This is a genomic window from Azomonas agilis (assembly GCF_007830255.1).
Classification (GTDB): domain Bacteria; phylum Pseudomonadota; class Gammaproteobacteria; order Pseudomonadales; family Pseudomonadaceae; genus Azomonas; species Azomonas agilis.
The window spans coordinates 1-57671 of record NZ_VLKG01000008.1 but is presented as its reverse complement, the minus strand read 5'-3'; the positions used below and the strand labels follow the sequence as shown (position 1 = coordinate 57671).

Genomic DNA, 57671 nt, shown 5'->3' with positions numbered 1-57671 from the left:
TAAAGCCGCCTGATGTTTTTTCCAGAACTGTATCCCTTGGTTAATCCGCGCCTCGGTCATAAAAATCGGGCGGTATTCTTTCCAAGGTTTTACCCGTTCAGCAGGGCGGGAGATGGCATCTAAAATCGGCTGTTTGCGTTCTGCCTGAGCAAACCATTGGCTCAGTTGCTCACGGGCAAAGCCATGCTCTTGGATCATCTCATCCATTAGCTGATCTACCGCAGGCCCGGAGTATTCGGCCAGCACAGGCGCTGCACAGAGCATGCATCCGGCCAGAGTTAGGCTACGTACAATTCGTGTCACTCCGCTCGCTGTCAACTCAATCAAGACCATCTCTCTCTTAAACTTGAGCAATCCATTTTCGATGGGTATGGATCGACATCAAAACCCCAAACCCTGACAGCAGGGTCACTAGCGCCGTTCCTCCAAAGCTAATAAAAGGAAGCGGTACACCGACCACCGGTAGCAAACCACTGACCATACCTATGTTGACAAACACATAGACAAAAAAAGTCATGGTCAAGGCACCGGCCAACAACTTACCAAACAGAGTTTGTGCCTGCACGGTAATCACCAAGCCGCGCAAGATCAACAGGGTATAGAGCAACAGCAACAAACTGATACCGACCAGTCCAAATTCTTCCGCTAAAACCGCGATGATGAAGTCAGTATGGCTCTCCGGTAGAAAGTCTAAATGGGATTGAGTGCCTTGTAGCCAACCTTTACCAAAGGTGCCTCCTGAGCCAATGGCCGCCTTGGATTGGATGATATTCCAGCCCGAACCTAAAGGATCGCTCTCAGGATCTAGGAAGGTGAGTACCCGTTGGCGCTGATAATCGTGCATCACGAAGTACCACATGCCAATGGCAACTGGCACTACAGCAGCCAAAGCACTGCCGATCCACACCCAACGCAGACCACCAATAAACAGCACAAAGGCTCCTGCGGCCAGTACCAGCAAAGCGGTACCCAAATCCGGCTGGCGCACAATCAAGGCAAAGGGAATCAGGATAAGTACTAAGGCAATGGCCGTGTGTTTTAGCCCCGCCGGAAGGCTGTGGTTGGATAAATACCAAGCTACAGTGGCGGGCATAAGAATTTTCATCAATTCCGCCGGCTGAAAGCGAATTACGCCGGGAATATTGATCCAACGGGTAGCGCCCATGGCGTTATGGCCCATGATGTCTACCACCAGCAGTAAAAACACCCCAAACAAGTAGCCAAGAGGAACCCAACGGGCCATAAAGCGTGGTTCTATTTGGGCGATGACCAGCATCGCTCCCAAACCTATACCAAAGGATATGCCTTGTTTGAGCACCAAATCCCAGTTGCGTCCACTGGCCGAATACAGAATGACTAAACCCACTAGGCCGATCAGTACCAGTAACAGCAGCATGGTGCCGTCAACATGCAGACGGTATAAAAATCCGGCACGACGGCGAAAAACATCTTCATCTTCCGACAGAGCCGGATCAAAACTGCCCAGCCAATTCATGGGGTTTTAGTCTCTGTGGGTTGAGCGGGCGCATATTCCTGACGCAGTTGGCCGCGCTCATCCAGCAACCAAGCGTCCATAACCTTTTTCACCACTGGAGCAGCAACTCCTGAACCTGACTCTCCGTTTTCCACCATCACAGCTACGGCAATTTGCGGATTTTCTGCGGGGGCAAAGCCTACAAATAGGGCGTGGTCACGGTGGCGCTCGGCCAAACGGCCACTGTCATAGCGCTCGCCCTGACGAATTCCCACTACCTGAGCGGTACCGCTTTTACCGGCAATACGGTAGCGTGCGGTAGCTCCTACTTTTTTTGCCGTACCTTGGGCACTGTGCATCACCATCTCCATGCCATGACGAACATAGTCCCAGTATTTAGGGTCACGCACTTGAATGTCTGGTACTGGGCGCGTATCCACAGGTGGACTTCCCCCCACAGTGCGGGCTAAGCGAGGTCGTATCCATTTGCCTCGATTGGCTACCAGCGCTGTGGCTTGTACCAGTTGTAAGGGGGTGGTTTGCATGTAGCCTTGGCCAATCCCTAAAATCAGCGTTTCTCCCGGGAACCAAGCCTGCCGATAGCGCGAGCGTTTCCATTGACGTGAGGGCATCAATCCGGTGGCTTCTTCATGCATGTCCAATGAAACGCGCTGGCCAATGCCAAAACGGGTCATGTAGTCGTACATGCGATCAATCCCCATTTTGTGGGCCATGCTGTAAAAATAGGTGTCATTGGAGCGCGAGATAGCCGTTTCCAAACTGACCCAACCATCGCCCCCTCGGTTCCAGTTACGGTATTTATGATCGACTCCGGGCAGTTGGTAGAACCCAGGATCAAACACCCGTGTCGCAGGGGTTACAACGCCAGAATCCAGCCCCGCAACAGCCATCATGGGTTTGATGGTGGAGCCGGGAGGATAGAGGCCGCGCAGCACTCGGTTGTATAAAGGGCGATCAATAGAATCGCGCAAGGCTGCGTATTCTTTAAAGCTAATGCCGGTCACAAACAGATTGGGGTTAAAACTGGGCTGACTCACCATCGCCAATACTTCGCCGGTGGAGGGCTGTAAGGCGATTATCGCTCCCCGCCGCCCGCCTAGGGCTTCCTCTGCTACCTGCTGTAAATCCAAATCGAGGGATAACACCACATCCTGACCGGGTTTGGGATCGGTGTGCTTTAATACCCGTAGCACGCGCCCTCGGGCATTGGTTTCCACCTCTTCGTAACCTACTTGGCCATGCAGTTCAGCCTCGTAGAACTTCTCGATGCCGGTTTTACCCATGTGATGGGTGCCGCTGTAATTGACAGGATCGAGCCGCTTCAGCTCTTGGTCGTTGATCCGCCCCACATAACCCACGGAATGAGCAAAATGCTCCATGTAGGGGTAATGGCGTACCAATTGAGCAGAAACCTCAACCCCCGGCAATTGGAATTGATTCACTGCAACCCGTGCAATTTGCTCTTCCGACAGCTCAAACAAGATAGGTACGGGCTCAAAAGGCCGTCGTCCTTGGAGCAAGCGCTTTTCAAACTGCTCCCGCTCCTCAGGGCCAAACTCCAGCACTTGCACTAAGACATCCAGCACGCTGCGCCATTCACCAGCGCGCTCCCGAGTCATGGTGAGGCTAAAACTGGGGCGGTTATCCGCTAGGATGCGGCCATCACGGTCAAAAACAAGCCCCCGTGTCGGCGGAATAGGCTGCACATGCACACGGTTATTTTCGGACAGAGTGGCGTGGTAGTCGTACTGGATGACTTGCAGGTAATACATACGGGCAAACAGCACCACAACCAGTATCAACACAAAGGCCAAACCGGTGGCGGCACGCTGACGTACCAGCAAAGCATCCTGCTCATGATCCTTAAGTGATATCGGCTGGGGCATGAGTCCCTGACTATTTGTGGTAAGGGTGGCCGGACAGGAGTGTCCAAGCGCGGTATATCTGCTCCGCCACAAGGATGCGCACCAAGGGATGAGGCAGAGTCAAGGGTGACAGTGACCAGCGCTGCTCACTCCGAGCGCAGACTTCTGGTGCTAACCCCTCAGGCCCACCCACCATTAAGCAGACAGAACGGGCATCTAAGCGCCAGCGATCCAGCTCTGTGGCCAGTTGCTCAGTACTCCAAGGCTTTCCGCTGACCTCAAGGGTGACGATGCGCTCTCCCGGTGCCACCTTAGCCAGCATGGCCTCCCCTTCCTGACGGATCAAACGTGGGATATCCGCGTTTTTACCCCGAGTGTTGAGGGGTATCTCCACTAAATCCAAGGGTAATTCAGCCGGCAGACGTTTCACGTACTCATTCCAGCCTTCTTCGACCCAACGCGGCATTTTTGAGCCCACAGCCATCAACTTAAGGCGCACAACCCACCCTATTCCTGCACCAGCGTTTGGGCTCTACTTTGTTCAGCACCCTGCCATAGGCGTTCTAAGTCATAGAACTGGCGCGGAGCCGCTTGCATGACGTGTACCACTACATCGCCTAAATCCAATAAAGCCCAGTCTCCACCCTCTAAGCCTTCAGAACCCAAGGGTATCACCCCTTGCTCTTTGACTTTCAGCATCACGTCCTCAACCAAGGAGCGCACATGACGACCCGAGGTGCCGGTAGCAATCACCATAAAGTCGGTGACGCTGGTTTTACCACGGACATCAATGGTGAGAATGTCTTTACCCTTTAAATCGTCCAAAGCGTTTATAGCGATCTGAACCAGTTGTTCACTGTGCATGCGTTCAAAAAACCTCAGTGGGGCGCACGGTATAGGCCATGCGTGTTGATGTAGGCTAAAACAGAATCGGGCACTAAAAAACGTACAGAGCGCCCGGCGGCTAATAATTGGCGGATCTGTGTTGCAGAAACCGCTAACGGAGTTTGCCAAACAAAGGCAATTTGCCCCGCAGAACCACTTAAGGCTCTGGGATCGGCAACACTGCGGGCGGCCAACAGGTTGCGCAGTGCCTCGGGTAGCTCAGTATCTGCATCAGGGCGCTGCAAAACCAGAATATGGCAATGATCCAACAACTCCAACCAACGATGCCAACTGGGCAACCCGCAAAAAGCATCCCAGCCTAACAGAAGGTAGAGTTTGGGTTCAGGGCCAAGTTCCGCCCTCAGCGACTCTAGGGTATCGAGGGTGTAAGAGGGTTTTTCGCGCCGCAATTCTCGATCATCCACCCGCAACGGCAGTTGACCACCCACGGCACAACGCACCATAGCCAATCGGTGATCGGCACTGCGGTTGGGGGCTTCCCGATGGGGCGGACGGGCACAGGGCACCAGCCGCATCTCATCCAGCTCTAAGAGTTCGGCCACCTCCAGCGCACTGCGTAGATGGCCAATATGTACTGGGTCGAAGGTGCCGCCCAATATCCCAATGCGTAAAGGACGGCTCATCAGGTGCGCACGTGGCCATCGCCAAATACGATGTATTTTTCGCTGGTCAGCCCTTCCAGTCCAACGGGGCCACGGGCGTGCAGTTTGTCGGTGGAAATGCCGATTTCTGCGCCTAGACCGTATTCAAAGCCATCAGCAAAGCGGGTAGAGGCGTTCACCATCACCGAACTGGAATCCACCTCAGTTAAAAAGCGCCGTGCGTCGGTAAAGTTTTCGGTGATGATGGCATCGGTATGGTGGGAGCCGTAGTGGTTGATATGGCTGATGGCTTCCTCCAAGGAAGACAGAATTTTGATGGACAGGATCGGGGCGTTGTATTCCGTTGACCAATCCTCTTCCGTCGCCGCCACAACCGCAGTGCCGAGCAAATCCCGAGTTTTGGGACAACCGCGCAGCTCTACCCCTTTTTGTTGGTAGATGTCTGCCAAAGGCGGTAATACCTGCGCCGCGATCTGCTCATGCACCAGCAGGGTTTCCATGGTATTGCAGGGGGCAAAGCGCTGGGTTTTGGCGTTATCAGCCACACGGATGGCTTTTTCCACATCTGCGGCTTGGTCGATATAGACGTGGCAAATACCGTCTAAGTGCTTAATTACCGGCACTCGGGCCTCAGCGCTGATGCGCTCAATCAGCCCTTTACCACCGCGCGGAACGATCACGTCCACATATTCTGGCTGAGTGATCAGGGCTCCCACGGCGGCCCGATCGGTGGTTTCCACCACTTGCACCGCTGCTGCCGGTAAGCCGACTTCCGCCAAACCTTTTTGAATGCAGCGGGCAATGGCTTGGTTAGAGTGAATAGCCTCGGAGCCGCCGCGCAGGATGGTGGCATTACCGGACTTAAGACATAGGCTGGCCGCGTCAATGGTCACGTTAGGCCGAGATTCGTAGATGATGCCGATCACGCCCAGAGGTACACGCATTTTGCCCACCTGAATCCCGGAAGGCAGATAACGCATATCCCGAATGGCTCCGATAGGATCGGGCAGGGTTGCCACTTGTCGTAATCCGGCAATCATGTCGCTGATACGGGCCGGTGTTAATGCGAGGCGATCTAGCATAGCAGCATCCAATCCATTGGCCTGCCCCTGAGCTAAATCCTGCGCATTGGCGCTCAGCAAAGCTTCAGACTGTGCCTCTAAAACATCGGCAATTGCCTGTAATGCCTGATTTTTTTGGGCGGTGCTGGCACGAGCGAGTACACGCGATGCATCACGCGCAGCCCGTCCCAAACGGATCATATAGTCAAGCACGGACTCGGTCATCGGTTGGAGCCTGAAGTAGAAAAGGCAGTCAATTATAACTAGAGCGGTTCGTGTCGCACAGTTATCTCCCTCAGCCTAAGGGTCTAAGGTTGCTATGATGCCGCTTTCAACACAAAAGGAGCCCAGTTGATGGGTGAATGGTTCGATCTACTGACGCACTGGTTGGCCCAAAATCCCCAATGGATGGGGCTCGTCGTATTTTTAGCCAGTTTTACTGAGTGTTTAGCCATTGTCGGCTTACTCGTCCCCGGAACACTGCTGCTGTTTACCTTGGCGGTGCTGGCTGGAAATAATGTTTTGGATCTCTCCTCAACCATTTTTTGGGGCTTTTTGGGAGGACTCTTGGGCGACATTCTCTCCTACCTCATTGGCCGCTATTACCATCAGGGTATTCGAGAATTGCCTTTATTGCGTGATCGTCCCGAATGGCTGGCCGTCGCTGAACAATACTTTCAACGCTACGGCATTTTCTCCCTATTGGTAGGACGTTTTATTGGCCCCGTGCGCCCCTTTTTGCCCCTAACGGCCGGTATGTTGGATATGCCCCCTTGGCGCTTTGTGCTGGTGTCTATCCCGGCCTCATTGGGATGGGCGGTGGTGTATTTGGTACCGGGCTGGACAACAGGAGCGGCCTTGCGGTTACCACTCCCAGAGCATTTTTGGTTTCAAACCGCCTTGGTGGCAGGAGGCTTAGCGGCTGTACTGGCTGCTCTGTTCTATCTGAGCCTGCGTAATCCCCGTTACAGTCATTGGATGATGGCAGGGCTTTGTTTTCTTTGCCTCGCCGCTCTGTCCCTATTCTGGCCCCAGATGCAGGCTTTAGATCGAGGCTTGGTTAACCTGTTACAGCAGGTACGGGAGCCCTTAGTCGATCAGTTGATGGTATTTATTACCCGCTTCGGCGATTTATCCATTCAAACCGCCGTGGGGATTTTATTGGTACTGCTGTTACTGGGAGCCGGTTATCGTCAGCATGCGGGGTTCACGCTGGGTACTCTGTTAGGTACGGCCCTATGCAGCACAGCCCTCAAGGAAGGCTTTGCCCGTCTACGCCCAGAAGTGTTGATTGAGCCTCTGAACAGTCACAGCTATCCCAGCGCCCATAGCTCAGCCGCTTTTGCTTTGTTTTTAGTCTTTGGCATCTTAGCCAGCCGTCAGCAGGTGCTACGCATGCGCTTGGCTTGGTTACTGGTAGCCTGCATACCGGCCGCTGCTATTGCAATTTCACGTCTTTACCTTGGAGTACACTGGCCTACCGATATATTGGCCGGAGGGCTAGTAGCAGCGAGCTGTTGCACCCTAAGTTTGGCGGTGGCTGAACGGAAAACCCCGCTAGCTGCTCTGCCCAGTCAACACCGAGCGGTTGGGTTAATGGCCTGCCTAGGACTGCTGCTGGTTTACGGCGGCTGGGAACTGCCTGAAGCCTTGCAACGCTATGACTACTGATTCTGCAACAAGGATAAATAGTGGCGCATCAGGCTCAAACGCTCCTGCACAGACTCTAGGGCCAAAAGCTGCTGCTTATGCTCCATAGGCAAAGGCAACGCGTAGGCCAGTTGATCCAATAACTGATGTTGCGTGTTCGGGGGCGTTAAGGCCAGAGTGGCCGCCTGAGGGTGGCGACTCAAGGCCTGCCAGAGCCCCAACAAATCCTCTTCAGCCTGAGTTAAGGCTGAATCAGGACGCTCTGGCAGCCAAGCTACCTCAGCCTGTAACAGTTGATCGGGCTGTACCCATGAAGACAGCACTCGAAAGCGCCGCACAGCCTGAACCCGAATCCCCAACAAGCCATTTTTTTGTAGGTGCCAGTCTCGGATCAGAGCCTCGCAGCCCAGAGGGGTACAGTGTGAGGCCGCTAGTCCCACCTCTTGCCCGTGCAGAATACCCACCACTCCAAATCCGGTATCCGTTTTCAGGCAGGTTTTCAGCATGTCCAGATAACGGGGCTCGAACAACTGCAAATCCAGCATACAGCCGGGAAACAACAGTTGGTGCAACGGAAATAGAGGCAGGCTCATCTCAACCCCCTAACTTAATAAGGCGACGGCTACCGGCAAGGCCACGGCGGTCAGTACCCCCATCAGGCTCATGGCCATAGCGGCAAAGGCTCCGCATTCTTCCCCTTCGTGCAGGGCTTGGGCTGTGCCCACTGCATGGGCGGTCAAACCCAAAGCCATGCCCCGTGCTGCCGGATTGTGCACTTGGAATTTATTCAGCAGCCAAGGGCCCATCATGGCACCAAGCACTCCAGTCAGAAGCACAAAGACGGCAGCCAAAGCAGCCACACCGCCTAGATTTTCGGCCACCAACATGGCGATAGGCGAGGTAGCGGATTTAGGAGCCAAAGTCATCAGTAGGGAATGTGAAGTCCCGAACAACCAACCCAAAATAAACACTAGGGCTGAAGTAACCGCGCCGCCAATCACCAGCGTCAACATGATGGGCTTAAATAACTGGCGGATGCGACTCAGGTTTAGATACAGCGGTATGGCCAAGGCTACGGTCGTAGGGCCAAGCCAGATCGTCAGCAGCCAATTGTTTTGGCGATATTCTTCGTAGGGAATTTGGCACAGCAACAACACGCTAATGACCAAAGTCATGGCCACTAGGAAGGGCTGACACCACAGCTTGCGGGTTTTAGCGTAGAGCCAAGTGGCCATCTGAAAGGCTATTAGAGTTAAGCCCACGGAAAACAAGGGATGATGGACAACAGCCTGCCCAGCGGCCTGCCAGTTCAGCATGACTTTTCCTCCTGACGGCGGGCTTGGCGTTCAATCAAACGCTGCATCAGCCATCCGGTGAACACCAGAGACAGTGCCAAAGACACCACCAAAACCCCAACTACAGCCCAGAAGTGCTCCAGAATTTCATGGGTATAAGCCATCACGCCAATGGCCGGCGGAACCAACATCAAAGGCAGATAACGCAATAAGGTAGTGGCGGCTTGCTGTATCGACTCATTGAGCTGTCCACGCACCAGCAAGAAGATAAACAGCAGTACCAAACCCACAATAGGCCCAGGCAACATGGGCACCAGCAATACACTCACGGCGGTGCCCAATAACTGAAATACCACCAACCACGTCAGACCGTAGAGCAACATAAGAATGTCTCCTGTATTCAGGACGAACACCCGCAACAGCGCTAGGTGAACCTGCTAACAACGAATAAAGTGCGTCCGGTAATGGCGCAGCTCGGCGAGAGAGTCGCGGATATCATCTAAGGCCAGATGGCTACTGGATTTTTTCACCCCTTCTTTGACATGGGGTGCCCAGCGCGCGGCTAACTCTTTTAGGGTAGAGACATCCAGATTGCGGTAGTGGAAGTAAGCTTCCAGTTTGGGCATATGACGATATAAAAAGCGGCGATCTTGGCAAATGCTATTGCCGCAGATGGGTGAACTCCGTGCTGGAACCCATTGCTCCAAAAAGGCCAGTGTCAGTGCTTCAGCTTCGGCGGTACTGATGCGGCTATCCCGCACCCGTTGGGTCAGCCCTGAACCACCGTGCTGCTTGGTATTCCACTCATCCATACCCGCCAGAGTTTCGTCGCTTTGATGCACAGCGATCACCGGGCCTTCGGCTAATACATTGAGTTGGCTGTCGGTCACAATGGTCGCCATCTCAATAATGACATCCCGATCAGGATCTAGGCCGGTCATCTCCAGATCAATCCAAATCAGGTTTTGTGGGTTTTGCATAGGGCTATTCCTCTCTTTATTGTGTTTCAGTGTAACGCAAAGCGACTCATTGCCGCGTCCTTGCATGCAATTCGGGCTTAAACCCTTTAGAGGGACTGGGTTCTCAAGTATCCTTAACCTTTTCCATGCTCACACCTTATGCCCACACCTCGGTATAGGGCCGTCCTTGGTGTCAGCCAGCCCCTTTTTAGCAGTGTCCCCACATCATGCACGAACAGTATCAGTTCCGCGAAATCGAAGCCGCCGCCCAGAGTCACTGGGAACACCAGCAGTCCTTTGTCGTCCGTGAGCAAGCGGGCAAAGACACCTTTTATTGCCTGTCCATGTTCCCCTACCCCAGCGGCAAGCTACACATGGGGCACGTGCGTAACTACACCATTGGCGACGTGATTGCCCGTTACCAACGCATGCAGGGCAAAAACGTGCTCCAGCCTATGGGTTGGGATGCCTTCGGCATGCCCGCTGAAAACGCGGCCATGAAAAACCAAGTCGCGCCTGCCAAGTGGACCTATGAAAACATCGCCTACATGAAGGCCCAGCTCAAAAGTCTGGGCCTTGGCATCGACTGGACGCGGGAAGTCACCACCTGCAAACCCGATTACTACCGCTGGGAGCAGTGGCTGTTCACCAAGCTGTTCGAAAAGGGCGTGATCTACCGTAAAAACGGCACCGTAAACTGGGACCCGGTGGATCAAACCGTACTGGCTAACGAGCAAGTGATTGACGGACGCGGTTGGCGTTCCGGCGCTTTGATTGAAAAGCGCGAAATCCCCATGTACTACTTCCGCATCACCGCCTATGCGGAGGAGCTGCTGAGCAGTCTGGACGAGCTGACGGGCTGGCCTGAGCAGGTCAAAACCATGCAGCGCAACTGGATCGGCAAAAGCTTCGGTGCCGACATCGTGTTTGATTACGATCAGGCCAGCATCGGCATTGAGGGCCAACTCAGGGTCTACTCCACCCGCCCGGATACCCTGATGGGCGCAACCTATGTGGCTGTGGCCGCTGAGCATCCGCTGGCCCAGCGCGCGGCGGAACACAACGCCGAGTTAGCTGCCTTTATTGCCGAGTGCAAATCCGGTTCTGTGGCCGAAGCCGATATGGCGACCATGGAGAAGAAAGGCGTTCCCACCGGCCAATTCGTGATTCATCCCCTGACCGGCGACAAACTGCCGGTATTCGTGGCCAACTACGTGCTCTGGGGTTACGGCGAAGGCGCGGTGATGGCGGTTCCTGCCCACGACGAGCGCGACTTTGCTTTTGCCAACAAGTACAGCTTGCCCATCACTCAAGTGTATGCGGCTGAGGGTAAGGACTTCAGCGCCAGCGAGTGGCAGGAGTGGTACGCCGATAAGAGCGGCCTAACTACCCTGAATTCCGGCAAATACAACGGCCTCGACTTTACCGGCGCTTTTGATGCCATCGTCGCCGATCTGGAAGCCAGCAACCACGGCGCGCGTAAAACTCAATTCCGTCTGCGCGATTGGGGCATCAGCCGTCAACGCTACTGGGGTTGCCCGATCCCGATCATCCACTGCGATAGCTGCGGCGATGTGCCTGTCCCGGAAGACCAACTGCCCGTAGTTCTGCCGGAAGATGTGGTACCGGACGGTTCTGGTAGCCCGCTGGCCAAGATGCCAGAGTTCTATAGCTGCACCTGTCCTAAGTGCGGTCAACCAGCCAAGCGCGAAACCGATACCATGGACACCTTCGTTGAGTCCTCGTGGTACTACGCGCGCTACGCCTCGCCCCAATACACCCAAGGCATGATCGACCCGGCGGCGGCCAATCACTGGTTGCCCGTGGATCAGTACATCGGTGGTATTGAGCACGCGATTTTGCACCTGCTGTACGCGCGCTTCTTCCACAAACTGATGCGCGACGAAGGCTTGGTCAGCTCCAACGAGCCGTTCAAAAACCTGCTCACCCAAGGCATGGTGGTGGCGGAAACCTACTACCGCACGCTGGAAAACGGCGGTAAGGACTGGTTCAACCCCGCCGATGTGGAAGTGGAGCGCGATGCCAAAGCCAAGGTCATCGGTGCCAAACTCAAGTCCGATGGTTTGCCGGTGGAAATCGGTGGTACCGAGAAGATGTCCAAGTCCAAAAACAACGGCGTTGACCCGCAAGCCATGATCGACCAGTACGGCGCGGATACCTGCCGTCTGTTTATGATGTTTGCCGCCCCGCCAGAAATGAGCTTGGAATGGTCGGATGCCGGTGTGGAAGGCGCGAGCCGCTTCCTGCGCCGTGTGTGGCGTTTGGCCCACAGCCATGCCAGCGCTGGATTACCTGCGGCTCTGGATAAAGCCAGCCTGAACGACGAGCAAAAAGCCGTGCGCCGTGCCATTCACTTGGCCATCAAGCAAGCCTCTACCGACATTGGTCAGTACCACAAATTCAACACCGCCATCGCCCAAGTAATGACGCTGATGAACGTGCTGGAAAAAGCCTCAACCGCCACCGAGCAAGACCGCGCCCTGATCCAAGAGGGTTTGGAAACCGTCACCCTGTTACTCGCGCCCATCACCCCGCACATTGGCCATGCCCTGTGGAGTGCTTTAGGTCATACGGACGAGCTGCTGGACGTGAGCTGGCCTGCGGTGGACGAAAGCGCACTGGTGCAAGACAGCCTGACCTTGGTGATCCAAGTGAACGGCAAGCTGCGCGGTGAGATCCAAGTGCCTGCTACCGCCTCGCGCGAGGAAGTGGAAGCCGCTGCGCGTCAGAACGAAAACGTGCTGCGCTTTATTGATGGCTTGACCATCCGTAAGGTCATCGTGGTGCCGGGTAAACTGGTCAACATCGTCGCGGGCTAAGGCCCGCCGGTTCGGGAGAGGCTTCCCAATGCTTATGCGTTTGCTCACTGTACTTGGAATCGCTTTGCTACTGAGTGCCTGTGGCTTCCACCTACGGGGTACAGGTGGTGGTGGCCCCCTTGCTCTGTCGGAGCTCAATCTGGTATCTCGTGATGTCTACGGTGATACCCAGCGCCTGATGCGTCAAACGCTGGAGAGCTATCAGGTCAAGGTGACTCCTACGGCGGCCTATACCCTGAATTTAGTGCAGGAAAAGGTCGAAAAACGAACAGCTACCCAGACCAGCTCCTCCCGAACCGCCGAGTATGAACTGATTAACCAGTTGGATTTCCAGATTCAAACGCGTAACGGCCTGACACTGCTGACCGAGCGTAGCGAAGTGCGCAAAACCTATGTGTACGACGCCAACAACCTGATTGGTTCTGACCAAGAGGCTAATTTAGTTCGTCAAGAGTTGCGCGGAGAACTGGTACAACAGGTATTTATGCGTTTACAGCGCATCACCTTGGCACAACTGGAACAGCTACAGCAAAAAGCCGAAGCGAAAGCCAAGGCCGAAGCTGAGGCCCTTGAAGCCGCCCGACGCGCCGAAGAAGCCGAAGCCAATCGACCCAAAGCCTCTCCCATTGAACCAGCCCCCTAAGTAGCTATGAAGCTTTCTTCAGCCCAGCTAGAGCGCCATCTAAAAGACGCTCTAGCACCGGTTTATGTCATCAGCGGCGATGATCCGCTGCTGACTCAGGAGGCCGCTGACAGCATCCGGCAGGCCGCCCGCCAACAGGGTTTTGATGAGCGCCAAGTGTTTTACGCTGACGCTCAATTTGATTGGAGCCTGCTGCTGGAGGCCGGAGCCAGCTTATCCCTATTCACCCAACGCCGTTTGCTGGAATTACGTCTGCCCTCGACCAAACCCGGCGATAAGGGAGCCGCCGTACTTTTAGACTACCTCCGGCACCTCAACCCAGACAATCTACTGCTCATCAGTCTGCCGCGCCTTGACGGAGCCACCCAAAAAACCAAATGGGCCAAAGCTCTGCTGGAAAGCCCCGAAGTACAGTTCATCAGCCTATGGCCGATTGAGGCAGCGCAGCTCCCACGCTGGCTAGGGCAGCGTCTCAGCCGCGCCGGACTCAGTGCCACCCCCGAAGCTTTAGCGCTGATCGCCGAGCGGGTCGAAGGTAATCTGCTAGCAGCCGCCCAAGAGGTGGATAAATTAGCCTTACTGGCTAAACAAGGGCGTATTGATGCCGCGCTGGTGCAATCCTGCGTTGGTGATAGCGCTCGTTATACCCTGTTTGATCTTTTAGATAGCCTGTTAGCCGGTCGAGCGGCCCATGCTCTGCAAAGCCTCAGAGGACTGCGCGCTGAAGGCACTGAAGCTCCGATCCTGCTTTGGGGCATTAGCCGAGAGCTTAGACTGCTCACTCAACTGGCCTACCAGCAGCATCAAGGTATTCCCCTCGACCAAGCCTTAGCCCAAATACGCCCACCGATTTGGGATAAACGCCGCCCTTTGATTCAAAAAGCCTTAGAGCGTACTCCCCGTGAGTATTGGAATCTTTGGCTTAGGGAAGCTCAATACATTGATGCCAGTATTAAAGGCCAAATCGACAGCGACCCTTGGATGGGCCTAGAGCGCCTTGTTTTAACGATGGCAGGGCAAATACTCCGATTACCAAGTGAACTCAAATAGTGAATACAGAAATCTGGACATTTTTTGATCAAAAGAGCAGGATGCACTGACCTAAAGCCAACCCAATCTGTACCAAGGAGTACCCCAATGGCCAAAAAAGCCAAACGCACCAACAAAGCCAAATCTCTAGTAGCTCAACCTCTGTTCCGCTGCCGCCAAGAACGGCCCGACAAAGGCAAAGGAAGCTACCACCGCCAAGCCTTCCAGTCCAACGACTGGGAGGCTTTTTACATTTTGGCCGCCTGATTTTCCCCAAGCTTCGCCCTATTTCGCCACTCAACCCAGCTCAACCCAGACCGGACAATGATCTGACGGCTTGTCCATCCCCCGCATTTCCTGATCAATCCCCACCGCTTTAAGCCGCGATTGCAAAGCCTTAGAAGTCAAAATCAAATCAATCCGTAACCCACGGCGCGGATCATCCTCAAAGCCACGACTGCGGTAATCAAACCAGCTCAAATGCCCGGTAGTTTCAGGATACAACTGCCGAAAACTATCCTGTAAGCCCCAGTGTTTTAGGCGCTCCATCCATTCACGCTCTTCCGGTAAAAAGCTGCATTTACCCGTGCGTTGCCAACGCTTGGCATTCGCTTCTCCGATACCGATGTCGCAATCTTCAGGGGCAATATTGAAATCCCCCATCAGAGCTAAGGGTTGCTCCGGCGTAAAACCCTGCTCCAAAAAAGCCTGTAAATCGGCGTAAAAGCGAGTTTTAGCAGGAAACTTTATCGGATGGTCGCGGCTTTCTCCTTGGGGGAAATAGCCATTCATCACTGTAATCCTTTGACCATCGGCACAAGCAAAATGGCCCCAGATAAAGCGCCGCTGGGCTTCGTCTTCATCACTGGGAAAGCCCTTGTGTAATTCCAAGGCCGGTTGCCGAGATAATAAGGCCACTCCGTAATGTCCTTTCTGGCCGTGGAAATACACCTGATACCCCAAAGCCTCAATCTCTGCTTGAGGGAACTGCTCATCGGCTACCTTAGTTTCTTGCAGCCCGATCACATCGGGCTGATGCCGCTCAATGAGGGCTTGTAACTGATGGGGTCTTGCCCGTAATCCATTAATGTTGAAAGAAACCAGCTTCATCACAAACCCTTAAATAAAAAGTATTAATTGTATAAAGGGCAATCAGGTTAAAAAGCCCGGATTAAACCCTATTGCATGCAAAATTAAGATCAGAACCTGCTAGTATCTTCCCAATGAGAAAGAGCAATTGGCGCGATCTTACCTGGGCAGGCGTTTTGGCGTTTGTCTGTACTGGCGTTGACGCAGCGGAACTGGAAGTCCATCTCAGTCCAACGAACCGGGATGTTCGGCAAAATGTCGTAAACCATATCGGAACCTTGGGCGATCAGGACGTTGAGCAGTTACAGCGTTATGCGCGGATTGCCCGTGCCCAAGCAGAACAAGCGCTACAGGCTCTGGGCTATTACAAAAGCCAGATTGAAGTCGATGCCCAAGAAGGCCAACCACCACGCCTAGTCCTCAATATCCAAACTGGGCCGCCTGTACGTTTGCGACAGGTTCAGGTACGGGTTGAGGGGGAAGCCGCCCAGCTTAAGGATTTCCAAGGTCTGGGGGAGGATCTTAAGTCAGGCAAAATCCTCAATCATGCTCAGTATGAGGAGGTTAAGCAGCACATTTTAACCCGGGCCTCACAGCTAGGCTTTTTCAAGGGGCATTTTACCCGCCAGCAACTCTTGATTGATCCCGAAGCCGAAGCCGCCGATGTATTTTTGATTTACAACAGCGGCCCCCGTTATCGCTTGGGTGCCGTCAGTTTTGAAGGTAATCCTCCCGTTTCCACCCGTTTACTACAACGCCTTGTGCCCTTCCAAACCGGGGCTCCCTACGACTCAGAACAGATTGTGGCGCTCAACCAAGCTCTACAATCTAGCAACTATTTCAGCAGCGTGCGCGTCGATACCGATCCAGATCAAGCCGACAGCCAACAGCAGATTCCAGTTAAGGTTTTACTCAGTGCTCGCAAGCCACGCAGCCTTGGTTTAGGTCTTGGCTTCTCCACCGACGTGGGGCCGCGTTTACGTTTTGATTGGTCGCGTTATTGGAGTAACCCCGAAGGCCACCGCTATGGAGCGGAGGCGGAGCTGTCCGCTCCTCGGCAAAATGTGGGCTTCTGGTATGAAGTGCCACGCGCCCCACCGCTCACCAGCAAACTGCGCTATGCGGGGGGCTATCAATACGAAGAAATTGCCGGTACCGACAGCCGCAGTAGTCTCTTAACCCTAGGCCCAGAATGGCACCAACAGTTTGAAAGCGGCTGGCAGCGCGTATTGTCCCTAAAATGGCAACAAGAAGAGTACCGATTGGGCAATGACTCCGGCGAAAGCACCTTATTTATGCCGGGAATTGCCCTCAATTATAAGAAGAGCAATCACCCCATTGATCCTAGCCACGGCTACCGCTTGGAGTTCAAGCTAACGGCTGCTAAAGATGGCTTTTTATCGGATATGGATTTACTGCACGGTGAATTCTTATTTAAAGGTCTGACCACAGTCTGGGATCGACATCGCTTCTTAGGACGAGTGCAGGTAGGAGCGAACCTTACGGACGACTACCACAATGTCCCACCCTCCCAGCGCTTTTTTGCCGGTGGTGACCAAAGCGTGCGCGGCTATGACTATCAAAAGCTCTCCCCCACTAACTCAGACGGTGACTATGTGGGTGGTCGCTATCTGGTAGCCGCCAGTGCTGAGTATCAGTACAGTATTGCTGATAAATGGCGCATCGCAGCCTTTGTGGATCAGGGTAATGCTTTTAATACCCCCAAGGAGCCCTCTCTTAACACCAGCGTTGGTTTTGGCCTGCGTTGGGTGTCCCCCGTAGGCCCGATTCGCGTAGACCTTGCCAATCCTTTAGACGGTGATGGTGGTGTCCGCTTCCACTTTTCCATGGGGCCGGAATTGTGATGTTAAAACTGTTTAAAGGCTTACTGAGGTTTATCTTCAGCTTATTACTGCTGCTTTGTGTTGCGCTAGGTGGATTGTTAGGAACCCAAAGCGGCAGCCGCTGGTTGCTGGAGCAAATTCCGGGCTTAGCAGTTGAGGAGTTTAGCGGCCAATTGGGTTATCAATGGCACGCGCGCCGAATCCTCTGGACTGACCCTCAAAATCAGGTGCGTTTGGAGCAGGTGCATTTTGCTTGGCAACCCAGTTGTCTGCTGTATTTAAGCCTCTGTTTAGAACGTATCAGCGCCGAGCAGCTACAGCTTAAGCTGGCTCCTAGTGAAACAGACAGCCCTGAGTCTGGGCCTTTAGTGCTGCCTGAATTACCCATGCCTTTGGGGTTACACATTGGTGAAATCCAGCTTGGCCAAGTCATCATGGATGAAGACACGCTAGCCCGCCATATTCAACTATCCGGCCAAGGGCATACCACACCAGGCTGGCCGATACAGCTTAAAGCAAGTGTTGAACTCCCTTTTCCCGAGGGTTCTGGATTAAGCGTACAGACGGAACTGGAGGGTACTTTACAGCACCAAATACGCATCAACCTAAGGACTCAAGGCTACCTCAACGCCCAGCTATCCGGCCATGTAGTGCCCTTAGATCCTGATCTACCCCTGAGCTTGAATCTAAATACCCAACCCTTTAAAGCCGATCCTAGCCTGCCTGATAGCTTAACGCTGTACGGCTTAACACTGACCGCCGCAGGTGATGGACAACAGGGTTATCAGCTCAATGGATCGGGGCGTTTAGGAACGGGGCAAAGTGTGCAACTCCTCTTAGAAGCCTTACTCAAACAGGAGAGTGTGGCGCTCAAACAATTAGCCCTCAACGCTGACAACAATCGCTATCTGCGCATTACCGGAGGGGCTAACTGGTCAGAGGCTCTTACTGCCAACACTGAATTAACTTGGCAGGATTTCCCGTGGCAAAACCTGTATCCCGCTGATACCCCTCCGGTCAGCTTAAAACGCCTAAATGCCAAACTGGGCTATCAGGATCGCAACCAAAGCTACCAAGGCCAGATTAGTGCCGACCTACAAGGCCCCGCCGGGCCTTTTAGCCTCAAGACTCCGGTACAAGGCTCTTTGACCGAAGTCAGCCTGCCCCAGTTAGAGCTGGTGGCTGGACAGGGGCGCATCAAAGGAGCGATTAAACTGGGCTGGGCGGAAAAAATCGCTTGGCTGGCCCAGCTAGAGTTATCCGCCTTAAACCCCTCGTACTGGGTGGCAGAATTACCGGGTACTTTAGGCGGTACGCTGAATACGCAGGGCGAACTGAAGCAAGATCAACTGCAAGGCAAAGCCCAGTTAGCTTTAAATGGCCGCTTGCGTAATGCGCCTACCAGTCTCCAGCTTAATGCTCAGGGGCAGAACAATCGCTGGATGGTGGATCAGCTAGACCTGCGCCTTGGGGATAACCGTATCCAAGGGCAAGGCCAGTATGCTGAACGCCTCAGTGCTCAGCTAAACCTGAGCCTCAATCGTCTAGCCCAACTCTGGCCTGGGTTACAAGGTCAGGCGCAGGGGCAACTGAATTTAGCAGGAACCCTGAATGATCCTCAGGGCAAGCTCAACCTGAAAGCCCAAGGCATTGCCTACCAAGGCCAACGCCTGCGCCAACTGGATCTTAAAGCGGAGGTCGCGGCCCAGCAGCGGGGCTCCATCGACCTCAGTGCCAAGGGCATCAATGCTGGGGGCACGGATGTAGGTCAGCTCAACCTCAACGGCTCCGGCAGTTTGGAGCGCCACCAAGTTTCCCTGAAACTGGATGGCCCTTTGGCCAAGGTCGCCTTGGCCTTATCGGGAGGGCTTAAAGGCAGCGACTGGCGCGGTCAACTCAGCAGCGCTCAGATCAAAGGTTATGGCCAAGACTGGACACTCAACCAAGCGGCCAAAATCGACTATGTAGCCCAACGCTTAACCCTTGGAGCCCATTGCTGGCGGTTCAAAGACGCTAGTTTATGCGCCGATAATCAGCGTCTTACCCCCAATACTCAGGTGCGCTACCAGTTGCAAAACTTCCCGCTGGATACTTTGGCTCGCTGGATGCCCGATAATCTGGCTTGGCAAGGACGACTGAACGCCAAAGTGAATCTGGATCTCCCCACCTCTGGCCCCACCGGTCAAATTCAGGTGGATGCTAATGAAGGTCGCCTGCGCTGGCGTGAGGGAAAAATCTGGCATGACATCGCCTATCAATCCATCCACCTCGAAGGCCGACTCACCCCACGACAGGCTGAAATACTGGCCGATATTCAGGCCGGCCCCCTAGGTCAGTTAAATCTACAGGCTCAGATTGATCCGCGTAAAACCAGCAAACCCATTGTGGGCTCCTTCAGCCTGCAAAAACTTAACTTAGGGGTGGCTAAGGCCTTTATTCCACAAATAGATCAGTTAGAAGGCCAACTCAATGGCAGTGGCCGCATTACAGGTACCCTAGACAAACCCAACATCAGCGGCCAACTGGTGCTCAGTGAGGGTAAAGTCAGCGGCAGTCAATTGCCTACCACCTTGGAGCAAATCCGCATCCAAGCCGATATTGCCGGGGATCAGATGCAGATCAACGGCGGCTGGCGCAGTGGACGTGAGGGTAAAGGCTCCCTCAAAGGCCGCGTCGCGTGGGCACCACAACCTGAAGTAGAACTGCTACTGGATGCGCAACAATTACCCATCACCGTCGCACCCTATGCCCAGCTTTCCGCCTCTTCCAACTTACGCATCAGCTTGCTGGATAATCTACTCAGCGTTAAAGGCAATGTGCGGATTCCCAAGGGCAAAATTCAGGTACGCGAACTACCGCCCTCCACCGTCAGCGTCTCTTCAGATGCGGTGATTGTGGGCCAAGAACCGGCAGCAACCTCCCCAGCCCCTAAGATGAACATGGATATTCTGGTTGAAGTGGGACAAGAGCGCGTCAGCTTCAGCGGCTTTGGGCTGCAAGCCAATCTAGCGGGCCACATGCAAATTGGGGATAACCTAGACACCCGTGGCGAACTGCAACTCAAGGATGGCCGCTACAAAGCCTATGGTCAAAACCTAAGCATCCGCCGGGCTCGAATCCTGTTTACCGGCCCGCTGGCGGAGCCTTTCTTGGATATTGAAGCCGTGCGTCGCATTGAAGCCGATGATGTAACCGCAGGACTGCGCATCAGTGGCAGCACCCGTCAGCCCAGAGTAGAAATCTTCAGTGAACCCAGCATGAACCAATCCCAAGCCCTGTCCTATCTAGTGATGGGACACGCCCAAGGAGCTGATACCGGAGACAGCAATATATTAGCTCGGGCCGCAGTATCGCTGGGGGTTTCAGGTACCGCCGCTTTGACGGGAGATATCGCCGAGAAACTGGGCATCCAAGACTTCCAGCTAGACACCGAAGGCTCAGGCACCAGCACCAACGTGGTGGCCAGTGGGCGTTTGAACGATCGCTTATCAGTGCGCTATGGCGTAGGGGTGTTTGAGCAAGGAACCACGTTAGCGCTACGTTACCAATTGACTAAACAGTTGTTTTTGGAAGCGGCCAGTGGGCTGTCTAGCTCCTTGGATGTGTTTTATCGCAAAGATTTTTAGATCGGATTCAACTTCGATTCAACAACGCCCGAATCCCTGCTAAAGCCTCATTACCGCGTGCGCTTTTTACTTCAGCGGGGGCTTCCTCCTGACCTTCCCATTGCAGGTGCTCTTGGGGCAACTCGTCGATAAAACGGCTGTGACTGCAATCAAATACCTCACCGTACTGCTTACGTTTGGCGGCAAAGGTGAGCGTTAGTTGGTGACGGGCACGGGTGATACCCACATAGGCCAAGCGTCGCTCCTCCTCCACGCAATCGGTTTCGATGCTGGAACGGTGGGGCAGAATCTCTTCCTCCATACCCATGATGTAGACACTGGGAAACTCCAAGCCCTTGGACGCATGCAGGGTCATGAGTTGCACCCCCTCCGCGCCGTCCTGTTCTTCCTGTTGGCGCTCCAACATATCCCGCAGTACCAACTTGGCGATGGCCTGCTCAATGGTCATGCCGCCTTCTTCGTCCTTTTCCAAGGTGTTCTTTAACGCCTCAATCAGAAACCAGACGTTGCTCATACGAAAGGCGGCGGCTTTTTCGCTGGAACTGTTTTGTGTCACCCAGTTTTCATAGTCGATATCCAGCACCATATCGCGTAGGGCTTCGATGGGATCGTCTTGCGCACACTGATAACGCACCCGCTCCATTAAATGCCGGAAGCGTTGCAGGCGCTCGATAAAACGGCTGTCCAGATGAGTCGATAAGCCCAGCTCACCGCAGGCCGCATACAGGGAAATCTGCCGAGTCTGTGCATACTGGCTGAGTTTTTCCAGCGTACTGGAGCCAATTTCCCGCCTCGGCACGTTAATGATGCGCAAAAAAGCGTTGTCATCGTCAGGATTAACCAGTAGGCGGAAGTAGGACATCAAATCCTTAACCTCTTGGCGGGCAAAAAAGCTGGTGCCGCCCGACAGTCGATAGGGAATTTGATGGTGTTGCAGTTTCAACTCCAACAGCTTGGCCTGATGGTTGCCACGATAGAGGATGGCTACTTCGTTATAAGGCCGTCCGGTGCGCAAGTGTTGGGTGAGGATTTCCAGCGCAATGCGCTCACATTCGGCCTCCTCGTTACGGCAGCGGATCACCCGAATCGGATCGCCGTGGCCCATGTCGCTCCAGAGTTGCTTTTCAAATACATGGGGATTATTGGCAATAAGCTGGTTAGCACATTGGAGAATGCGGCTGGTGGAGCGGTAATTTTGCTCCAGCTTGACCACCTTGAGGGAAGGAAAGTCCTGTTGCAGTTGGATCAGATTTTCCGGCCTTGCCCCGCGCCATGCATAGATGGACTGGTCGTCATCACCCACTACAGTAAAGTGCGCCCGCCCTTGCACCAGCAATTTGACCAGCAAATATTGGCTGGCGTTGGTGTCCTGATATTCGTCCACCAATAAATAGCGCACCCGCTGTTGCCACTTTTCCAACACATCAGGATGGGTTTGAAACAGTTTTACTGGCTGCAAAATCAGGTCGTCAAAATCCACCGCGTTGTAGGCTTTGAGGGTGCGCTGGTATTGAAGGTAGACTGCTGCTGCCGTGCGCTCTTGCGGAGTACGGATTTGTTGCAATGCTTCTTCGGGCAGAATCAGGTCGTTTTTCCATTGGCCGATCTGCTGGATGATCGCCTCAACACTGTCATCTCCGGCGTATTCCTTGTGCAGAATATCCGACACCAGTGCCTTGACATCACCTTCGTCAAAAATGGAAAAGCCCGCTTTGTAACCCAAGCGCGCATGCTCTTTGCGGATGATGGTCAACCCTAGATTGTGGAAGGTGGAGACGGTCAATCCCTTAGCCTCCACCCCCTTAACCAAGGTAGCCACCCGCTCGCGCATTTCCCGCGCCGCTTTATTGGTAAAGGTTACAGCGACGATATTCTGGGCACGGATACCGCAGTGCTGAATCAGATAGGCAATCTTGCGAGTGATGACGCTGGTTTTGCCAGAGCCCGCACCGGCCAACACCAATAAAGGGCCGCTGATGTAGTGTACGGCTTCCTGCTGTCTGGGGTTGAGTCGGGACATGGCACTGCTCAAAACACGCACGTTCGATTAAAAAAGCAGGGCGAACAGAACCACAACTCACCCCACCGCTATTAGGCGCTTAAAGCCGCCTGCTGAGCTTCAAACAACTGGTTTAAGCCTTGCTGGGCTAGACTCAACATGGCGTTAAACTCATCCTGATGGAAGGGTGCGCCTTCTGCGGTACCCTGAACCTCAATAAAGCCTCCAGCATCGGTCATCACCACATTGAGGTCGGTTTCAGCGCTGGAGTCTTCCAGATAGTCCAAATCCAATACGGGAACGCCCTGATAAATCCCCACGGAGACGGCTGCCACCATTTGTTTTATCGGATCTTGTTTAAGCGCGCCGCGTTGCTTCATCACCGCCAAGGCATCTACTAAAGCGACCATGGCGCCGGTGATGGATGCAGTACGGGTTCCGCCATCGGCTTGGATTACGTCGCAGTCGATGTACAGGGTATTTTCACCCAGTTTGCTCAAATCCAAGGCCGCCCGTAAGGAGCGCCCTATCAGACGTTGAATTTCTAAGGTACGCCCGCCTTGCTTGCCTTTGCTGGCTTCACGTGGGTTGCGCGTACCGGTAGAGCGCGGCAGCATGCCGTATTCAGCCGTCAACCAGCCCTGTCCTTGGCCTTTCAAAAAGCGGGGAACTCCAGCTTCTACGCTCACGGTGCAAATCACTTTGGTATCGCCAAACTCCACTAACACCGAACCCTCAGCGTGTTTGGTGTAATGGCGGGTAATACGGATCGGGCGTAATTGCTCGGCAGCACGCTCGCTGGGACGCTTCATGGCAAGAACCTTATTTTTGAAGGGAAACTCAAGCAGCGCGCACATAGGGAATGGGGCGCGCCAGAAACCGAGTATATAAACTTTGCGGGCTTCTGGCTGCTGTGCAAGCGATCAAGATTGTTGCCGCAACTGCTGATAGGCTTCCTGCAAAGCGGCAAAGGGAAACTGCTCCAAACGCCGACGCTGTAGATAACTCTGAAGATGGGCGAAGTTACGCCGAATCTGCCAGCGATCTAGTGGAAACAGCCGAAAGCGCATATCCAAAAAATCAATCAGTCCAAATTCAACCCTTGGCCCCGGTAACAGCAGAATATTACCCAGATGCAGGGAGCGAAAATAAATGCCTTTGCGGTGTAGCGCTAAAATGTAGCGCGCTAAATCGGGAATCAGCGCATTGAGCTGTTCTGGCTCGGTGCGATACATCTGCTCTAGGGTTTTGCCCTGCAATGGCTCATACAAGCAAGCGCTAACAACCTGTGCCCGATCCAACCAAAAACAGTCTGTGACCTTAGGGGTGTGCAATCCCAAGCGGTGCAGCCGTTGAGCATTGCGGACAAAACGTCGCGCCTCTGGAGATAACCAAGCCAGCCAGCGCGATCGACGACTGCGAAAAACCTTGAGATAGCCCGCCTCTGGCAGTCTTAGCACCTTAACGCCGTGGCTATCTTGCTCTAGTACCTCGCCCTGTGCCAACCAACCCTGAAATTCGTTCGCTGTTACACTTCGCATCCGCATCCTCAACAATCTTTGGATCTGCCTATTCAACAGGCACACCCAAGTGATTGATCCGTACATTAAAGACCGACTAACAACAGCCGCCTCGCGGTATCACTAGCCTTGGGAGAGTCGTTTCGCCATGTCCCATACCACAGCACAGCCCTTACACATCGCTTTTGCTGTCGATGAGCACTATGTGCAACCTATGGGAGTCAATATTGCCTCGATTTTGGCTCACAACCCCGACTTGGATATGATATTCCATGTCTTTTGCATAGAGTTATCGACTGATCATCAAGATCGTTTACAACACTTGGCTCAGCAGTCTGGAAAAACCATTCACATCCACCCGCTACCGTCTTTGCCTGCACTGACCGAGCCTGAGCATTCCGGGCACTATTCCCAAGCCATCCATCTGCGCTTATCCATTCCTCAAGCCTTGGCCCCCATCACCGACCGTGTCTTGTATTTAGACGCTGATATGCTGTGCTTGGGGGAGATTTCCAAACTAGCCCAGCTCGATTTAAGTGAGGTTACGGTTGCTGCCGTGCGGGACTTTAATGCCTTAAGTATGCGTACCCGTTTATCCTACCAACACTGCACCCTGCGCGATTATTTCAACGCCGGTCTGTTGCTGATCAACATTCCGCGCTGGCTCGAACAGCGTGTTTCAGAACGCACCCTCGATAAAATGCTCAATCCGACACTCAAGCTTAAATACCGCGATCAAGATGCTTTGAACCTGGTATTGGATGCACAGGTACGGGTTTTGGACAGCGTTTGGAATCATCAATGTTCCCTAACGCGCAGCCTGAGAAAAGCTCAATTGGAGTTAGATGCTCCCGCTGATACCCGCTTTATCCACTTTATCGGCCCACTAAAACCTTGGCGCAGTTGGAACCCCCATGCTTCCCGCGCTTTATTTGTGCAGTATCAGTCTCAGTCGCCTTGGGCTGGTTTAGATTTAGACGATCATTTCAGCGAGCGGGAGCGCTACGTCTATACCCGCTTTATGTACCGGACGTTATTCCGTCAACGCCGCTATCTACAAGGGATGCGCTGGTATTTACGCTTTAGGGCACTCAAAGCTAAAGCCGCCTAATCATCCCAATATCTTGGGCCAAGGCCTGCGTTCAATCAGCTAAGGCCCATCCTTGAAGTATTTTCGCTGTTACAATCCGCCACTATTTCCTCACAGGTTACATGAGAACGCCCATGCCTCGTTCTACTCGGCCCTCTAGCTTTGAGGTGTACTGGCGGCTGTTGATGTACGTCAGGCCTTACTGGTGGGCTTTTGCCGTCAGTATCTTCGGTTTTTTACTCTTCGCTTCGGGTCAGCCTATGTTGGCTGAGATGCTTAAGTACTTCTTAGACGGGCTTCAAAACCCTGAAGAGTCCCGCGTACTCGGCATTCCACTCGCCTATGGTGTACCCGTATTTATCGTATTGATCGCCGCGTATCAAGGCGTGGGTTCCTTTTTAGGTAACTACTATCTGGCTTGGGTTTCTCGGGGCGTAGTCCACGATTTGCGCTGCGCCCTGTTCGACAACCTTCTGACGCTGCCCAACCGCTACTACGACAACCACAACTCAGGGCACTTGATTTCCCGTATTACCTTTAACGTCACTATGGTCACGGGAGCCTCAACCGATGCCATCAAGGTGGTGATCCGCGAAGGGCTAACGGTGGTGTTCCTGTTTGGTTATCTGATGATCAGCAATTGGAAACTCACCTTGGTGATGTTGGCCATTTTGCCGGTGATTGGGTTGATGGTGCGCTCAGCCAGCCGCAAATTCCGCAAGCAAAGCAAAAAGATCCAAGATGCGATGGGGGATGTCACCCACATTGCCTCGGAGAGCATTCAGGGCTATCGGGTGGTGCGCAGCTTCGGCGGTGAAGCCTATGAGCGTCAGCGCTTTTACAACGCCAGCATGGATAACATGCAGCGCAGCATGAACATGACCCGTACCCAAGCCATCTACACTCCGACCCTGCAACTGGTGATCTACACCGGCATGGCGGCGCTGATGTACATGGTGTTAAACCTGCGCGGCGATGCCACCCCCGGCGAGCTGATTGCCTATATTACCGCCGCCGCCTTGCTACCTAAGCCGATCCGACAACTGTCTGAAGTCAGCTCGACTATCCAAAAAGGCTTGGCGGCCGCAGACAGCATTTTCGCCCAACTGGACGAGCCGCCTGAGCGCGACCAAGGCATCCTTGAGCGCGACCAAGTCAGCGGGCGGCTGGAGGTGCAAAACCTAAGCTTTGTGTATCCCGGTACTGATCGCCAAGTCCTACACAACATCAGCTTCAGCGTGAAACCGGGGCAGATGGTAGCGCTGGTAGGACGCTCTGGCAGTGGTAAATCTACGCTGGCCAACCTAGTACCGCGCTTTTACCAACACGATAACGGCTCGATTCTGCTGGATGGCATCCCCATTGAGGACTATCGGCTACACAACCTGCGCCGTCATATCGCCTTGGTCACTCAGCACGTCACCCTGTTCAACGACAGCATCAGCAATAACATTGCTTACGGTGATTTAGCCGGTGCGCCTATGGACTCTATCCGCCGCGCTGCTCAGGCTGCTTATGCCGATGAATTTATCGAGCAGCTCCCCGACCGTTACCACACTTTGGTGGGGGAAAACGGAGTCATGCTGTCCGGCGGACAGCGCCAGCGCCTTGCTATTGCCCGTGCCTTGCTCAAAGATGCGCCGGTTCTGATTCTGGACGAGGCTACTTCGGCACTGGATACTGAATCGGAACGCCACATCCAAGCCGCCTTGGATCGGGTGATGAAGGGCCGTACCACCTTGGTGATTGCCCACCGTTTGAGTACGATTGAGAAAGCCGACCTGATTTTAGTCATGGATCAAGGGCATATTGTGGAGCGCGGCACCCACAACGAGCTTTTAGAGTTGAACGGCTACTACGCCCGTTTACACGCCCGGCAATTTAAGGATAGCGACGAGCACGAGGGAGATAGCTGATGCTGAGATGGTTACGCCCTTGGCGCGAACAGGGTTGGACGGTGATAGAGGCCAAGGATTACCGTCTGGCTTGGCAAGAGTTCGGCGGTAGTCTGATCACTCACCCGGATGTAGTAGAGCGACTGGCTGATTTAGCCGGTATCCCAGTGCGTTATCTAGGTTGGTATCAGAATGAGCAGCTCGTCGCGGCCATGCCCTGCTGGGGGCGCTATCTGGCTTTGTCCAAAGAAATGCTCAAACACTCGGGCCAAAAACGCCTATTCGATCTGGGCAACGCTGAAGTCATTCTGCCTATTGCAGCGGACGCTTGCGTACCGATTCGCCAAAGCCTGCGCTACGTTTCCGAACTCAATCAGGGGCAAATCCTAGGTCTTAAACCACAGCCTGAACAACTAGCCCTCGCTCGCCCCCACGAAGACTACAGCGGACGCTACCGCTATAACCTGCGCCGCGACTTGCGTCTGATTAAAGAGGCAGGAGGCTATCTTGGCCCTATCACCGAGCTATCACCGACAGATCGAGCCAGCATCTATGCCGATTTGTTCCAAAAACGCTGGAATTTTGAAGTACCAGCCAAAGCTCATCTCGCCGAGGTATTTAGTCTACTGAATGAGTTTATGACCGGCTCGGTGGTGTACTTGAGCAACGGGCAACCCTTGGCCATCCAAGTGCTGTATCGTGCCGAGTCGCCGCGCTGGGTGTCAGTGGAGTACATCAACGGCGGCGTAGACCCTGAGCATCAGGTTTTAGCGGCGGGCAGTGTGCTTACCTTCGTCAATACGCAGGATGCTTGGGCCGATGCTAAGGGCAAAGGTAAGGAATTACGCTACTCTTTTGGCCGTGCGGATCGGGAATATAAGGATATGTGGTGTCACCGTAAGCCCGTGTATCAGGTGTAGTCATGCTCAACCGCAAGCAATGCCTATTAAAACGCCACCGCCAGCAAAAACGCTGGGGACTGGGGCTGTTTGCACTCCTAACACTGGCGTCGGCAGGCGTGAGTCTATGGCTGCCCCCTGTGTTGCTGCTGTTGGGTTGGATTGCTCATGAGGCTTGGTTAGCAGATCATCTGTTCTACAGTCCAAAGTCTGACTATCAGTACCGCTTCCCGGAAAGCACACCTCAGTTTCAGGTGCGCTGTATTGAAGGGGTATTACAGGTAGAAGGCGATTGGCCTAACGCCGATACCCTGATCCTAAGCTGGTCAATAAATAGCAGCTTTTGGGGTTGGCTGCGTGATCCTCAAGTTTGGTTGGGTGAGGATCGACAGGATTTTGAGCGGGGCGCTCGGGGCGTTCGCTACCTCAACCTATCTGGCCAGCAGCAAGCATTGCGCGAAGGACGGCTGAAGTTAAGCGGGCGCTTTTGCAGTTTGGCTGATACGGGAACGCTCTATACCTTCCAAAATCCTGACTACACCCAACAGCGCCTACTGATTATTGCACCTCACGCAGACGATGCCGAATTAGCTGCTTTTGGCCTCTATAGTCGAGCTAAGGACGTGCATATCCTGACCCTAACTCAGGGCGAAATCGAGGCTAAAAAGTATCAGAGGCTTGGCTTGGATACTGCGCAGGCTGCCCAACTCAAAGGCCGCCTACGCACTTGGGACAGTTTAGCTATACCGCTGTGGGGTGGCGTACCGCAACAGCGCTGCCTGCAACTGGGCTATTACTGCCTGCGCCTGCCTGCCATGTTGGCCGAGCCGGATAAGGTCTTTGGTTCCTTGGAGTCAGGAGCGCAGGATACAAGCCTCGCACGTCGGTACAACGCCTACAGACTCCCCGGAGATACCGGCCAACCCACCGGCCATCATCTGCTGGCAGACCTGAAAGCGATTTTGGAGCAACTACGCCCGCAGGTTGTCATCACTCCTCACCCAGAGCTTGACCCCCACACCGACCATATCGCGGCGACCCACGCATTGCTGCAAGCAATGGAGTCTCTGGAATATCCTCCGTGGACGCTGTTGCTGTACGCCAATCACCTGCACGATAACGACCGCTGGCCCATGGGCCCAGCCGATGGCGGCATAGCGCTGCCCCCAAGCCTTGAGCCACTGCCCGCTGATGGGCTTTGGAGCCCTGTGCTAGATCCTCAAACCCGACATGACAAAGCCCAAGCCCTCGCCATGCAGCATGACTTGCAGGGCAAAGTTTCTTTAAAGCACCAAGTCCGACGCTGGATTCAAGCCGTACTGACAGGCCGACGCTGGCCTATTACGGGAGAGAATGAATTCTTCCGTAAAGCCGTGCGTCGCCACGAAGTGTTTTGGGTGCGCAGCCTATCACCACCTCAGGCGCACAAGCTTTGAAGTGGTTACAGGCATCTCTCATAATACTGGTGTTATGATCGACCGATCCGATCCTTGGCGGAGCCTTCATGAAGCTGTCCATGCCCCGTTTTGAACAAGCCCCCGTTCTGGTGGTAGGCGATGTTATGCTGGATCGTTACTGGCATGGCGCGACCTCGCGCATTTCTCCTGAAGCCCCGGTTCCGGTGGTTAAAGTAGAGCAAATCGAAGATCGTCCTGGTGGAGCAGCTAACGTAGCCCTCAACATTGCGGCGCTGGGTGCTTCGGCCTGCTTAATTGGCGTTACCGGTCAAGACGAAGCCGCCGATCAACTGCGCGAGCGTTTGCAAGCCGCTGGGGTACAGGTACATTTCCAAGCCTTAGCCGATCAGCCGACTATTCTCAAACTGCGGGTATTGAGCCGACATCAGCAACTGCTGCGAATGGACTTTGAGCAGCCCTTCCATACCGATGGCGCTGCCCTTGCTGCGGAAGTGGAACGGCTCATCGGTCAGGTTCGCGTTTTAGTGCTTTCTGATTATGGAAAAGGTAGCTTACAAAATCATCAGCAACTGATTGCCCTAGCGCGCCAGCAGGGAATCCCCGTCTTAGCCGACCCCAAAGGTAAAAACTTCGATATCTATCGCGGGGCTACCCTAATCACTCCAAACCTTGGGGAATTTGAGGCTGTTGTGGGCTCCTGTACCGATGAGTCTGAATTAGTACATAAAGGACTGGAACTCATCCAGCACTTGGAGCTTGAAGCGCTACTGATCACTCGTGGCGAACAAGGCATGACCCTACTGCGGTCTGAGTGTCCCCCACTCCACCTACCGGCCCGTGCCCGGGAAGTCTTTGATGTCACCGGTGCTGGAGATACGGTGATCTCTACCCTAGCGGCTGCTCTAGCTGCTGGGGAAGCGCTGCCTAGTGCCGTGGGTTTAGCTAACCTCGCCGCTGGCATTGTGGTGGGAAAGCTCGGCACGGCCGCTATTAGTGCCCCTGAACTGCGCCGCGCCATCCAACGCGAACAAGGTTGTGAGCGCGGCGTAATGACCCTTGAACATCTGCTCAGTGCCCTTGAGGATGCCCGTAGCCAAGGGGAGCGTATCGTGTTCACCAATGGCTGCTTTGATATCCTGCACCCAGGGCATGTGGCTTATTTGGAACAAGCCCGTGCCTTGGGTGATCGCCTGATTGTAGCTGTCAATGACGATGCCTCTGTGAGCCGCCTTAAAGGAGCCGGTCGTCCCATAAACACGGTAGATCGACGAATGGCGGTACTCGCAGGACTGGGTGCAGTGGACTGGGTTGTGTGCTTTAGTGAAGATACACCTGAGCGGTTACTCGGACACATTAGACCCGAGATACTGGTCAAAGGGGGGGATTACGGCATCAATCAAGTCGTAGGAGCCGATCTGGTTAAAAACTACGGCGGTGATGTCCGTGTATTGGGACTGGTAGAAAACAGCTCCACAACGGCCATAGTCAACAAAATCAGAAACCCGTGATACGGATGGGATAGGAGAAAGGATGGGGATCACCGTTGTTACACTCAGAGCGACTACACACACGGCCTGTATCCGACAGATACTTTCAGCAGGCAGTTGGCTAGGGACTTAAAGCAACAACTGCAAACTTTAAACACATTGATGCCTATAAAGATTATCTGTTGGTTTTAATACCGACAAATCGGTTCATCAAAAACAAAAGCCCAATCCGCATAGCGTTCAGCAACCGCTGGCACAAGCGGCTTTACCTTGTTGGAAATACAAAATGATTGGAATCAAAAGTATCGCCAGCTACATTCCGGCCGGTCGGATCGACAACATCGCTCAGGCTGCCTCTTTTGAACGAGACGAGGACTTTATCCTTGCCAAAATTGGTACCAAAACGCTTTCACTTAAGGATGAACAGGAAGAAACTTCAGACTTAGTGGCTGCTGCGGTACGTAATCTACTGGCTAAAAATCCAGCCCTGAAACTGGATGCGATTGATGCTTTGGTCGTAGTTACGCAAAACGGCGATGCCGAGGCTTTACCCCATACCTCCGCCATTGCTCAACATAAAATTGGCCTACCCACCAACGTAGCCTGCTTTGATGTTTCTTTAGGCTGCTCAGGTTTTGTGTACAGCCTCTATGTGCTTAAAGGCTTTATGGAGGCCACGGGCCTTAAGAACGGCATCTTAGTCACAGCCGACCCTTACTCCAAAATCATGGACCGCACGGACTACTCCACCTCCTTACTATTTGGTGATGCAGCCGCAGCCATTTGGTTAGGCGAAGACCCCGTATGGACACTCGGCCCTGCTCGTTTTGGTACAGACGGTGGTGGTGCCGAGCACCTGATAGTTAAAGACGGCTTTTTCCATATGAATGGCCGCCAAGTGCTTAACTTTGCCAACGCCAACATAGTGCCTCAGATGCAGGATGTTTTGGAGTTAGCCCATCTCAGCCTTGATGAAGTGGATGCCATTTTACTGCACCAAGGTAGCGCAGCCATCGTGGATTTGCTGACCAAAAAGCTCACTGGCAACGAACATAAGGTCATTCGTGATCTCTTGGGCATTGGCAATACCGTGTCGTCCACCATTCCGTTGTTGATGGAGCGCTATGCATTCGACTCCAACTGGCGACACCTTGTCATCAGCGGTTTTGGTGTTGGTCTGTCTTGGGGCTCCGCGGTACTGCTTCGCCAACCTTCGTGATCCTGCGCCCTTATCTCCTGATCTATAGCCTAGATCAGGAGAGGCTAGGGTTCTGTACTTGCAGCACCTTGTTCCCCCTCTTCCCTCGTTTTGCCACAATAGCATCCTCCTCTATTTTCTGGCCCAAGGCCGTCCTCTACCCTCCATGATCCGACTCCAACATCTTATTTTGCACCGTGGCCCCCAGCGCCTACTCGATAACGCCGACTTGAACCTACACGCAGGGCAAAAGGTCGGTTTGATTGGCGCCAATGGCGCGGGAAAATCCAGTTTATTTGCCCTACTCCGGGGTGAACTAGGAGCCGATGGCGGAGACTGCTACCTGCCTGCCGATTGGCGCATCGCCCACATGAAGCAGGAAGTGGATCAGTTAGAACGGCGGGCAGTGGACTATGTACTGGACGGTGACTTGCATCTACGCCAAGTCCAGCACGCACTGACGCAGGCCGAGCAAGCAACCCACCCCAACGGTGAACAAATTGCGCGTCTGCATCTGGAGTTAGAGCAGGCCGAAGGCTACACCGCGGATGCCCGTGCCCGTAAATTGTTGGCTGGATTGGGCTTTAACAGCAACCAAATGGAACAATCAGTAGGAGACTTTTCCGGCGGTTGGCGGATGCGCCTGAATCTGGCGCAGGCTTTAATGTGCCCTTCGGATTTGCTGCTGTTGGACGAACCCACCAACCACTTGGATTTAGACGCTATTTTGTGGTTGGAAAGCTGGCTCACCAGCTATCCCGGTACCCTGCTATTGATTTCCCACGACCGCGACTTTTTGGATGCCGTCGTCGATCACATCGTACACCTTGATCAGTGCCAGCTAAGCCTCTATCGCGGTGGCTATTCGGCCTTCGAGCGCACCCGCGCCGAACGATTAGCCCAGCAGCAGCAAGCCTATGAAAAGCAACAAGCCCAGCGCGCCCATATGGAGGACTTCGTTCGCCGTTTTAAAGCCAAGGCCACCAAAGCCCGCCAAGCCCAGAGCCGCATTAAAGCCTTAGAACGGCTGGAAGAGCTGGCCCCAGCCCATGTGGATTCGCCGTTTAACTTCAGCTTTCGGGAAGCGGATAAAATCTCTAGCCCTTTGCTTAGTCTCAGTGAGGCTCAGTTGGGCTACGGCGATAAAGTCATTCTGAGTAAAGTGAAACTGCAACTGCAACCCGGAGCGCGCATCGGCTTACTGGGGCCCAATGGAGCGGGTAAATCTACCCTGATTAAAACCCTAGCCGACGAACTTCAGCCCATCGCCGGCCATTTAACACGCGGGGAAAACCTCGCCATCGGCTACTTTGCCCAACATCAGTTGGATGCCCTTGATCCTAAAGCCAGCCCCTTGTTACACCTGCAACGCTTAGCTCCCAGTGAACGCGAACAAAGCCTGCGCGATTTCCTCGGTGGTTTTGATTTTCGCGGTAAGCGCTGTGATGAGCCGGTCGGTAATTTTTCCGGTGGCGAAAAAGCGCGCCTCGCCCTTGCCCTCATCGCTTGGGAAAAGCCCAATCTGCTGCTGTTGGACGAACCCACCAACCACCTTGATCTGGAAATGCGCCTCGCCCTCACCCTCGCCCTGCAAGACTTTGAAGGCGCGGTGTTGGTGGTTTCCCACGATCGGCATCTGCTCAAAAGCACCACTGATGCCTTCTTGCTGGTTGCCGAAGGTCGAATACAGGACTTTGATGGCGATTTAGAGGATTATGCCCGCTGGCTGGTGGAATATCGTGCTCAACAGCAACAACCCATCCGTTCAGACAATAGTGATAGCTCCGCCGACAAAGCCGATAAAAAAGGCCAGCGCCAAGCCGCTGCCGCCCTACGCCAACAGTTGGCTCCCTACCGCAAACAAGCCGATAAGCTGGAAAAGGATCTGTCTAAAGTACAGAACCAACTCACTGAGTTAGAACAAAAACTGGCCGATAACAGCCTGTACGACAACAGCCGTAAAGAGGAACTGAAACAGCTTTTAGCCCAGCAAGCTCAACTAAAAACTCAGGAATCGGAGTTAGAAGAGGCGTGGTTAGAAATCATGGAGCAGTTGGAGCAAATGCAGGCAGATTGATCCCAGAGGGCCTATCCTTACGGCCCTCTGAGCACCCTCTGTTAAGCTTTATTGGTAATCAAGGTACCCACGCCGGTATCGGTGAAGATTTCCAGCAGCACCGCATTGGGCACCCGACCGTCAATAATGTGGGCGCTGGTCACGCCGCCCTGTACCGCTTCTAAAGCACAGCGAATCTTGGGCAACATACCGCCGTAGATGGTGCCATCCGCAATCAGAGCATCCACCTGCGCCGTGGACAGGCCGGTCAGCACTTTACCTTCCTTATCCATCAAACCAGCAATGTTGGTCAGCAGCATTAGTTTTTCGGCTTTAATGGCTTCAGCCACTTTACCGGCTACTAAATCGGCGTTGATGTTGTAGGACTCACCGTCCGGGCCCACGCCGATGGGCGCAATCACCGGGATAAAGTTGCCGCGCACCAGCATGTCTAGCAACTCAGTATTGACGCTAGCAACTTCGCCCACCTGACCGATGTCGATGATCTCAGGCTGGGTCATTTCTGGCGTTTGGCGGGTGACTTGCAGCTTACGCGCACGAATCAAGCGCGCATCTTTGCCCGTCAGGCCAATGGCTTGGCCACCGTGCTGGTTGATCAGGTTCACGATGTCCTTGTTCACCTGACCGCCGAGCACCATTTCCACCACGTCCATAGTCTGACCGTCGGTGACGCGCATACCATCCACAAAGCGGCTTTCGATGTTCAGGCGCTTGAGCAGGTCGCCGATTTGCGGCCCGCCACCATGAACCACCACCGGGTTAATACCCACCGCTTTCATCAGCACGATGTCGCGGGCAAAGCCGGTTTTCAGCTCGTCGCTCTCCATGGCGTTGCCGCCGTATTTGATGACGAGAGTTTTACCGACAAAGCGGTTGATGTAGGGCAGTGCCTCAGAAAGAACTTGGGCAAAGCGGCTGGCAGCGTCGTGGCTGAGGGTCATGCTGGGCTCCGCAAATCAGAACGGCAGGTTAAGGTCAGGGGCAACACTGAGAATTTGGGCACGGAAAACATCCTGAATACGGCGGATTTCTTCCTGAGTCTGGCCTTCAAAACGCAGCACCAGTACCGGCGTAGTGTTGGAGGCACGCACCAATCCCCAACCGTTGGGGTAATCCACACGCACGCCATCCAAGGTAGTCAAATTGGCATCCGCACCCCATTGGGCGGTACGTTGCAGCGCGTCAATGATGCTGAATTTGCTCTCTTCCGTCACCTTGATGTTGATTTCTGGGGTGGACAGATCGGTGGGGAAGTCGCTGAACACTTCTTCAGCGGTACGCGGATCTTTACTCAGGATTTCCAACAGACGCACCGCACTGTACAAACCATCATCAAAACCGTACCAGCGCTCTTTGAAGAATACGTGACCGCTCATTTCACCGGCCAACAGCGCGCCGGATTCCTTCATTTTTTTCTTGATCAAGGAGTGGCCGGTTTTCCACATTAAGGGACGACCGCCGTAGTCTTTGATTAGCGGAATCAGGCGGCGGGTGCATTTCACGTCAAAGATGACTTCCGCGCCGGGATTGCGCGACACCACATCCTTGGCGTAGGCCATCAACAGGCGGTCGGGGAAAATCACTTGGCCTTTATTGGTCACTACACCCACGCGGTCGCCATCGCCGTCAAAAGCCAAGCCTAAATCGGCTTGATGCGCTTCTACTGCCGCAATCAGATCTTGCAGGTTTTCCAAGTGGCCGGGATCGGGATGGTGGTTGGGGAAGTTGCCGTCCACTTCGCAGAACAGCGGGATTACTGTGCAACCCAGAGATTCAATCAGTTGTGGTGCAATGACACCGGCTACGCCGTTACCACAGTCCACCACCACCTTCAGCGGGCGCTCAATCTTGAGGTCGCTTTGGATACGCTCTACATAGCGACCCAGCAGTTCATGCTGCTCTACACGGCCTTGGCCGCTGGCCAGATCGTTATTTTCGATCCGCAGACGTAAAGACTGGATTTGCTCGTTGGCCAGGGTATCGCCCGCCACCACGATTTTAAAGCCGTTGTAGTTGGGTGGGTTATGGCTACCGGTGAGCATCACACCGGACTTACCTTGCAGCACATTAGCCGCAAAATAGAGCACCGGCGTAGGAACCATGCCCACGTCGTGTACGGTGCAGCCGCAATCCACCAAACCTTGAATCAGGTGTTTGACCAGCTCAGGGCCAGACAAACGCCCGTCGCGACCTACGCACACATGGGGTTCACCTTTGGCCAGACTTTCAGAGCCGACGGCACGGCCTACCCAATAGGCGGTTTCAGGGGTTAGGGTATCGCCCACCACGCCCCGAATATCGTAAGCGCGGAAAATACTGGCAGGAAGTTTGGGGGCTGTGGCGCTCATTGCGAATTAGGCTCCTAGGGCCGCACCTAGACGGGCGGCTATTATGGTTATTTACTCAAATTTAGGGTGTTTAGTGACGACCAGAATGACCAAAACCACCGGTACCACGCTCAGAGTCACTAAAGTTATCAACTAACTCAAAACGGGCCTGAACTACGGGCACCAGCATCAGTTGGGCAATACGCTCGCCGACCTTAATGGTGAAACTGTCTTGCCCACGATTCCAACAGGACACCATCAGCTCACCTTGATAATCGGAGTCGATTAGACCCACAAGGTTCCCCAATACAATGCCGTGCTTATGGCCCAAGCCGGAACGGGGCAGTACCAAAGCCGCTAAACCAGGATCAGCAATATGGATAGCCAAGCCGGTAGGGATTAACAAGGTTTGCCCCGGCTCCAACACGGCATCGGCGTGCAGCATGGCGCGCAGATCCAATCCAGCAGAACCCTCTGTGGCATAAGCCGGTAAGGGGAAGTCGCGACCAAGGCGTGGATCAAGAATTTTAGCTTGCAAGCTGTGCATAAATAATGAAGCTCTATATGTGCAAATGGTGATAGCGCGCCGCAATAAAAGCAATCAATTGGCGAGCAATCAATCCTTTACTGGCTTGACTAAAGCGGGTGCTGTGCTGCTGAGGATCAATCACTGTGACCGAGTTGTCTTCGCTATTAAAACCAATGCTGGGGTCAGCTACATCGTTAGCCACAATGAGGTCGAGGTTTTTGTCCAATAGCTTGCGAGTGGCGTAGGCGATTAGGTTTTGGGTTTCAGCGGCAAAACCCACGCAAAACGGGCGATCGGGTCGCGCCGATAGGGTAGCTAAAATATCCGGGTTGCGTACCAGTTGTAGTACTAGCCCGTCTTCAGTTCCGGGGTTCTTTTTCAGCTTATGCGGGGCAATGGCTTCGGGTCGATAGTCGGCTACGGCAGCGGCAGCAATCAGCAGGTCACAGGGCATGGCGGCTTCGCAAGCGGCTAGCATGTCGCAAGCGCTGAGCACATCAACTCGGGTTACTCGATCTGGAGTGGGTAAATGGACAGGGCCACAGACCAGCGTGACGCGCGCTCCTACCTCAGCCGCTGCCTCAGCTAGGGCAAAGCCCATTTTGCCGGAGCTGTGATTGCTGATGTAGCGCACAGGGTCAATGGCCTCTTGGGTCGGCCCTGCGGTAATCAATATGTGACGACCACTGAGTAATCCGGTTTGAAAACAACCCGCAGCGGCTGATACTAGAGCATCGGGCTCTAGCATCCGTCCCGGCCCCACATCACCACAGGCTTGCTGACCGGAAGCAGGGCCAAAGAAATGCAGACCCCGTTGCTGTAAAACCTGCACATTGGATTGAGTCGCCGGATTCGCCCACATCGCTTGGTTCATTGCAGGAGCCACCGCTACGCTGGCCTTGGTGGCTAACACCAGCGTGGTCAGCAAATCATCTGCCATACCTTGGGCGATACGCGCCAGCAAGTCGGCGGTGGCCGGTGCGATTAAGACTAAATCCGCCCAGCGAGCTAATTCGATATGCCCCATCGCTGCCTCAGCCGCTGGGTCTAATAAACTGGTATGTACCGGATGGCCCGACAGCGCTTGTAAGGTCAGGGGGGTAATAAATTCTTGGGCGGCATGCGTCATCACTACGCGCACCTCTGCGCCCTGATCGCGCAGGCGCCGTACTAACTCAGCCGTTTTGTAAGCAGCAATTCCCCCACCAATCCCTAAAAGAATGCGTTTTCGATACAAACACTGCATAGATGAGAGGGCCTTTTATCCTAGAGAGCCGTTACTTACCCACAAAACCTGATGCCTGCGTAGGCCAACTTAAGATAGCACAGGGTGACTTTAGGATCAGCGCCACCCAAACTCGGAAAATCGCCACAATTCGAGTTTTGGGTGATCTACACCTCATTAGTCTCACTTAAAAACAATGCCTGCACCATCGCATGGGTATGCCAACATGGTTTTTAGCGTGGCCCAACCTACATCCAATCTTGTCGAATACAGGTGGAAACCGACCACTCTCGACTCACGCATGCTTTGCAAACTAAGTTTGCTCAGACAGTGCCTGACAAGGCTCAAGGGCAAGCCATCTATCTGCCGAAAGCGCAGCGTGCTGGTCTTAAACTCGAACACAGAGCCTTGCCACATCTTGGTAAAAACACGGCACATCCTCCATAATCAGCGAGGTAAATAAGAGCGCTCGGAAAGAGCAGCTCGATACATGGATTAATAAGCATAGGAAGGCAAGCGCGTTTATGAGTATCCGAGATTGGCCAGAAGCCGAGCGCCCCCGGGAAAAGCTCTTAGCACAGGGCGCAGCACGGCTTTCCGATGCCGAGTTACTGGCTATTTTTCTACGCACCGGTGTATCTGGTTTAAGTGCTGTGGACTTAGCCCGTTATTTACTCAATGAATTTGGCAGTTTACGCGCACTCTTTGAGGCTGACCTAACGCGCTTTAGCCAGCATTTAGGACTAGGGCCGGCAAAATACGCCCAACTACAGGCCGTTTTGGAAATGGCCCGCCGCCATCTTGCTGAAACCCTGCGCCGTGACTCAGCTCTGGAAAGCTCTCAAGCAGTACGGGACTACTTAAAAGCCCAACTGCGTCACGAACCCCATGAGTTATTTGCGTGTTTGTTTTTAGATACCAAGCATCGCGTACTGGCCTTTGAAGTCTTATTTCGCGGCACTATCGACAGCGCCCAAGTTTACATTCGCCCCACCGTCGAACGAGCCCTAGCCCACAAAGCAGGCGCTGTTATCTTGGCCCACAATCATCCCTCGGGCTTATGTGAGCCTAGCCCAGCCGACTGCCAACTCACTCAGCAGCTTAAGCAGGCTTTTGCCCTGTTTGATATCCGAATTTTGGATCACTTTATTGTGGGAGAGGGCGAGCCTCTATCAATGGCTGAGCGGGGCCTAGTCTGATCCTCCAAAGGCTTAATCCGCCCAAAGGGAGTATTCAGAGAAGATATCCGCCATCAAAATAAGAGTTCTGTATAAAAGGTATTTATAAGCCTCTAGCTGCGAATACCCTGATTCAGAACCCCATTAAGACTCTACTATCATCGGCTAGTTGCAGAAAATATTTCTTTACTGGTTGTTTTTCGCGCATACGACTATGTAAACTGCCCAGCCTTTTGCCCGAGCTAAACCTGGGCGCCGTATTCCCTTTCGCCGGCAAGAGGCTGTTTTACAACGAAGTTAGCCGGTGGAGAGCCTATGAGAGCAGGTTTATATCGTCCTGAAGAATTCAAGGATAACTGCGGCTTCGGTCTGATTGCCCACATGCAAGGCGCGGCGAGCCATCACCTGCTCAAAACCGCCATTCAGTCGCTGACGTGCATGACCCACCGTGGTGGCATCAACGCCGATGGCAAGACCGGGGATGGTTGCGGGCTATTAATGCAAAAGCCTGATGCCTTTCTGCGCGCCAAAGCCCTTGAGCATTTCAGTACCGAACTGCCCGGCCAATATGCGGTGGGCATGGTATTCCTTAGCCAAGAGGCTACCTTAGCGGATGCCGCCCGTTCCCGTTTTGATGCGGAAGTTCTAGCCCAAGGTTTAAGCTTAATTGGCTGGCGCGAAGTCCCCATCAACCCAGAAGTATTGGGTACTTTGGCCCGTGAGCGTCTGCCACGCATTGAGCAGATTTTTGTCACAGGCGAAGGACTGTCCGATCAGGAAATGGCGGTTAAGCTGTTTTATGCCCGTCGTCGCACTGAAGAAGCCCTCAAAACCGATCCTGATTTTTATGTGTGCAGCTTCTCGCACAAAGACATCATTTATAAAGGCTTGATGATGCCTGCGGATCTGGAAGCCTTCTTCCCAGATCTGGGCGATGAACGCATGGCCACCGCCATTTGCGTGTTCCACCAGCGCTTTTCGACCAATACCCTACCCCGTTGGCCTTTGGCTCAGCCGTTCCGCTTTTTGGCCCACAACGGCGAAATCAACACCATTACGGGCAACCGCAACTGGGCACTGGCGCGTCGAACTAAGTTTTCCAGCCCCCTATTGCCGGACTTAGCTAACCTTGGCCCCATCGTAAACCGTACCGGCTCTGACTCATCCAGTATGGACAACATGCTGGAGCTGCTGGTCACTGGGGGCATGGATCTATTCCGTGGCCTGCGGATGATTATTCCGCCCGCTTGGCAAAACGTAGAAGGTATGGATGCAGACCTGCGCGCCTTCTACGAATACAACTCCATGCATATGGAGCCTTGGGATGGCCCTGCCGGTATCGTATTGACCGACGGTCGCTACGCCGTTTGCCTGCTGGATCGTAATGGTCTACGTCCTGCCCGTTGGGTAACCACCAAAAACGGCTACATTACCCTAGCCTCGGAAGTAGGTGTTTGGGATTACGCTGTAGACGATGTGCTGGCTAAAGGTCGTGTGGGGCCGGGACAAATTCTGGCCATTGATACCGAAACCGGGGAAATCCTCAATACTACGGACATCGACAACCGCCTCAAAAGCAGCCATCCCTATAAACAATGGTTGCGCGATAACGCCCTGCGTATTCAGTCCACCTTGACCGGGGATGACCTTGGGTTAGTGTTCTACGACGCAGATCAGCTCAAGCAGTACATGAAAATGTTCCAAGTCACCTTCGAGGAACGGGATCAAGTACTGCGCCCCTTGGCCGAGCAAGGTCAAGAAGCCGTAGGCTCAATGGGTGATGACACGCCGATTGCGGTGCTGTCGCATAAAGTGCGCTCCCCTTACGACTACTTCCGTCAGCAGTTTGCGCAGGTCACTAACCCACCGATTGACCCCTTGCGCGAATCCATCGTGATGTCGCTGGAAACCTGCTTAGGGGCCGAGCGCAATGTGTTTGAGGAAACCGGCGACCATGCCGACCGCGTGATCCTCAGTACGCCGCTGATTTCGCCCACCAAATGGCAGAACATCATGACCTTGGAGCGTCCCGGCTCCGAGCGTGAACTGATTGACCTCAATTACACCCCTGAACTGGGCTTAGAGGCCGCCGTTCTCCAAGTGGCTGATCAGGCTGAAGCCGCCGTACGCCAAGGTAAAGTGCTGCTGATCCTGAGTGATCGCCAGATTATGCCGGGCAAATTGCCGATCCATGCCGCATTGGCTGTGGGTGCTGTGCATCACCGCTTGGTGGAAAAAGGCCTGCGCTGCGACTGTAACATTCTGGTGGAAACCGCCACTGCTCGCGATCCGCACCATTTCGCGGTTCTGATTGGTTTCGGTGCTACCGCCATTTACCCCTTCCTCGTGTACGAAGTGCTCAGCGATCTGATTCGTACCGGCGAGGTCTTGGGTGATCTGCACGAAATCTTCGCCCACTACCGTAAGGGCATCGACAAGGGTCTGATGAAGATCCTATCGAAGATGGGGATTTCCACCGTAGCCTCCTATCGGGGGGCTCAACTCTTCGAAGCCATTGGTTTGGCGGATGAAGTGGTTGATCTGTGCTTCCGTGGCACACCCAACCGCATCAAGGGTGCCTCCTTCGTCGACCTAGAGGCCGACCAGAAACTGCTGGCCAGCGAAGCTTGGAGCCTGCGCAAACCCATCCAACAGGGCGGATTGCTCAAGTTCGTCTACGGCGGTGAATACCATGCGTATAACCCGGACGTAGTAGGCGCTTTGCAAGCCGCGGTTCAAGAAGGCAGCTACGAGCTGTTTAAGGAATACAGCAGCCTCGTAGATAAACGCCCTGTAGCCATGCTACGTGACCTGCTTAAGCCTAAAGAGCAAGAGCAACCTTTGGCTCTATCCGAGATCGAGCCGGTCGAAGCCATTCTCAAGCGCTTTGATTCTGCGGGTATTTCCTTGGGGGCCTTGTCTCCTGAAGCCCACGAAGCCATCGCCGAAGCCATGAACCGCCTCGGCGCGCGTTCTAACTCCGGTGAAGGCGGGGAAGATCCTGCGCGTTACGGCACCATCAAAAGCTCGAAAATCAAGCAGGTAGCCACTGGACGCTTTGGGGTAACGCCTGAGTACTTGGTCAACGCCGAAGTGTTGCAAATCAAGGTGGCTCAGGGCGCTAAGCCCGGTGAAGGCGGCCAGCTACCCGGCGGTAAAGTGAACCCGTTGATTGCTCGTCTGCGCCATTCTGTACCCGGCGTGACCCTGATTTCTCCACCACCGCACCATGACATCTACTCCATTGAAGACTTGGCGCAGCTGATTTATGACCTTAAACAGGTCAACCCCACGGCCTTGGTTTCCGTGAAGTTAGTGGCTGAGCCCGGTGTGGGTACTATCGCTGCGGGTGTAGCCAAAGCCTATGCCGACCTGATTACCATTTCTGGCCACGATGGAGGCACCGGCGCTTCGCCGCTGACTTCCATTAAATATGCGGGGTCACCTTGGGAGTTAGGTCTGTCTGAAGCCCACCAAACCCTGCGCGGTAACGACCTGCGCGGCAAGGTACGGGTACAGGCTGATGGCGGCTTAAAAACCGGCCTTGATGTAATCAAAGCCGCCATTCTAGGGGCGGAAAGCTTCGGCTTTGGTACCGCGCCGATGGTAGCGCTGGGTTGTAAGTACCTGCGTATCTGCCATCTGAATAACTGCGCCACCGGCGTGGCCACTCAAAACGAGAGACTGCGTAAAGAGCATTTCATCGGTACCGTTGAGATGGTGATGAACTTCTTCACTTTCGTGGCGGAAGAAACCCGTGAATGGCTGGCCCGTTTGGGCGTGCGTAGTCTGTCCGAGCTGATTGGCCGTACCGATCTTTTGGAAGTGTTGCCTGGTGAAACCAGCAAGCAAGCCCGTTTGGATTTGACTCCGCTGCTAGGCAGTGACCACATCCCAGCAGATAAACCCCAGTTCTGCGAAGTGGATCGCAACCCGCCGTTCGACCAAGGATTGTTGGCCGAAGAGATGCTGGCTCTGACTCAAAGCGCCATTGCGGGTAAAACCGGCGGTGAGTTCAGCTTGGATGTGTGTAACTGTGACCGCTCCATCGGAGCCCGTATTTCAGGCGAAATCGCCCGTCAACACGGCAACCACGGTATGGTGGACGCACCTATTACCTTCCGTTTCAAAGGTACGGCGGGTCAAAGCTTTGGAGTTTGGAACGCAGGTGGTCTGAACCTCTACTTAGAGGGTGATGCCAACGACTACGTGGGTAAAGGCATGACCGGCGGTAAATTGGTCATAGTTCCACCCCAAGGTTCGCCGCTGAAAACCCAAGAATCCGCCATCATTGGTAACACCTGCTTATACGGTGCGACCGGCGGTAAGTTGTTCGCAGCCGGTACTGCCGGTGAGCGCTTTGCGGTGCGTAACTCAGGCGTGCATGCCGTAGTAGAAGGCACAGGCGATCATTGCTGCGAATATATGACCGGCGGTTTTGTCTGTGTACTAGGACGTACCGGCTACAATTTTGGCTCTGGGATGACCGGTGGTTTTGCCTACGTTCTGGATCTGGAAAACAATTTCGTAGATCGCCTGAACAATGAGCTGGTGAATATTCACCGGATTACCGGCGAAACCATGGAAGCTTACCGTCACCACCTGCATGAAGTCTTGCAAGAATATGTAGAGGAGACGGGCAGTGCTTGGGGTGCTGAACTGCTGGAGAACCTAGAGGATTACCTGCGCCGCTTCTGGCTGGTGAAACCCAAGGCGGCCAACCTAGAACTCCTGCTTTCCAATACGCGCGCCAATCCGCAGTAACTGGCTTAGGGGGTAATCGGCCTTCGCCGATTACCAACCCACCGTGATTGTCTTGCAGCCTGCGGCTGCTGTAATGAGGTTTCCAATGACTGATCGTCTGAACAACGACTTCCAGTTCATGGAGGTTGGGCGCAAAGACCCCAAGAAAAAACTCCTGCGTCTGCGGAAAAAGTCGTTCATCGAAATCTATGAACCCTTCAACCCGCAGCAGGCGGCTGAACAAGCCCATCGGTGTTTGGGCTGCGGCAACCCCTACTGTGAATGGAAATGTCCGGTACATAACTACATACCTAACTGGTTAAAGCTCGCTACCGAAGGCAATATTTTAGCCGCGGCGGAGCTATGCCACCAAACCAACACCTTGCCCGAGGTGTGTGGCCGTGTTTGCCCACAAGATCGCCTGTGTGAGGGGGCTTGCACCCTGAACGACGGTTTTGGTGGAGTCACCATCGGGGCGGTCGAGCGCTACATCACCGATACCGCCTTTGCCATGGGCTGGCGGCCCGATTTATCGCGGGTTAAGCCCGTCGGTAAAAAGGTGGCCATTATCGGCGCAGGCCCTGCGGGTTTGGGCTGTGCCGATATTTTGGTACGCAACGGCGTCACTCCGGTGGTATTCGACCGTAACCCGGAAATCGGTGGACTGGTTACTTTCGGTATTCCTGAGTTCAAGCTGGAAAAAACCATCATGAGCCGCCGCCGTGAAATTTTCACCGGCATGGGTGTGGAGTTCCGCCTGAATACGGAAGTCGGTAAAGACATCAGTATTGAGCAACTGCTGGCCGATTACGATGCCGTGTTTATGGGCATGGGAACCTACACCTATATGCAAGGTGGTTTCCCTGGCGAAGACCTGCCCGGTGTGTACGATGCCTTGGATTTCTTGGTAGCGAATGTCAATCACCACTTGGGCTTTGAGAAGTCTCCCGAAGACTTTGTCGATATGAAGGGCAAGCGCGTAGTGGTCTTGGGCGGGGGCGATACCGCGATGGACTGCAACCGTACCTCCATTCGCCAAGGGGCTAAAACCGTCACCTGCGCCTACCGCCGCGATGCCGCCAACATGCCCGGCTCCCGTCGTGAGGTGAAAAACGCCAAGGATGAAGGGGTTAAGTTCTTGTACAACCGCCAGCCTATTGCGATCGTTGGCGATGGCAAGGTGGAAGGCGTGAAGGTGGTGGAAACCCAATTGGGTGAACCCGATGCCCGTGGCCGTCGCAGCCCAGAGCCTATTCCCGGCTCTGAGCAAATTCTGCCGGCGGATGCGGTAATTATCGCCTTCGGTTTCCGTCCTAGCCCAGCCCCTTGGTTCGATAGCGTTGGCATCCAAACCGATAATCAAGGTCGGGTGGTGGCTCCGGCTGAGGGTAGCTTTAGGTTCCAAACCAGCAACCCGAAAATCTTCGCCGGTGGCGATATGGTGCGCGGCTCTGACCTCGTAGTAACCGCTATCTATGAAGGCCGCCAAGCCGCCGAGGGTATCCTCGACTATCTGGGCGTTTAAACCGCGCCTACAGCAACAGGGGTTTATCCAAAAGGCACGTCTTACTAACGTGCCTTTTTTTTGGGGCTTTGCGACAATGCCCCCTCACCCGCCGCCTGCCTGCTGGAGCTTTTTGAATGTCTGAGCTGAAAAACGACCGCTTCCTCCGTGCCTTGCTCAAACAACCTGTTGATGTCACACCGGTATGGATGATGCGTCAGGCAGGCCGCTACCTTCCCGAATACCGCGCCACCCGGGCCAAAGCGGGCGACTTTATGAGCCTGTGTATGAACCCCGAATTGGCCTGTGAAGTCACCCTGCAACCCTTAGAGCGCTACCCTCTGGATGCGGCCATTTTATTCTCAGACATTTTGACCATTCCCGATGCTATGGGACTGGGCCTGTACTTTGAAACCGGAGAAGGGCCGCGTTTCCGCAAAGAAATCAAAACCAAGGCCGATATTGAACAACTGCCCATTCCCAATCCCGATAAAGACTTGGGTTATGTAATGGATGCCGTGCGTACCATCCGCCGTGAGCTGAATGGCCGCGTTCCTTTGATCGGCTTTTCCGGCAGCCCTTGGACACTGGCCACCTATATGCTGGAGGGCGGCTCCTCCAAAGATTTCCGCAAATCCAAAGCCATGCTGTATGACGCGCCCGAAACCTTGCATCTGCTGTTGGATAAACTGGCCCAAAGCGTCACGGCCTACCTTAATAGCCAAATTCTGGCCGGAGCCCAAGCGGTACAGATTTTTGATACTTGGGGTGGCAGTCTTTCCGATGTGGCCTATAAAGAATTCTCCCTGAATTATATGCAGCGCATCCTTCAAGGTTTGATCCGCCAACATGAAGGCCGCACGGTTCCGGTCATTCTGTTCACCAAAAATGGCGGCCAATGGCTGGAAGCGATGGTCGAGGCAGGCCCAGAAGCTTTGGGCTTAGATTGGACTTGTGACTTAGGCGCTGCCCGTGCGCGCGTCGGTGAGCGCGTGGCCCTACAAGGCAACATGGACCCGACGGTACTCTATGCCAGCCCTGCCGCCATTCGCCAAGAAGTAGCTCGCATTCTGGCCCGTTACGGTTCAGGCTCCGGCCATGTGTTCAATCTGGGACACGGCATCACCCCTGAAGTTAATCCTGAACATGCGGGAGTCTTCATCAATGCCGTCCACGAGCTGTCCGCCGCTTACCATGCTTAATCCCCAATTGCCTTGGTCAAGCATTGATACCCTGCTGCTGGATATGGATGGCACCCTGCTGGATCTGCATTTTGACAATCATTTTTGGTTGGAATATTTGCCCCAGCATTACGCCCAGCACCACAACATCAGCTTGGCGATGGCTAAACTGGAGTTAATTCCTTTATTCAAGGAACAACAGGGCACCCTCAATTGGTACTGTTTGGATTACTGGACGCGGGAGCTTGAGCTTCCCATTGTGCAGATCAAACGAGAAATTGCCCATCTGATCGCACTGCATCCTGGGGTTGAGGACTTTCTAACCCTTGCCCAAGCTCGGGGTAAACGCATTATTTTGATTACCAATGCCCACCCCGAATCTCTTTCATTAAAGCTAGAACGGGTAGCTTTGGCGCAGTGGTTTGAGCGCTTAATCAGTTCTCACCAGTATGGATATCCCAAAGAGGATCAGTCTTTCTGGCAGGCATTGCAGGCTGATATCTCGTTTGACCCACAGCGCACTCTGTTTATTGATGACAGCCTACCGATTCTGCGCAGTGCTCGTCAGTTTGGTATTCAACATTTATTGGCTGTCCGGCAACCGGATAGCCAATCCCTACCCAAAGTTACCGACGAGTTTGCCGCCGTATCCTGTTACGAGCAGTTGAGCCAACAGCTCAAGATCTGAGCATCCAACGCCCTCGTTGCTGCTTTCAAAAGGCCTTAACTAAGGCCTTTTTTCTTTATAGGGGATTCAAAATTTCGGGCAATCCCACACCTTGATGCACGACGTACCACTTGGAACCTATCCTGTTTTGGCTGTTCCGCCTTGAACGTACATAAAGGGCCTTTTTTGCCAATCGAATGATTTTTTATTCAAAAAAATCAGCTTATTTTAACTTTTTAGACTGAATACCCCATAAAAGGCGGCTTTTATCGAAAAAAGCAGACAAAAACCAGCCGAGCGCTCTTATGGCACAGGGGTTGCTATCTCTATAGCGAGACATCAACCACTCACCCGTGAACCGACGGAGGTTTCAATATCATGGCATTGCGTCAGTGTGCTATTTACGGTAAGGGCGGCATCGGTAAGTCCACCACTACCCAAAACCTAGTTGCCGCTTTGGCTGAGGCTGGCAAAAAAGTACTGATCGTTGGCTGCGACCCCAAAGCTGACTCTACTCGTCTGATTCTGCACTCCAAAGCTCAGACTACTGTGATGCACTTGGCTGCTGCTGCCGGCTCTGTTGAAGACCTGGAGCTGGAAGACGTGCTGCAAATCGGTTTCGGTGGCGTTAAGTGCGTTGAATCCGGTGGCCCAGAGCCAGGCGTAGGCTGCGCTGGCCGTGGTGTTATCACCGCCATCAACTTCTTGGAAGAAGAAGGCGCGTACGAAGACGATCTGGATTTCGTATTCTATGACGTACTGGGTGACGTAGTTTGCGGTGGCTTCGCTATGCCAATCCGTGAAAACAAAGCTCAAGAAATCTACATTGTATGCTCTGGCGAAATGATGGCTATGTATGCTGCCAACAACATCGCTAAAGGCATCGTGAAATACGCTCACTCTGGTACTGTTCGTCTGGCTGGCCTGATCTGCAACAGCCGTAAAACTGACCGTGAAGACGAGCTGATCATGGCTTTGGCTGCCAAAATCGGCACTCAAATGATCCACTTCGTACCTCGTGACAACGTCGTTCAACACGCCGAAATCCGTCGTATGACCGTGATTGAGTACGATCCTAAAGCTAAACAAGCTGATGAATACCGTGCTCTGGCTCAAAAAGTGATCAACAACAAAATGTTCGTGATCCCTAACCCAGCTTCTATGGAAGAGCTGGAAGAGCTGCTGATGGAATTCGGTATCATGGAAGCCGAAGACGAGTCTGTCGTCGGTAAAACTGCTGCTGAGGGCTGATCAGCCTACCAGCGGATGAGCATACTGAACTCCCTATAAAGGTATTGCTCATCCCCAAGCTGCTATTTTGAATACAGGAGCCACCCATGGCCGTCATGATTGACACCGATGAGTGTACTCAGTGTGGAGAATGTAAAGCCGTCTGCCCTACCGGATCCATTCGGCGGGTCGGTGGTGTGTATAGCGTTAATCCCGAAACCTGCGATGAATGCGTCGATTTGGGTGATGAGGATCCACGTTGTATGAGTACCTGTTCCGTCGATTTCTGTATTCAATTTGCCGCTTAAAGCCTTGTGTGGTTCGCCCGTGCTGTCAGGGATGATAGAGCGGGCCTGTTGTTTACCCAGAATTTTTGATCCAACCAAAGAGCATTCCCGCGCCGCTCTTTGGTCGGTGGGGTGGCGATGGTTTCTCCTCTGGTTCCATCGCCGCCCTCTTAAAATCACCTCAGTATGCAACCCAACCGACTAAGGCACAGCCCAGCACAGCAGCCCATAAAGGACAGCGCCAGCACATGATTGCTACCAAAGTAATCAAGGTCAGGGCAAAATCCTGCCTTGACTCTATCGATGATTGCCACAGTGGTTGATAGAGTGCCGCTAATAAAAGGCCAACCACAGCAGCATTAATCCCTGCCAAACAAGATTGCATTTTTGGGTTCTGACACCACAGTGCCCAAAACGGCAATGCGCCCATCACTAACAAAAATGCGGGCATAAAAATCCCAATAAGACAAAGCAATCCCGCGGCCCAACCTCCGAGTAACACACCAAGAAATGCGGCAAAACTAAACAAAGGCCCCGGCACGGCTTGAGCCGCACTATATCCGGCTAAAAAACCTTGCTCAGTGACCCAACCGGAGGCCACCACCTCAGTATGCAGCAACGGCAGTACTACATGCCCGCCGCCAAAAACTAAGGCTCCCACCCGATAAAATGCGTCCAACCAAACCAGAGCCTGCACATCCCACAGCCGATGCAATAAAGGTAGCCCCACCAGCAACAGAACAAAAACTGATAAAAATATCAGCCCCATCCTAGGGGTTACGGAAACCTCCAAGGGCTGAGCCATCGACTTTAATTCAGGTTTACACCAGCGACTTCCAATCAGCCCTGCCCCCAAGATAATCGCCATATGTACCCCTGCAATAGGTACATAGAGCGCAACGCAGGCAGCAGCCACCATCAGACTGATACGCAGGCGGTCTGGGCAAAATTTACGCGCCATTTCCCACACTGCTTGAATCACCACAGCTACGGCTAAAATCTTCAAACCATGCAGTACGCCCTGCATGGCTTCTACATGGGTCAAGCCGTGGGCAAACAACATTAAACCCAGCGCTGAAGGCAGGGTAAATCCCACCCAAGCGGCTAAAACTCCAGCATAACCGGCGCGTAATAGACCCACAGCCATAGTAACCTGACTACTGGCTGGCCCGGGTAAAAACTGACACAGGGCCACTAGGTCTGCATACTGCTGTTCTGAAACCCAGCCACGCCGCACCACAAACTCATCCCGAAAATAAGCTAAATGCGCAATAGGCCCACCAAAGGAGGTGAACCCTAAGCGCAAAAACACCCAAAACACAGACCAAGCCAACCCAAAACGAGCTTTTATACCTAAACACATAACAACAGCCCTTTTTCTGAAAGGAGACATCCACAAACTAGGCTGAGCGCCCCAAGACAAACTAGGGCCAAGATCACGGCTTTGTCTTAGATGTGCTATACCCTTTGCCATTCGGAAAGACTTGGAGATTAAAGATGTCCCGTATCGTTCGTGTTGCAGCTACCCAAATGGCCTGCACCTGGGATCGCACTGCCAACCTTGCCAAAGCAGAACAACTGGTACGCCAAGCAGCGGCTCAGGGGGCGCAGATTATTTTGCTCCAAGAACTCTTCGAAACACCTTACTTCTGCCAAAAACCCAATCCTGAGTATTTACAGCTCGCGACCTCAGTGGAAGAAAATCCGGCCCTACGCCACTTCCAAGCCCTTGCCGCTGAATTGAAGGTGGTGCTTCCCATCAGTTTTTTTGAGCGGGCTCAGCGGGCACGCTTCAATACGGTTGCCGTGATTGATGCTGACGGACGCAATCTAGGGCTCTACCGCAAAAGCCATATTCCCGATGGCCCTGGTTATCACGAAAAATACTACTTCAACCCCGGTGACACCGGATTTAAGGTCTGGAATACCCGATACGCCCGCATTGGAGTGGGTATTTGTTGGGATCAGTGGTTTCCAGAAACGGCCCGCAGCATGGCGTTACTAGGCGCTGAATTATTGTTTTACCCCACCGCCATCGGCAGCGAACCCCACGACCCCAGTATTAACTCACGGGATCACTGGCAAAGGGTTCAGCAAGGACATGCCGGAGCCAACCTAATGCCTCTAATTGCCAGCAACCGTGTTGGCACAGAGCATCAAGAGGACTATCAGATTCGCTTTTACGGCTCATCTTTTATTGCGGACGCTTTAGGCGCTAAGGTGGCTGAGCTGGACGAAACCACCGAAGGCACATTAATCCATAGCTTCGATTTGGATCAGTTGGAACGCCTGCGCAGTGCTTGGGGGGTCTTCCGTGACCGCCGCCCAGCCCTGTATGGCCCCATCAAGACTTTAGATGGCTGTTTAGAGTCTCAATAAACCCTAGCGACGAAGCTGTGCCAGCAACTCTGGGGTTGGATAACCGTCTGCGGGCCAACCGAGTTGCTGCTGATAAGCTCGAATAGCTCGGCGCGTATTGGCTCCAATAATGCTATCGGGCACACCGCTGTTAAATCCCAGCTCATTTAGGCGGGTTTGCAACTCCAAGCGCTCAGAACGGCTCAGAATGCGTTGCTCCTTGGGCCAGCGCGCTAAAATGCGTCCCCCGCCATTAAAACGCTCGGCTAACAGATTAATCGCCAAGGCATAGGAAGTAGAGTTGTTGTACTGCAAAATGGCGCGGAAGTTATCCAATACCAAGAACGCCGGCCCGCGATAGCCTGCCGGTAATACTAAAGTCCCTAGCGCAGCATCCTGCCCCGGTAAAGACGGAATAATCACCCCTAAGCGTCGCCAATCCGTCAAAGGCTTACGAATGTCTGGATCGGCTAAGGCGTAATCAAAATTCTTGGGTAAGTGAACTTCAAACCCCCAAGTATGCCGATTATCCCAGCCTGAAGCCTGCACATAGTGGGCTGTAGAAGCCAGAGCATCCGCCACACTGTCCCAAATATCACGGCGGCCATCGCCATCAAAGTCCACGGCATAGTCTTGATAGGTGGTGGGAATAAACTGGGTTTGGCCCATAGCACCCGCCCATGAGCCTTGCATACGCTCCAGCGAAATATCTCCATTTTGCAAAATTTTTAACGCCGCCAATAATTGTGTCTTGGCAAAATCAGGTCGCCGCCCTTCATGGGCTAAGGTCGCTAGAGAGCGAATCACCGACTTATCGCCTATATTCCGGCCAAAACTGCTCTCCATTCCCCAAATGGCGACCAGAATATGGCGGCTCACCCCATACTTAGCCTCTAATTGCTTTAATAAAGCTTCGTACTGATTCAGTAAGCGCTGCCCTATACTGATTCGGGGTAACGAGAGCGCGCCTTCCAAATACTCCCACACGGGCCGAGAAAACTCAGGCTGACTGCGATCTGAGGCCACTACCTCAGGATCTGGCTGTAGGCCTTTAAATGCCTGATCAAATACAGAGGCATCAATACCAGCGGCTAGGGCTTCGGCTCGAAATCTATGGCACCACTGAGTGAAACTTTCCTCAGTGGCCGGAGCCTCCTCAATGGCTCCCTGAGTAAGCGGGCGCTCAGGCTGAGTTGCACGGGTAGCAGGCGTTACAGGTACAGGCGTAGCAGGGTTAGCATTAAACGAGACCGGCTGAACGGCCTGATGGGGCTCTGCAGCACAGGCCACCATTAATACCAGCGCCGTTGTCGCAATCAAGGCGCGTTGTGGAATGTTGGAAAAAACCATAGGGAGCATGCAGCGCTCTTCAGTGAATGGGACACAGGGGTGAACCTTAGCATGCCTAAGCCCAAGCAATCTGCATTACCCCCTCTTAATTAGGAACGCTTTGCACATTATTCTGTACCCATCAGCAGATTAAGCGACTCAAAATAAGGCCTCATCCTACTATGGGCTGCTTTCCTGATACACTGCTCCACAGTTTCTAAGCCAATGCCCTATTAGCTTGGAAAATCCGCCGCATCAAATAGAGCCCCACGCCTCAATGAGTACAGCACACTCAACCCTTAGCCCTTCGCCCCTTAATAGAACCTTTTGCGTTGCCCCCATGATGGACTGGACAGACCGGCACTTTCGATACTTTGCCCGCCTCCTGTCCCAGCGTGCGCTTCTGTATACCGAGATGGTGACTACCGGGGCTTTATTACACGGCGATCCGCAGCGTTTCTTGCAACACCATCCGCTAGAGCATCCACTGGCTTTGCAATTGGGTGGGAGTGATCCTGCTGAATTGGCCCTCTGCGCTCGAATGGGCGCTGCGGCGGGTTATAGAGAGGTCAATCTGAATGCCGGCTGCCCTAGTGATCGCGTACAACAAAACATGATTGGAGCCTGCCTGATGGCTCATCCGCAGCGTGTAGCGGACTGTATTAAGGCGATGCGCGATGCGGTTGATATTGAAATCACCCTCAAACACCGCATTGGGATTAATGGGCGCGATCAGTACAGCGAATTGGTGGATTTTGTAGGCCAAGCTCAGGAAGCTGGATGCCGTACCTTTATTGTCCATGCGCGGATTGCCATTCTTGAAGGGCTCTCTCCCAAGGAAAACCGCGATATCCCTCCGCTGCGCTACGACATAGCACAGCAACTCAAACAGGATTTTCCTGACCTAGAGATTATTCTCAACGGTGGCATCGAAACCTTAGCAGACTGCCAAACTCATTTAGCGACCTTCGACGGAGTCATGCTAGGACGGGCGGCCTATAACAACCCTTATTTACTGGCCTTTGTAGATCAGCACTTATGTGGTAGCACGGCCCCCATCATCAGTCGCCATCAGGCGTTATCAGCTCTACGGCCTTATGCAGAAGCACATCTAAAAGCAGGAGGCAGCTTACACCACATCACCCGGCATATTTTGGGATTGGCTCAAGGGTTCTCCGGCGCTCGTCGCTTCCGTCAATTATTATCCGTTGATATTCACAAAACACCTCAACCTTTAGCGCTCTTTGATCAAGCCCTTAAGATCTTGGAAGGGCGCTAAGCCCTTAACCACAGACGGTATTGCGCCCTGCGGCCTTGGCCATATACAGGGCTTTATCAGCAATTTCTAAGAGGTTCATGTGGTGCGATGCCTCCTGTGGACGCTGCAAACTGGCAAAACCAACACTCACCGTCACCTGACCTAGGGGAGCACCCAGGTGTTCAATAGCCAAGGCTTCCACCGTCCATCGTAAACGCTCAGCGGCACGTTGAGCTTTAGCCGCATCACAGTAGGGAAGCAAAACCACAAACTCCTCACCCCCCAATCGAGCGGGTAACTCTCCTGCCCGCTGAAAGCTATTCAATAGGCACTGACCAATCTGCACCAAACACTGATCCCCCTGCCCATGACCATAGTGATCGTTATAAGCTTTGAAGTAATCAATGTCGATCATCAACACCGATAAAGCCGTATTATGCCGGTAGGCACGCTGAAGCTCCTGCCGATACTGTTCGTTAAAGCGCCGCCGATTAGCCAAGCCCGTCAATGCGTCACTAAAGGATAAGCGCTCCAACTCTTTATGGCTGACTTCCAAAGCCCGTGCGTGTTGCCAGCGTTCCAACAGGCTAAACAGCATCTTGGCGGCCATTTGTTGATAACGGCGCTCATCCACCGAGCTGGCCAAGCGCACACCCTGCAACCAAAGCAAACTTCCGCCGTCTTGGTTGCGTAAACAGTACACCCAAACATCCAGACTGGAACTGTATTCCCAACCATCCGGAACAGGCTCAAATTGCTCAGGTACATATTGGGGCATAGGGGTCGCTTCGGGATAAACTACCAGCCACTGCCAGTGTTGATCTTTTTCTTCAGCCAAAGCACAGACAGAAGCATCTATATATTCACTCAGCTCCTGTAACGCCCAATACAACTTGCTCTGGTACTGATCAACCGGTAAGTGCACACATTGCATCAGGGTACGGGAAAATAAGTCCAAGTAACCATTAATACGTTGCAAAGCGGCTGTACGCAAAGCAACGCGCCGATCCAACTGATCACGCTCATAAGCCAAAGCAGCCAGCGCTTGGTCTCGCTCGTGGGCATACTGCTGTAGACTTTGGCGCAGGGTTTCAAACCCGTGGGCGACCAAATCAATCTCATCGTAATAGTCTTTTTCAGAACGACACAGCTTGAGGGGTGGCTGCGGTTTATCGGGAGCTAGCTTGGTTGCGTACTGCGCGATACGTCGTAAAGGACGACCCAACTGATGGTGCATGGGATAGGCAATTGCTGCACCAATCAGCAAGGTAATGAGAGCAATTTCTAATATGCTCCAAATTGCAGATTGAAACACTCGCTCATACAAAGATGTCGAATACGTATAGATGTGTAATGTTCCTAAAACCTGCTGAGGGTTATAAGGATGAGGGATAGGTAACTGTGCATCTGAGTATTGTTTAGAGGCTGGCCGTCCTGCCGATAGCCTCAACTGAAAGGGGGTCTCTAAAACAACTCGTTCAATTTCAGGGCGGTCGGCTAGCTGCTGTAATTGCTGCTGTAACGGCTCTAACTCAATGTCCCACAGCCCTAGGGTTAAAAGAGGAACTTGGGTTTCACCAATCCAAACCGTCAGTTGGTGGAAGCGTTCATTTTCGCTGCTATAAATACTAAGGGTTTGAATCAAAACGCCCAGACTGCTGCATACCAAAGCTGACCAAAAAACTCGGCGCAGAATATTCTGTCTGATGGATACAAAGCGCTGACCAGAGCTCACTGGCCGTCCTCAAGGATAGGGCGAAAGTCAAACCTATAATGCAATAGCTGTGGATTGAGGTGCTTAGTGTAGCGGCGAAAGTCTAACGCATAGCCAAGAGGAGCTTTGATAAAACGCTGAGCTTGTTCGGGGGAAAACAATGCAAACATGGAGCGATCCATTTCCAATCCTTCGGTTATCGCAAAATCAACGCCATGATGATAATCGTACAAAACTACCAACGCCCAAGCGCCGGATAAATAGTGCCCTCCCGCCAATGCCGACAAACGACCCTCCACCAAAGCCTGCATGGCCTCGACCGAAGTATTAATTGCAGAAAGCAGTACGTCCTTGCCTGGCTGCAAATTTGCGTCCTTTAAAGCCTGCATAGCTCCCAAGGCGATTTGATCATTAGCACACCAGATTAAACGGACATCGGGATAGCGCTGCAGCAAGTGGGTAGTTTGCACATAGGCCTTATCTTGCCTCCAGTCCGCATGAACCACTTGCTTTAGATCAACTTGAGGAAAGTCTTTCAGCGCCGAGGCTAATCCACGATTTCGTTGTACGGAAGACCCCGTAGATCGAGTTCCCGACAACGCCAACAGAGACAAGCGACCTGAAGCATCCTGTAACCCGGCTTGCAGACCTGCCTTGATTAAAGCCTGCCCAGTCATATAGCCCGCTGCTTCTGCTTGAGGGGTAAGGCTGCCTAACCAGTATTTAAAGCGCTCGCGCGGATATCCAATTTGGAGGCGCTGTTGGGCATTGGGTATATTGGCAATTAGAAAAACGGGAATTTGCGCTGCCTCTGCCAATTTTAGCTGCTCAGGCAAAATCGCTTTTTCACCGGCTATGATCAGGTAATCGGGTTGCTGTGACTTGGTTAAGCGCGTGACACTCTTGACTAACTCGATTTCTCGTAAGATATCACGCTCAGCAAACAGCGTTTTGAACTCAATCCCCAAATCCTGAGCAGCCTTATTCATAACCTCAGAGACCCCAACCCAGTAGGCTTCATGCTCATGTCCGGGGGCGATAAAGGTCACGCTCATGGCCCAGACTGGACTACTTAAGCCCAGCAGGATCAAAATTATTAGAATAATAGGCATTGAAATATGCTCAAAAATTTTCATACCTCTGAGCATTATAGAGGATAAATGCGCCAGCATAATGGCTCTATGCCACTTACTGCTTGAAATTTACAATCCAATCACCGGAATACGAATGAGCTCGTATTCCGGCCCGCGTTATCAGTTTTGCGCGAAAAAACCCGTACTTTAGTGCGGGGATGGATAGCGCGGGAGGGGCACCGCCGAAATGCACACGACAGCTTGTAAAACGTACCGGTGAACTCTATTGTAGGAAACATCAAATCCTCCTCGTTAGCCAAAGCTAAGATCGCCAAATCCGTATTGAATGCGGGATGGGCTATGTTGAAGACAATGCTGGAATATAAATGCGATAGCGCAGGCATTGTTTTTAAAGCGGTTCATGAGGCGTACCCCCCCCAAACCTGCTTGAATTGCGGCTGTTTGCCGGATTCGAGGCCGAACGGTAGCGCAGGGCTTGGAATAAGAGAATGAACCTGCAATGCCTGTGGTGTCAGGCACGACCGCGATATTAACGCGGCTAAGAACATGCTTGCGGTCGG

Annotated in this window: 46 protein-coding genes and 1 pseudogene (1 of these 47 running past the window's edge); 24 read left to right on the top strand and 23 right to left on the bottom strand. The window is 53.4% G+C overall.

The features are described from left to right. The 7 genes in view from mltB to LX59_RS11125 are tightly spaced (at most 14 nt apart) and all read right to left on the bottom strand, a layout consistent with a single transcriptional unit that may run on beyond the window. Window positions 1-333 carry the beginning of a lytic murein transglycosylase B gene (gene mltB / locus LX59_RS11155; RefSeq protein WP_144571949.1) on the bottom strand. It extends 681 nt beyond the left edge of the window, so 333 of the gene's 1014 nt are visible here — the first part of the coding sequence; the start codon lies at window positions 331-333; the stop codon falls past the left edge of the window. A gap of 7 nt (window positions 334-340) precedes the next feature. After that, window positions 341-1495, bottom strand: coding sequence for a rod shape-determining protein RodA (gene rodA, locus LX59_RS11150; protein WP_144571948.1), 1155 nt, complete (start codon window positions 1493-1495; stop codon window positions 341-343). Continuing rightward, window positions 1492-3381: a penicillin-binding protein 2 gene (mrdA, locus tag LX59_RS11145; RefSeq protein ID WP_144571947.1), complete on the bottom strand. Its 1890-nt coding sequence runs from the start codon at window positions 3379-3381 to the stop codon at window positions 1492-1494. Before mrdA ends, rodA begins: the two co-directional genes overlap by 4 nt. Before the next feature lie 10 nt (window positions 3382-3391). Then, a complete protein-coding gene (gene rlmH / locus LX59_RS11140) occupies window positions 3392-3859 on the bottom strand; it encodes a 23S rRNA (pseudouridine(1915)-N(3))-methyltransferase RlmH (RefSeq protein WP_144571946.1) in 468 nt (155 codons plus the stop codon). 8 nt (window positions 3860-3867) lie between these two features. After that, window positions 3868-4224 (bottom strand): ribosome silencing factor, encoded by a 357-nt coding sequence (gene rsfS, locus LX59_RS11135; protein WP_144571945.1) that lies wholly within the window; start codon window positions 4222-4224, stop codon window positions 3868-3870. A gap of 14 nt (window positions 4225-4238) precedes the next feature. Next, window positions 4239-4889 carry a nicotinate-nucleotide adenylyltransferase gene (nadD, locus tag LX59_RS11130; protein ID WP_170234367.1) on the bottom strand — a complete coding sequence of 217 codons (651 nt, stop codon included), beginning with the start codon at window positions 4887-4889 and terminating at the stop codon, window positions 4239-4241. After that, window positions 4889-6154, bottom strand: coding sequence for a glutamate-5-semialdehyde dehydrogenase (locus LX59_RS11125; protein ID WP_144571943.1), 1266 nt, complete (start codon window positions 6152-6154; stop codon window positions 4889-4891). The genes nadD and LX59_RS11125 overlap by 1 nt, the downstream gene beginning before the upstream one ends. A gap of 129 nt (window positions 6155-6283) precedes the next feature. On the opposite strand from LX59_RS11125, the gene LX59_RS11120 reads away from it, so the two are divergent. Continuing rightward, window positions 6284-7600, top strand: a complete 1317-nt coding sequence (locus LX59_RS11120) for a bifunctional DedA family/phosphatase PAP2 family protein (protein ID WP_144571942.1) — start codon at window positions 6284-6286, stop codon at window positions 7598-7600. On the opposite strand, the gene LX59_RS11115 is transcribed toward LX59_RS11120, so the two are convergent. From LX59_RS11115 to orn, 4 genes are read right to left on the bottom strand one after another with little or no spacing between them, the layout of a single operon-like run. Continuing rightward, window positions 7594-8172, bottom strand: a complete 579-nt coding sequence (locus LX59_RS11115) for an LON peptidase substrate-binding domain-containing protein (protein ID WP_144571941.1) — start codon at window positions 8170-8172, stop codon at window positions 7594-7596. The two genes, LX59_RS11120 and LX59_RS11115, sit on opposite strands and share 7 nt — an antisense overlap. A gap of 9 nt (window positions 8173-8181) precedes the next feature. Further along, window positions 8182-8895, bottom strand: a complete 714-nt coding sequence (locus tag LX59_RS11110; RefSeq protein WP_144571940.1) for an LrgB family protein — start codon at window positions 8893-8895, stop codon at window positions 8182-8184. Beyond that, window positions 8889-9257: a CidA/LrgA family protein gene (locus tag LX59_RS11105; RefSeq protein WP_144571939.1), complete on the bottom strand. Its 369-nt coding sequence runs from the start codon at window positions 9255-9257 to the stop codon at window positions 8889-8891. Before LX59_RS11105 ends, LX59_RS11110 begins: the two co-directional genes overlap by 7 nt. A 54-nt stretch (window positions 9258-9311) precedes the next feature. Continuing rightward, window positions 9312-9854 carry an oligoribonuclease gene (orn, locus tag LX59_RS11100; protein ID WP_144571938.1) on the bottom strand — a complete coding sequence of 181 codons (543 nt, stop codon included), beginning with the start codon at window positions 9852-9854 and terminating at the stop codon, window positions 9312-9314. A gap of 206 nt (window positions 9855-10060) precedes the next feature. Here orn and leuS point away from each other — a divergent pair, with 206 nt between their 5' ends. The 4 genes from leuS to arfA all read left to right on the top strand — a co-directional run bounded on the left by leuS (window position 10061) and on the right by arfA (window position 14612). Beyond that, window positions 10061-12673 (top strand): leucine--tRNA ligase, encoded by a 2613-nt coding sequence (leuS, locus tag LX59_RS11095; protein ID WP_144571937.1) that lies wholly within the window; start codon window positions 10061-10063, stop codon window positions 12671-12673. A 28-nt stretch (window positions 12674-12701) separates the two neighbouring features. Further along, a complete protein-coding gene (locus tag LX59_RS11090; RefSeq protein ID WP_144571936.1) occupies window positions 12702-13316 on the top strand; it encodes an LPS-assembly lipoprotein LptE in 615 nt (204 codons plus the stop codon). A 6-nt stretch (window positions 13317-13322) separates the two neighbouring features. Then, on the top strand, window positions 13323-14366 hold the full coding sequence (gene holA / locus LX59_RS11085; RefSeq protein WP_144571935.1) for a DNA polymerase III subunit delta: 1044 nt from the start codon (window positions 13323-13325) through the stop codon (window positions 14364-14366). Between the two features lie 87 nt (window positions 14367-14453). Continuing rightward, a complete protein-coding gene (gene arfA, locus LX59_RS11080) occupies window positions 14454-14612 on the top strand; it encodes an alternative ribosome rescue factor ArfA (protein ID WP_144571934.1) in 159 nt (52 codons plus the stop codon). 30 nt (window positions 14613-14642) lie between these two features. Here the strand turns inward: arfA and xthA are convergent, their stop codons facing one another. Beyond that, window positions 14643-15455, bottom strand: a complete 813-nt coding sequence (gene xthA / locus LX59_RS11075; protein WP_144571933.1) for an exodeoxyribonuclease III — start codon at window positions 15453-15455, stop codon at window positions 14643-14645. Between the two features lie 113 nt (window positions 15456-15568). Here xthA and LX59_RS11070 point away from each other — a divergent pair, with 113 nt between their 5' ends. Both LX59_RS11070 and LX59_RS11065 read left to right on the top strand, forming a co-directional pair. Continuing rightward, window positions 15569-17299, top strand: a complete 1731-nt coding sequence (locus tag LX59_RS11070) for an autotransporter assembly complex protein TamA (RefSeq protein WP_144571932.1) — start codon at window positions 15569-15571, stop codon at window positions 17297-17299. Beyond that, window positions 17299-20904, top strand: a complete 3606-nt coding sequence (locus tag LX59_RS11065) for a translocation/assembly module TamB domain-containing protein (RefSeq protein WP_144571931.1) — start codon at window positions 17299-17301, stop codon at window positions 20902-20904. Before LX59_RS11070 ends, LX59_RS11065 begins: the two co-directional genes overlap by 1 nt. Window positions 20905-20911: 7 nt before the next feature. Here LX59_RS11065 and rep read toward each other — a convergent pair whose 3' ends face one another. From rep to LX59_RS11050, 3 genes are all read right to left on the bottom strand, one after another. After that, complete coding sequence (gene rep, locus LX59_RS11060; protein ID WP_144571930.1) at window positions 20912-22924, bottom strand: DNA helicase Rep; 2013 nt, start codon at window positions 22922-22924, stop codon at window positions 20912-20914. 71 nt (window positions 22925-22995) lie between these two features. Beyond that, window positions 22996-23715, bottom strand: coding sequence for a ribonuclease PH (rph, locus tag LX59_RS11055; RefSeq protein ID WP_144571929.1), 720 nt, complete (start codon window positions 23713-23715; stop codon window positions 22996-22998). A gap of 111 nt (window positions 23716-23826) precedes the next feature. Then, the gene (locus LX59_RS11050; protein WP_144571928.1) at window positions 23827-24444 is read right to left on the bottom strand and encodes a lipopolysaccharide kinase InaA family protein; all 618 of its coding nucleotides are present in this window, start codon (window positions 24442-24444) and stop codon (window positions 23827-23829) included. 127 nt (window positions 24445-24571) lie between these two features. On the opposite strand from LX59_RS11050, the gene LX59_RS11045 reads away from it, so the two are divergent. The 7 genes from LX59_RS11045 (at window position 24572) to LX59_RS11015 (ending at window position 34487) form a co-directional block, all read left to right on the top strand. Continuing rightward, window positions 24572-25534 (top strand): glycosyltransferase family 8 protein, encoded by a 963-nt coding sequence (locus tag LX59_RS11045; protein WP_144571927.1) that lies wholly within the window; start codon window positions 24572-24574, stop codon window positions 25532-25534. A gap of 113 nt (window positions 25535-25647) precedes the next feature. Then, window positions 25648-27429 carry a lipid A export permease/ATP-binding protein MsbA gene (gene msbA, locus LX59_RS11040; protein WP_144571926.1) on the top strand — a complete coding sequence of 594 codons (1782 nt, stop codon included), beginning with the start codon at window positions 25648-25650 and terminating at the stop codon, window positions 27427-27429. Then, complete coding sequence (locus LX59_RS11035) at window positions 27429-28328, top strand: GNAT family N-acetyltransferase (protein WP_144571925.1); 900 nt, start codon at window positions 27429-27431, stop codon at window positions 28326-28328. Before msbA ends, LX59_RS11035 begins: the two co-directional genes overlap by 1 nt. Before the next feature lie 2 nt (window positions 28329-28330). Continuing rightward, on the top strand, window positions 28331-29743 hold the full coding sequence (locus tag LX59_RS11030; RefSeq protein ID WP_144571924.1) for a PIG-L deacetylase family protein: 1413 nt from the start codon (window positions 28331-28333) through the stop codon (window positions 29741-29743). Between the two features lie 68 nt (window positions 29744-29811). After that, entirely contained in the window at window positions 29812-31233 is a 1422-nt protein-coding gene (gene hldE / locus LX59_RS11025; protein WP_144571923.1) for a bifunctional D-glycero-beta-D-manno-heptose-7-phosphate kinase/D-glycero-beta-D-manno-heptose 1-phosphate adenylyltransferase HldE, read from the top strand. Between the two features lie 265 nt (window positions 31234-31498). Further along, window positions 31499-32431 (top strand): ketoacyl-ACP synthase III, encoded by a 933-nt coding sequence (locus LX59_RS11020; protein ID WP_144571922.1) that lies wholly within the window; start codon window positions 31499-31501, stop codon window positions 32429-32431. Window positions 32432-32576: 145 nt separating this feature from the next. Continuing rightward, window positions 32577-34487, top strand: coding sequence for an ATP-binding cassette domain-containing protein (locus tag LX59_RS11015; protein WP_144571921.1), 1911 nt, complete (start codon window positions 32577-32579; stop codon window positions 34485-34487). A gap of 41 nt (window positions 34488-34528) precedes the next feature. Here LX59_RS11015 and argB read toward each other — a convergent pair whose 3' ends face one another. The 4 genes and pseudogenes from argB to coaBC all read right to left on the bottom strand — a co-directional run bounded on the left by argB (window position 34529) and on the right by coaBC (window position 38589). Next, window positions 34529-35428: an acetylglutamate kinase gene (argB, locus tag LX59_RS11010; protein WP_144571920.1), complete on the bottom strand. Its 900-nt coding sequence runs from the start codon at window positions 35426-35428 to the stop codon at window positions 34529-34531. 15 nt (window positions 35429-35443) lie between these two features. Then, window positions 35444-36832, bottom strand: a pseudogene (locus LX59_RS11005) (phosphomannomutase/phosphoglucomutase); the annotation flags it as partial. 73 nt (window positions 36833-36905) lie between these two features. Then, complete coding sequence (dut, locus tag LX59_RS11000) at window positions 36906-37361, bottom strand: dUTP diphosphatase (protein WP_144571918.1); 456 nt, start codon at window positions 37359-37361, stop codon at window positions 36906-36908. 13 nt (window positions 37362-37374) lie between these two features. After that, window positions 37375-38589 (bottom strand): bifunctional phosphopantothenoylcysteine decarboxylase/phosphopantothenate--cysteine ligase CoaBC, encoded by a 1215-nt coding sequence (gene coaBC, locus LX59_RS10995; protein WP_144571917.1) that lies wholly within the window; start codon window positions 38587-38589, stop codon window positions 37375-37377. Between the two features lie 503 nt (window positions 38590-39092). Here coaBC and radC point away from each other — a divergent pair. The 7 genes from radC (at window position 39093) to LX59_RS10960 (ending at window position 49379) form a co-directional block, all read left to right on the top strand. Next, the gene (gene radC, locus LX59_RS10990; RefSeq protein ID WP_144571916.1) at window positions 39093-39767 is read left to right on the top strand and encodes a RadC family protein; all 675 of its coding nucleotides are present in this window, start codon (window positions 39093-39095) and stop codon (window positions 39765-39767) included. A 294-nt stretch (window positions 39768-40061) separates the two neighbouring features. Further along, the gene (gltB, locus tag LX59_RS10985) at window positions 40062-44510 is read left to right on the top strand and encodes a glutamate synthase large subunit (protein WP_144571915.1); all 4449 of its coding nucleotides are present in this window, start codon (window positions 40062-40064) and stop codon (window positions 44508-44510) included. Window positions 44511-44595: 85 nt separating this feature from the next. Beyond that, window positions 44596-46014 (top strand): FAD-dependent oxidoreductase, encoded by a 1419-nt coding sequence (locus LX59_RS10980; RefSeq protein ID WP_144571914.1) that lies wholly within the window; start codon window positions 44596-44598, stop codon window positions 46012-46014. A 116-nt stretch (window positions 46015-46130) separates the two neighbouring features. Then, window positions 46131-47195: a uroporphyrinogen decarboxylase gene (gene hemE, locus LX59_RS10975; RefSeq protein ID WP_144571913.1), complete on the top strand. Its 1065-nt coding sequence runs from the start codon at window positions 46131-46133 to the stop codon at window positions 47193-47195. Then, complete coding sequence (gene yrfG, locus LX59_RS10970) at window positions 47158-47862, top strand: GMP/IMP nucleotidase (RefSeq protein WP_246118742.1); 705 nt, start codon at window positions 47158-47160, stop codon at window positions 47860-47862. The genes hemE and yrfG overlap by 38 nt, the downstream gene beginning before the upstream one ends. A gap of 357 nt (window positions 47863-48219) precedes the next feature. Next, window positions 48220-49092 carry a nitrogenase iron protein gene (gene nifH, locus LX59_RS10965; RefSeq protein WP_144571912.1) on the top strand — a complete coding sequence of 291 codons (873 nt, stop codon included), beginning with the start codon at window positions 48220-48222 and terminating at the stop codon, window positions 49090-49092. A gap of 86 nt (window positions 49093-49178) precedes the next feature. Then, a complete protein-coding gene (locus LX59_RS10960; RefSeq protein ID WP_144571911.1) occupies window positions 49179-49379 on the top strand; it encodes a 4Fe-4S dicluster domain-containing protein in 201 nt (66 codons plus the stop codon). 160 nt (window positions 49380-49539) lie between these two features. On the opposite strand, the gene chrA is transcribed toward LX59_RS10960, so the two are convergent. Next, a complete protein-coding gene (gene chrA / locus LX59_RS10955) occupies window positions 49540-50721 on the bottom strand; it encodes a chromate efflux transporter (RefSeq protein WP_144571910.1) in 1182 nt (393 codons plus the stop codon). A 134-nt stretch (window positions 50722-50855) separates the two neighbouring features. Here chrA and aguB point away from each other — a divergent pair, with 134 nt between their 5' ends. Continuing rightward, window positions 50856-51737: an N-carbamoylputrescine amidase gene (gene aguB, locus LX59_RS10950; RefSeq protein WP_144571909.1), complete on the top strand. Its 882-nt coding sequence runs from the start codon at window positions 50856-50858 to the stop codon at window positions 51735-51737. A 3-nt stretch (window positions 51738-51740) separates the two neighbouring features. Here the strand turns inward: aguB and LX59_RS10945 are convergent, their stop codons facing one another. Next, window positions 51741-53075, bottom strand: a complete 1335-nt coding sequence (locus LX59_RS10945; RefSeq protein ID WP_425457492.1) for a lytic murein transglycosylase — start codon at window positions 53073-53075, stop codon at window positions 51741-51743. A gap of 247 nt (window positions 53076-53322) precedes the next feature. Between LX59_RS10945 and dusA the strand changes: the two genes are divergently transcribed. Next, window positions 53323-54324: a tRNA dihydrouridine(20/20a) synthase DusA gene (gene dusA, locus LX59_RS10940; protein ID WP_144571908.1), complete on the top strand. Its 1002-nt coding sequence runs from the start codon at window positions 53323-53325 to the stop codon at window positions 54322-54324. Window positions 54325-54328: 4 nt separating this feature from the next. On the opposite strand, the gene LX59_RS10935 is transcribed toward dusA, so the two are convergent. After that, complete coding sequence (locus LX59_RS10935) at window positions 54329-56038, bottom strand: sensor domain-containing diguanylate cyclase (RefSeq protein WP_144571907.1); 1710 nt, start codon at window positions 56036-56038, stop codon at window positions 54329-54331. Next, a complete protein-coding gene (locus tag LX59_RS10930; RefSeq protein ID WP_170234365.1) occupies window positions 56035-57129 on the bottom strand; it encodes an ABC transporter substrate-binding protein in 1095 nt (364 codons plus the stop codon). The genes LX59_RS10935 and LX59_RS10930 overlap by 4 nt, the downstream gene beginning before the upstream one ends. A gap of 321 nt (window positions 57130-57450) precedes the next feature. Between LX59_RS10930 and LX59_RS16100 the strand changes: the two genes are divergently transcribed. Further along, window positions 57451-57603, top strand: a complete 153-nt coding sequence (locus LX59_RS16100) for a zinc ribbon domain-containing protein (RefSeq protein WP_211354847.1) — start codon at window positions 57451-57453, stop codon at window positions 57601-57603. Window positions 57604-57671: the final 68 nt, after the last annotated feature.

Bases quoted from the DNA above. Each gene is read 5' to 3' on its own strand.
- hldE (WP_144571923.1), top strand. From the start codon at position 29,812: ATGAAGCTGTCCATGCCCCGTTTTGAACAAGCCCCCGTTCTGGTGGTA.
- rsfS (WP_144571945.1), bottom strand. From the start codon at position 4,224: ATGCACAGTGAACAACTGGTTCAGATCGCTATAAACGCTTTGGACGAT.
- leuS (WP_144571937.1), top strand. From the start codon at position 10,061: ATGCACGAACAGTATCAGTTCCGCGAAATCGAAGCCGCCGCCCAGAGT.
- xthA (WP_144571933.1), bottom strand. From the start codon at position 15,455: ATGAAGCTGGTTTCTTTCAACATTAATGGATTACGGGCAAGACCCCAT.
- hemE (WP_144571913.1), top strand. From the start codon at position 46,131: ATGTCTGAGCTGAAAAACGACCGCTTCCTCCGTGCCTTGCTCAAACAA.
- LX59_RS11115 (WP_144571941.1), bottom strand. From the start codon at position 8,172: ATGAGCCTGCCTCTATTTCCGTTGCACCAACTGTTGTTTCCCGGCTGT.
- rph (WP_144571929.1), bottom strand. From the start codon at position 23,715: ATGAAGCGTCCCAGCGAGCGTGCTGCCGAGCAATTACGCCCGATCCGT.
- LX59_RS11035 (WP_144571925.1), top strand. From the start codon at position 27,429: ATGCTGAGATGGTTACGCCCTTGGCGCGAACAGGGTTGGACGGTGATA.
- dut (WP_144571918.1), bottom strand. From the start codon at position 37,361: ATGCACAGCTTGCAAGCTAAAATTCTTGATCCACGCCTTGGTCGCGAC.
- gltB (WP_144571915.1), top strand. From the start codon at position 40,062: ATGAGAGCAGGTTTATATCGTCCTGAAGAATTCAAGGATAACTGCGGC.
- LX59_RS11125 (WP_144571943.1), bottom strand. From the start codon at position 6,154: ATGACCGAGTCCGTGCTTGACTATATGATCCGTTTGGGACGGGCTGCG.
- LX59_RS11120 (WP_144571942.1), top strand. From the start codon at position 6,284: ATGGGTGAATGGTTCGATCTACTGACGCACTGGTTGGCCCAAAATCCC.
- nadD (WP_170234367.1), bottom strand. From the start codon at position 4,889: ATGAGCCGTCCTTTACGCATTGGGATATTGGGCGGCACCTTCGACCCA.
- orn (WP_144571938.1), bottom strand. From the start codon at position 9,854: ATGCAAAACCCACAAAACCTGATTTGGATTGATCTGGAGATGACCGGC.
- LX59_RS11015 (WP_144571921.1), top strand. From the start codon at position 32,577: ATGATCCGACTCCAACATCTTATTTTGCACCGTGGCCCCCAGCGCCTA.
- LX59_RS11050 (WP_144571928.1), bottom strand. From the start codon at position 24,444: ATGCGAAGTGTAACAGCGAACGAATTTCAGGGTTGGTTGGCACAGGGC.
- aguB (WP_144571909.1), top strand. From the start codon at position 50,856: ATGTCCCGTATCGTTCGTGTTGCAGCTACCCAAATGGCCTGCACCTGG.
- LX59_RS11030 (WP_144571924.1), top strand. From the start codon at position 28,331: ATGCTCAACCGCAAGCAATGCCTATTAAAACGCCACCGCCAGCAAAAA.
- argB (WP_144571920.1), bottom strand. From the start codon at position 35,428: ATGACCCTCAGCCACGACGCTGCCAGCCGCTTTGCCCAAGTTCTTTCT.
- LX59_RS11110 (WP_144571940.1), bottom strand. From the start codon at position 8,895: ATGCTGAACTGGCAGGCCGCTGGGCAGGCTGTTGTCCATCATCCCTTG.
- LX59_RS11065 (WP_144571931.1), top strand. From the start codon at position 17,299: ATGTTAAAACTGTTTAAAGGCTTACTGAGGTTTATCTTCAGCTTATTA.
- msbA (WP_144571926.1), top strand. From the start codon at position 25,648: ATGCCTCGTTCTACTCGGCCCTCTAGCTTTGAGGTGTACTGGCGGCTG.
- dusA (WP_144571908.1), top strand. From the start codon at position 53,323: ATGAGTACAGCACACTCAACCCTTAGCCCTTCGCCCCTTAATAGAACC.
- radC (WP_144571916.1), top strand. From the start codon at position 39,093: ATGAGTATCCGAGATTGGCCAGAAGCCGAGCGCCCCCGGGAAAAGCTC.
- nifH (WP_144571912.1), top strand. From the start codon at position 48,220: ATGGCATTGCGTCAGTGTGCTATTTACGGTAAGGGCGGCATCGGTAAG.
- LX59_RS10945 (WP_425457492.1), bottom strand. From the start codon at position 53,075: ATGCTCCCTATGGTTTTTTCCAACATTCCACAACGCGCCTTGATTGCG.
- rep (WP_144571930.1), bottom strand. From the start codon at position 22,924: ATGTCCCGACTCAACCCCAGACAGCAGGAAGCCGTACACTACATCAGC.
- arfA (WP_144571934.1), top strand. From the start codon at position 14,454: ATGGCCAAAAAAGCCAAACGCACCAACAAAGCCAAATCTCTAGTAGCT.
- LX59_RS16100 (WP_211354847.1), top strand. From the start codon at position 57,451: ATGTTGAAGACAATGCTGGAATATAAATGCGATAGCGCAGGCATTGTT.
- LX59_RS11070 (WP_144571932.1), top strand. From the start codon at position 15,569: ATGAGAAAGAGCAATTGGCGCGATCTTACCTGGGCAGGCGTTTTGGCG.
- LX59_RS10960 (WP_144571911.1), top strand. From the start codon at position 49,179: ATGGCCGTCATGATTGACACCGATGAGTGTACTCAGTGTGGAGAATGT.
- LX59_RS10930 (WP_170234365.1), bottom strand. From the start codon at position 57,129: ATGCCTATTATTCTAATAATTTTGATCCTGCTGGGCTTAAGTAGTCCA.
- LX59_RS10980 (WP_144571914.1), top strand. From the start codon at position 44,596: ATGACTGATCGTCTGAACAACGACTTCCAGTTCATGGAGGTTGGGCGC.
- chrA (WP_144571910.1), bottom strand. From the start codon at position 50,721: ATGTGTTTAGGTATAAAAGCTCGTTTTGGGTTGGCTTGGTCTGTGTTT.
- coaBC (WP_144571917.1), bottom strand. From the start codon at position 38,589: ATGCAGTGTTTGTATCGAAAACGCATTCTTTTAGGGATTGGTGGGGGA.
- rodA (WP_144571948.1), bottom strand. From the start codon at position 1,495: ATGAATTGGCTGGGCAGTTTTGATCCGGCTCTGTCGGAAGATGAAGAT.
- holA (WP_144571935.1), top strand. From the start codon at position 13,323: ATGAAGCTTTCTTCAGCCCAGCTAGAGCGCCATCTAAAAGACGCTCTA.
- LX59_RS11045 (WP_144571927.1), top strand. From the start codon at position 24,572: ATGTCCCATACCACAGCACAGCCCTTACACATCGCTTTTGCTGTCGAT.
- yrfG (WP_246118742.1), top strand. From the start codon at position 47,158: ATGCCGTCCACGAGCTGTCCGCCGCTTACCATGCTTAATCCCCAATTG.
- LX59_RS11105 (WP_144571939.1), bottom strand. From the start codon at position 9,257: ATGTTGCTCTACGGTCTGACGTGGTTGGTGGTATTTCAGTTATTGGGC.
- LX59_RS11020 (WP_144571922.1), top strand. From the start codon at position 31,499: ATGATTGGAATCAAAAGTATCGCCAGCTACATTCCGGCCGGTCGGATC.
- LX59_RS11090 (WP_144571936.1), top strand. From the start codon at position 12,702: ATGCTTATGCGTTTGCTCACTGTACTTGGAATCGCTTTGCTACTGAGT.
- mrdA (WP_144571947.1), bottom strand. From the start codon at position 3,381: ATGCCCCAGCCGATATCACTTAAGGATCATGAGCAGGATGCTTTGCTG.